The sequence below is a fragment of the Rothia sp. HMSC076D04 genome, from assembly GCF_001814645.1.
In the GTDB taxonomy this organism is placed as follows: Bacteria; Actinomycetota; Actinomycetes; order Actinomycetales; family Micrococcaceae; genus Rothia; species Rothia mucilaginosa.
Map to the genome: position 1 here is coordinate 1 of NZ_KV817363.1, position 57,671 is coordinate 57,671.

Annotated in this window: 46 protein-coding genes (1 of these 46 running past the window's edge); 10 read left to right on the forward strand and 36 right to left on the reverse strand. The window is 61.2% G+C overall.

All coding sequences use genetic code 11. The features are described 5' to 3' along the window. Positions 1–93 precede the first annotated feature (93 nt). Positions 94–891, reverse strand: a complete 798-nt coding sequence (locus HMPREF2980_RS00860; protein ID WP_070641862.1) for a hypothetical protein — start codon at positions 889–891, stop codon at positions 94–96. 92 nt (positions 892–983) lie between these two features. On the opposite strand from HMPREF2980_RS00860, the gene HMPREF2980_RS00865 reads away from it, so the two are divergent. Beyond that, positions 984–2,018 carry an HhH-GPD family protein gene (locus HMPREF2980_RS00865; RefSeq protein ID WP_070689780.1) on the forward strand — a complete coding sequence of 345 codons (1,035 nt, stop codon included), beginning with the start codon at positions 984–986 and terminating at the stop codon, positions 2,016–2,018. 145 nt (positions 2,019–2,163) lie between these two features. On the opposite strand, the gene HMPREF2980_RS00870 is transcribed toward HMPREF2980_RS00865, so the two are convergent. The 11 genes from HMPREF2980_RS00870 to folP all read right to left on the reverse strand — a co-directional run bounded on the left by HMPREF2980_RS00870 (position 2,164) and on the right by folP (position 15,864). Beyond that, the gene (locus HMPREF2980_RS00870; protein ID WP_070689783.1) at positions 2,164–4,740 is read right to left on the reverse strand and encodes an ATP-dependent Clp protease ATP-binding subunit; all 2,577 of its coding nucleotides are present in this window, start codon (positions 4,738–4,740) and stop codon (positions 2,164–2,166) included. Between the two features lie 1,114 nt (positions 4,741–5,854). Continuing rightward, a complete protein-coding gene (locus HMPREF2980_RS00875; protein WP_012902780.1) occupies positions 5,855–6,208 on the reverse strand; it encodes a histone-like nucleoid-structuring protein Lsr2 in 354 nt (117 codons plus the stop codon). A gap of 678 nt (positions 6,209–6,886) precedes the next feature. Next, positions 6,887–8,470 (reverse strand): lysine--tRNA ligase, encoded by a 1,584-nt coding sequence (gene lysS / locus HMPREF2980_RS00880; protein ID WP_080973351.1) that lies wholly within the window; start codon positions 8,468–8,470, stop codon positions 6,887–6,889. A gap of 52 nt (positions 8,471–8,522) precedes the next feature. Further along, entirely contained in the window at positions 8,523–9,470 is a 948-nt protein-coding gene (gene panC / locus HMPREF2980_RS00885; RefSeq protein WP_049352737.1) for a pantoate--beta-alanine ligase, read from the reverse strand. Beyond that, entirely contained in the window at positions 9,467–10,429 is a 963-nt protein-coding gene (locus HMPREF2980_RS00890; protein WP_070689784.1) for a Rossmann-like and DUF2520 domain-containing protein, read from the reverse strand. Before HMPREF2980_RS00890 ends, panC begins: the two co-directional genes overlap by 4 nt. A 106-nt stretch (positions 10,430–10,535) precedes the next feature. Beyond that, a complete protein-coding gene (locus HMPREF2980_RS00895) occupies positions 10,536–12,428 on the reverse strand; it encodes a PH domain-containing protein (RefSeq protein ID WP_070689786.1) in 1,893 nt (630 codons plus the stop codon). Further along, positions 12,428–13,261: a PH domain-containing protein gene (locus tag HMPREF2980_RS00900; RefSeq protein WP_049352733.1), complete on the reverse strand. Its 834-nt coding sequence runs from the start codon at positions 13,259–13,261 to the stop codon at positions 12,428–12,430. The genes HMPREF2980_RS00895 and HMPREF2980_RS00900 overlap by 1 nt, the downstream gene beginning before the upstream one ends. After that, entirely contained in the window at positions 13,248–13,766 is a 519-nt protein-coding gene (locus tag HMPREF2980_RS00905) for a DUF3180 domain-containing protein (protein WP_070665577.1), read from the reverse strand. The genes HMPREF2980_RS00900 and HMPREF2980_RS00905 overlap by 14 nt, the downstream gene beginning before the upstream one ends. Before the next feature lie 45 nt (positions 13,767–13,811). Then, positions 13,812–14,432, reverse strand: coding sequence for a 2-amino-4-hydroxy-6-hydroxymethyldihydropteridine diphosphokinase (gene folK / locus HMPREF2980_RS00910; RefSeq protein ID WP_070689787.1), 621 nt, complete (start codon positions 14,430–14,432; stop codon positions 13,812–13,814). Beyond that, on the reverse strand, positions 14,432–14,845 hold the full coding sequence (gene folB / locus HMPREF2980_RS00915) for a dihydroneopterin aldolase (RefSeq protein ID WP_012902770.1): 414 nt from the start codon (positions 14,843–14,845) through the stop codon (positions 14,432–14,434). The genes folK and folB overlap by 1 nt, the downstream gene beginning before the upstream one ends. Positions 14,846–14,913: 68 nt before the next feature. Further along, positions 14,914–15,864: a dihydropteroate synthase gene (folP, locus tag HMPREF2980_RS00920; RefSeq protein WP_070689789.1), complete on the reverse strand. Its 951-nt coding sequence runs from the start codon at positions 15,862–15,864 to the stop codon at positions 14,914–14,916. Between the two features lie 157 nt (positions 15,865–16,021). Between folP and HMPREF2980_RS00925 the strand changes: the two genes are divergently transcribed. Then, on the forward strand, positions 16,022–16,213 hold the full coding sequence (locus HMPREF2980_RS00925; protein WP_005504350.1) for a hypothetical protein: 192 nt from the start codon (positions 16,022–16,024) through the stop codon (positions 16,211–16,213). Between the two features lie 136 nt (positions 16,214–16,349). Here the strand turns inward: HMPREF2980_RS00925 and HMPREF2980_RS00930 are convergent, their stop codons facing one another. From HMPREF2980_RS00930 to ppa, 8 genes are all read right to left on the reverse strand, one after another. Continuing rightward, complete coding sequence (locus HMPREF2980_RS00930; RefSeq protein ID WP_070689791.1) at positions 16,350–17,315, reverse strand: Abi family protein; 966 nt, start codon at positions 17,313–17,315, stop codon at positions 16,350–16,352. 447 nt (positions 17,316–17,762) lie between these two features. After that, positions 17,763–18,347, reverse strand: a complete 585-nt coding sequence (gene folE, locus HMPREF2980_RS00935) for a GTP cyclohydrolase I FolE (protein ID WP_049340467.1) — start codon at positions 18,345–18,347, stop codon at positions 17,763–17,765. After that, entirely contained in the window at positions 18,334–20,562 is a 2,229-nt protein-coding gene (gene ftsH / locus HMPREF2980_RS00940) for an ATP-dependent zinc metalloprotease FtsH (protein ID WP_070689793.1), read from the reverse strand. The genes folE and ftsH overlap by 14 nt, the downstream gene beginning before the upstream one ends. Before the next feature lie 296 nt (positions 20,563–20,858). Beyond that, entirely contained in the window at positions 20,859–21,410 is a 552-nt protein-coding gene (gene hpt / locus HMPREF2980_RS00945; protein ID WP_005504342.1) for a hypoxanthine phosphoribosyltransferase, read from the reverse strand. Positions 21,411–21,606: 196 nt separating this feature from the next. Next, entirely contained in the window at positions 21,607–22,740 is a 1,134-nt protein-coding gene (gene tilS / locus HMPREF2980_RS00950; RefSeq protein WP_070507317.1) for a tRNA lysidine(34) synthetase TilS, read from the reverse strand. A gap of 32 nt (positions 22,741–22,772) precedes the next feature. Next, a complete protein-coding gene (locus HMPREF2980_RS00955; RefSeq protein ID WP_005504337.1) occupies positions 22,773–22,997 on the reverse strand; it encodes a helix-turn-helix domain-containing protein in 225 nt (74 codons plus the stop codon). A 260-nt stretch (positions 22,998–23,257) separates the two neighbouring features. After that, entirely contained in the window at positions 23,258–24,085 is an 828-nt protein-coding gene (locus tag HMPREF2980_RS00960) for an S-layer homology domain-containing protein (protein ID WP_070689796.1), read from the reverse strand. Between the two features lie 233 nt (positions 24,086–24,318). Next, the gene (ppa, locus tag HMPREF2980_RS00965; RefSeq protein WP_005504328.1) at positions 24,319–24,804 is read right to left on the reverse strand and encodes an inorganic diphosphatase; all 486 of its coding nucleotides are present in this window, start codon (positions 24,802–24,804) and stop codon (positions 24,319–24,321) included. 330 nt (positions 24,805–25,134) lie between these two features. Here ppa and dacB point away from each other — a divergent pair, with 330 nt between their 5' ends. From dacB to HMPREF2980_RS00990, 5 genes are all read left to right on the forward strand, one after another. Continuing rightward, positions 25,135–26,715, forward strand: a complete 1,581-nt coding sequence (gene dacB / locus HMPREF2980_RS00970; protein ID WP_070689798.1) for a D-alanyl-D-alanine carboxypeptidase/D-alanyl-D-alanine endopeptidase — start codon at positions 25,135–25,137, stop codon at positions 26,713–26,715. Between the two features lie 207 nt (positions 26,716–26,922). Next, positions 26,923–30,066: a DEAD/DEAH box helicase gene (locus HMPREF2980_RS00975; RefSeq protein ID WP_070689799.1), complete on the forward strand. Its 3,144-nt coding sequence runs from the start codon at positions 26,923–26,925 to the stop codon at positions 30,064–30,066. Positions 30,067–30,597: 531 nt separating this feature from the next. After that, on the forward strand, positions 30,598–31,839 hold the full coding sequence (locus HMPREF2980_RS00980; protein ID WP_070689801.1) for an MFS transporter: 1,242 nt from the start codon (positions 30,598–30,600) through the stop codon (positions 31,837–31,839). A gap of 241 nt (positions 31,840–32,080) precedes the next feature. After that, on the forward strand, positions 32,081–32,701 hold the full coding sequence (locus HMPREF2980_RS00985) for a hypothetical protein (protein WP_005507641.1): 621 nt from the start codon (positions 32,081–32,083) through the stop codon (positions 32,699–32,701). Positions 32,702–32,918: 217 nt separating this feature from the next. Then, positions 32,919–33,650 (forward strand): metal-dependent transcriptional regulator, encoded by a 732-nt coding sequence (locus HMPREF2980_RS00990; protein ID WP_005504316.1) that lies wholly within the window; start codon positions 32,919–32,921, stop codon positions 33,648–33,650. 94 nt (positions 33,651–33,744) lie between these two features. Here the strand turns inward: HMPREF2980_RS00990 and HMPREF2980_RS00995 are convergent, their stop codons facing one another. From HMPREF2980_RS00995 to HMPREF2980_RS01050, 12 genes are all read right to left on the reverse strand, one after another. Then, positions 33,745–34,629 carry a metal ABC transporter permease gene (locus HMPREF2980_RS00995; RefSeq protein WP_070689803.1) on the reverse strand — a complete coding sequence of 295 codons (885 nt, stop codon included), beginning with the start codon at positions 34,627–34,629 and terminating at the stop codon, positions 33,745–33,747. Continuing rightward, positions 34,630–35,454 (reverse strand): metal ABC transporter ATP-binding protein, encoded by an 825-nt coding sequence (locus HMPREF2980_RS01000; protein WP_049346251.1) that lies wholly within the window; start codon positions 35,452–35,454, stop codon positions 34,630–34,632. Between the two features lie 221 nt (positions 35,455–35,675). After that, on the reverse strand, positions 35,676–36,638 hold the full coding sequence (locus tag HMPREF2980_RS01005; RefSeq protein WP_070689805.1) for a metal ABC transporter substrate-binding protein: 963 nt from the start codon (positions 36,636–36,638) through the stop codon (positions 35,676–35,678). Between the two features lie 321 nt (positions 36,639–36,959). After that, complete coding sequence (locus tag HMPREF2980_RS01010) at positions 36,960–37,760, reverse strand: exodeoxyribonuclease III (protein ID WP_049359681.1); 801 nt, start codon at positions 37,758–37,760, stop codon at positions 36,960–36,962. Between the two features lie 208 nt (positions 37,761–37,968). After that, complete coding sequence (locus HMPREF2980_RS01015; protein ID WP_070689807.1) at positions 37,969–38,793, reverse strand: S-layer homology domain-containing protein; 825 nt, start codon at positions 38,791–38,793, stop codon at positions 37,969–37,971. A 503-nt stretch (positions 38,794–39,296) separates the two neighbouring features. Further along, positions 39,297–40,625 (reverse strand): glycosyl hydrolase family 28-related protein, encoded by a 1,329-nt coding sequence (locus HMPREF2980_RS01020; protein WP_070689809.1) that lies wholly within the window; start codon positions 40,623–40,625, stop codon positions 39,297–39,299. Positions 40,626–41,013: 388 nt separating this feature from the next. After that, positions 41,014–42,360: a glycosyl hydrolase family 28-related protein gene (locus HMPREF2980_RS01025; protein WP_049349876.1), complete on the reverse strand. Its 1,347-nt coding sequence runs from the start codon at positions 42,358–42,360 to the stop codon at positions 41,014–41,016. Between the two features lie 645 nt (positions 42,361–43,005). Beyond that, positions 43,006–44,004: a bile acid:sodium symporter family protein gene (locus HMPREF2980_RS01030; RefSeq protein WP_371260003.1), complete on the reverse strand. Its 999-nt coding sequence runs from the start codon at positions 44,002–44,004 to the stop codon at positions 43,006–43,008. A 191-nt stretch (positions 44,005–44,195) separates the two neighbouring features. Next, entirely contained in the window at positions 44,196–45,806 is a 1,611-nt protein-coding gene (locus HMPREF2980_RS01035) for a M48 family metallopeptidase (RefSeq protein ID WP_070689811.1), read from the reverse strand. Positions 45,807–46,096: 290 nt separating this feature from the next. Further along, on the reverse strand, positions 46,097–47,233 hold the full coding sequence (locus HMPREF2980_RS01040; RefSeq protein ID WP_005504300.1) for an acetate/propionate family kinase: 1,137 nt from the start codon (positions 47,231–47,233) through the stop codon (positions 46,097–46,099). Between the two features lie 665 nt (positions 47,234–47,898). Then, positions 47,899–49,179 (reverse strand): Fic family protein, encoded by a 1,281-nt coding sequence (locus tag HMPREF2980_RS01045; protein WP_070689813.1) that lies wholly within the window; start codon positions 49,177–49,179, stop codon positions 47,899–47,901. 186 nt (positions 49,180–49,365) lie between these two features. After that, complete coding sequence (locus tag HMPREF2980_RS01050; RefSeq protein WP_070507363.1) at positions 49,366–50,109, reverse strand: carbonic anhydrase; 744 nt, start codon at positions 50,107–50,109, stop codon at positions 49,366–49,368. Between the two features lie 423 nt (positions 50,110–50,532). Here HMPREF2980_RS01050 and HMPREF2980_RS09575 point away from each other — a divergent pair, with 423 nt between their 5' ends. Beyond that, the gene (locus HMPREF2980_RS09575) at positions 50,533–51,354 is read left to right on the forward strand and encodes a DUF8175 domain-containg protein (RefSeq protein ID WP_246823620.1); all 822 of its coding nucleotides are present in this window, start codon (positions 50,533–50,535) and stop codon (positions 51,352–51,354) included. A 109-nt stretch (positions 51,355–51,463) separates the two neighbouring features. Here the strand turns inward: HMPREF2980_RS09575 and HMPREF2980_RS01060 are convergent, their stop codons facing one another. The 4 genes from HMPREF2980_RS01060 to HMPREF2980_RS01075 form a co-directional block, all read right to left on the reverse strand. Then, positions 51,464–52,552, reverse strand: a complete 1,089-nt coding sequence (locus tag HMPREF2980_RS01060; protein WP_070689818.1) for a diacylglycerol/lipid kinase family protein — start codon at positions 52,550–52,552, stop codon at positions 51,464–51,466. 100 nt (positions 52,553–52,652) lie between these two features. Next, the gene (serS, locus tag HMPREF2980_RS01065) at positions 52,653–53,960 is read right to left on the reverse strand and encodes a serine--tRNA ligase (RefSeq protein ID WP_070689819.1); all 1,308 of its coding nucleotides are present in this window, start codon (positions 53,958–53,960) and stop codon (positions 52,653–52,655) included. Positions 53,961–54,075: 115 nt separating this feature from the next. Beyond that, positions 54,076–55,023 carry a prephenate dehydratase gene (gene pheA / locus HMPREF2980_RS01070; protein WP_070689821.1) on the reverse strand — a complete coding sequence of 316 codons (948 nt, stop codon included), beginning with the start codon at positions 55,021–55,023 and terminating at the stop codon, positions 54,076–54,078. 169 nt (positions 55,024–55,192) lie between these two features. Continuing rightward, complete coding sequence (locus HMPREF2980_RS01075) at positions 55,193–56,089, reverse strand: spermidine synthase (protein ID WP_053090236.1); 897 nt, start codon at positions 56,087–56,089, stop codon at positions 55,193–55,195. A gap of 92 nt (positions 56,090–56,181) precedes the next feature. Here HMPREF2980_RS01075 and HMPREF2980_RS01080 point away from each other — a divergent pair, with 92 nt between their 5' ends. After that, positions 56,182–56,805, forward strand: coding sequence for a GNAT family N-acetyltransferase (locus HMPREF2980_RS01080; protein ID WP_070689823.1), 624 nt, complete (start codon positions 56,182–56,184; stop codon positions 56,803–56,805). Positions 56,806–56,998: 193 nt separating this feature from the next. Beyond that, positions 56,999–57,671, forward strand: partial view of a phosphate acetyltransferase gene (pta, locus tag HMPREF2980_RS01085; protein ID WP_070689825.1) — the 5' end (the start) only. It continues 1,418 nt past the right edge of the window; 673 of the gene's 2,091 nt are visible here — the first part of the coding sequence; the start codon lies at positions 56,999–57,001; the stop codon falls past the right edge of the window.

Consider the following 57,671-nt stretch of genomic DNA (forward strand, 5'->3'; position numbering starts at 1 on the left):
TATTTAATGCGTCCAAGTTTCGGGGCGCAGTTCAGAATATCCAGCACGGGGGCTTTTGCGTGCCCATTCACGGGCGAAAACTATAGAAGTGAACTACTGAATCACAAAGTTCACCTGAGCCGAAGTCACACCATTCACCGTGGCAGTCGCCCAGTAAGAGCCCTTCTGAGCGGTCGAAGCGGAGGAGCAACCCAGGACGTTGATCTTACGATCCCACGCCAGGTCGGCTGCACCCTCAGCACCTGCGGCTACCTCAGACTTCTGAACGGCGGTCGCCGCGCACAGGCTACGGGTGTACACCTGAGCCGCACCGGAGGTGATGTTCAGGTCCACGCCGGTGTTCGCACCCTCGCCACCCACAGCGCAGGGGGTCTTCGAGGAGTTCGTGTAGGTCACGTGGAAGGACACCTGCTCACCGGCCGCGAAGGTACGCTTCGCGGGGGTGACGGTCACCTTCAGGTCGTTCGCGGTGCACGCCGCAACAGCAACCGCAGTGGTCACCGAGGGTGCCGGCACGGGGGTAGTCGGGGTCGCCGCAGGGGTGGTTGCCGCAGGGGTTGCCGCTGCGGTGGTCACGCTTGCAATGGGTGCCGCAGAAGCGGTCACCGAGGGGGTTGCCGAAGCAGTAGCCGACGCGGTTGCAGAGGCAGTCGCGCTAGCGGACGGGGTGGCCGAAGCAGTTTCGGAGGGGCGAGCACTGAAGCTCTGGAAGGGCGCACCGGAAGCCGTCGCAGTGGAGGCTACAGTGGCGTCCTTCTTGCCGTTAATCATGCCGACCATGGAGGTCACGCCAGCGACCAACAGCAGAATGACAGCGAGCAGAGCAATAACCGCCACGATACGACGGCGGCGGTAGACTTCGGGAGGCAGAACGGGACCATTTTCAGACATACCTCAAGGATACCGGGTTTAACCCTGAGATTCACAGTGAACTCTATTCATGCGGTTTTGGGAATATATGCCCTGTGGCGTAGGCTTTTCGGATGACCTCAGAGCCCAAACGCACCGCACGCACACGCCCGGAACCTACCCTGCCCGAAGGCACGAATACCGAGGCGCTCCACCACCGAATCAACCGGTGGTTCCTCGACCAGGCACGCGACCTTCCGTGGCGCCGCGACGAGTGCACCCCCTGGGGTGTGATGGTCAGCGAGTTCATGCTACAGCAGACCCCCGTCAAGCGCGTGCTGCCCGTGTGGGAGGAGTGGATGCGCCGCTGGCCCGCCCCCGCTGACCTTGCCGCCGAGCCCACCTCGGAGGCGGTGCGCGCCTGGGGCCGCCTGGGTTACCCGCGCCGCGCGCAGCGTCTGCACGGTGCCGCTGTAGCGATTGTGGAGCAGCACGGCGGCGAGGTTCCCGCCGACTACGATGCGCTACTGGCGCTGCCGGGCGTGGGCTCCTACACGGCGGCGGCGATTAGCGTGTTCGCATTCGGTCTACGCGCGACGGTGATTGATACGAATATCCGCCGCGTGCATGCGCGCGCTGTCTCCGGCAAGGCGTTGCCCTCGCGTTCGTTGACGGCTGCTGAGACTCGCCTGGCGGAGGCGCTCATGCCCGCCGACACCCCCACCTCCTGCCTGTGGAATGCGGCAACCATGGAGCTCGGCGCGCTGGTCTGCACGGCAAAGTCCCCGACCTGTCAGCTGTGCCCGGTGGAGGATCTGTGCGCCTGGGTTGCGGCAGGCAAGCCGGAGGCGGACTACACCCCCAAGGGTCAGAGCTGGCACGGCACGGACCGCCAGGTGCGCGGCGCAGTCATGGCGGTGCTGCGTGCGGCGCATGAGCCGGTGAATCGTGAGCTGATTTTGAGCGCGGGTGTAGCTTCGGCTGGCGATACGGCTTCGCCTGACTTGGCCTTCCCGGCGGATGCACCCGCCGCGGTGCATCGTCCACTGAAGGCGCTGTACGCCCTCTCCCCCGCCACCGAGCAGCTGCAGCGCTGCTACGCGGGGCTTCTGGCGGACTCTCTCGCCCGCGAAGTCACGCAGGGCGGTACTGTGCTCGTCTCGCTCTAGTACTCGCCGCAGAGAGGCTTCTGGAGCCTATAGAAGACAGAAAATGCCTGTGGGGCGGTACCGGATCATTCCGATACCGCCCCACAGGCGTTTAGTGCGCTAAAACCTGGCTGCCTGGGGTCTATTCCAGGGTTTATTCCAGAGCCTAGTCGTTGCCCTGAATATCAACAGCAGGTGCTTCGGTTGCCTCAGCTGCGGGAGCCTCAGCGGCGCCCTCGTCTAGCTCCTGTACCGAGTCCAGAGCCAGTTCCTTCATCGGCTGAGAAGAGAAAACGAACTTCGCGGAGTCGCCCTCGCCCTCAACGTCCACGGTGATCTTCTCACCGGGCTTGATGTCGCCGAAGAGGATCTTCTCGGACAGGGCGTCCTCAATGTTGCGCTGCATCTCGCGGCGCAGCGGGCGAGCACCCATGGACGGGTCGTAACCCTTAGCCGCCATGAGAACCTTCGCAGCGTTGGTCAGCTCAATGGACATATCCTGCTCCGCCAGGCGCTTAGCCAGGCGACCCACGAACAGGTCCACAATCTGCAGAATCTCAGACTCGGAGAGCTGCGGGAAGACAATGATGTCATCCACACGGTTGAGGAACTCGGGGCGGAAGTGCTCCTTGAGGTTCTCCATCACGCGTGCCTGCATGCGCTCGTAGTCGGCTGCAGTGTCGTCCATCGCCTGGAAACCAACCGGGATGCGGCGGTTCACGTCACGCGAGCCCAGGTTGGTGGTCATGATGATGACGGTGTTCTTGAAGTCCACCACGCGACCCTGCGAGTCGGTCAGGCGACCGTCTTCCAGAATCTGCAGCAGCGAGTTGAACAGGTCGGCGTGAGCCTTCTCAACCTCGTCGAACAGGACCACGGAGAAGGGCTTGCGGCGGACCTTCTCGGTCAGCTGGCCGCCCTCATCGTAGCCAACGTAGCCGGGAGGCGCACCGAACAGACGGGAGACGGTGTGCTTCTCCTGGTACTCGGACATATCCAGGGTGATGAGCGAATCCTCATCGCCGAACAGGAACTCGGCAAGTGCCTTAGCCAGCTCGGTCTTACCCACACCGGTCGGGCCGGCGAAGATGAACGAACCACCGGGGCGGCGCGGGTCCTTCAGACCTGCGCGGGTACGGCGGATAGCGCGGGACAGTGCCGCGATAGCGTGATCCTGACCGATGACGCGCTTGTGGAGCTCCTGCTCCATGGTCAGCAGGCGGGTGGACTCTTCCTCGGTGATCTTGTAAACGGGAACACCGGTGGAAGCGGCAAGAACCTCAGAAATAACCTCGGGGGTCACGGTGCCGAATGCGTCGCCGCCTTCGCGCCATGCCTTCTCGGCTTCTTCCTTCTCAGCCAGGACCTTCTGCTCCTGATCACGCAGGCCTGCGGCCTTCTCGTAATCCTGGGAGTTGATGGCGTCTTCCTTCTGCTGGCGCAGCTTGGCGGCCTTCTCGTCGAGCAGCTTGATTTCCGGGGGTGCGGTCATGCGCTTGATGCGCAGGCGTGCGCCCGCCTCGTCAATCAGGTCGACAGCCTTATCCGGCAGGAAGCGGTCAGAGATGTAGCGTGCCGCAAGGTTCACGGCAGTCTCGATAGCCTCGTCGGTAATGGTGACGCGGTGGTGCGCCTCGTACTTATCGCGCACACCCTTGAGAATCTGCACGGCGAGCTCCTGAGAGGGCTCCTCAACCTGAATCGGCTGGAAGCGGCGTTCCAGGGCGGCGTCCTTCTCAATGTGCTTGCGGTACTCATCCAGGGTGGTTGCACCGATGGTCTGCAGTTCACCTCGAGCCAGCATGGGCTTGAGGATGGAGGCAGCGTCAATCGCACCCTCAGCGGCACCTGCACCGACGAGGGTGTGGATCTCGTCAATGAACAGGATGATGTCGCCGCGGGAGCGGATTTCCTTCAGGACCTTCTTCAGGCGCTCTTCGAAGTCACCGCGGTAGCGCGAACCTGCGACCAGGGAGCCCAGGTCCAGGGTGTACAGGTGCTTGTCCTTGAGGGTCTCGGGGACGTCACCGTGCACGATAGCCTGTGCCAGGCCCTCCACGACGGCGGTCTTACCGACGCCGGGCTCACCAATCAGCACGGGGTTGTTCTTGGTACGGCGGGAGAGGACCTGCATGACGCGTTCCATCTCCTTGTGGCGACCAATGACCGGGTCCAGCTCACCCTCACGCGCTGCTGCGGTGAGGTTGCGGCCGAACTGATCCAGGATGGTCGAACCCGCGGGAGTGCCTTCGCGAGAGTTACCTGCACCCACGCCGGCGGTTTCCTTTTCACCGGAGTTGTTGCCGGGGTAGCCGGAAATCAGGTCCATGACAGCCTGGCGCACGGCTGCGGGCTCAGCGCCCAGCTTGACCAGCACCTGGTTTGCCACTCCCTCGTTTGCACGAACCATGCCCAGCAGGATGTGTTCGGTGCCGATGTAGCCGTGGTTCAGCTGAATAGCCTCGCGCATGGACAGTTCGAGAACCTTCTTCGCGCGCGGGGTGAAGGGGATGTGGCCGTTAGGCGCCTGGGGGCCGGGGCCGACGATGTCCTGAACCTGTTCACGTACTGCGTTCAGGGTAACGCCCAATGATTCCAGGGCGCGAGCACCGATGCCTTCGCCCTCGTGAATCAGACCGAGCAGCAGGTGTTCGGTACCGATGTAGTTGTGGTTGAGCATGCGTGCCTCTTCCTGGGCAAGCACCACAACGCGCCGAGCTCGATCGGTAAAGCGTTCAAACATTTACGCACTCCTTGCATTTTCCTATTGATACAAGAGTACGTTGAGCGCGGCCGAAAGGGCGGGCTGATGGGCATCTGTTCGCCATCAAGAGAACAGATGAGCTGTTCGGGGCGGTTTAGGCGCGGTTTCGGGGCTTCTGGCGGGGCTCGGGGGCAGTTTTGAGGGGTCTAGCTCACGCAGGCAACCCTACCTGAAGGCGGATGAGCGCCGCCCGGTCGGTGCTATCTGTTTTTGTCGGTGCTGACTGCTTCTCCCGAGGCCAGCTGTTTTTGCCGGGGCTAGCTACTTTTGCCGGTCCTAGCTGCTTTTCCCGGGGCTAGCTACTTTTGCCGGGGTTTCCTGTGCAGAGTGTGCGCATATTGCCGTCGGATGTACCGCCGGGAGGTGTTACAGGTGGGTTCTGCGGGGCTACGGTGCCGATACGAGGGATTGCGGAAGAAGCGAACCCACAAGAACCCACATAGACCAACGCCTAAACCGCTTGTTTCCTGCACGTGCATGAATATATTGCAGAAATTTTTAAAAATTTATATGTTTAAGTGAGAAATTTCAATAATTCGCAAAAATATTTGCCGGATAACACGGCGCTTATTTTCCGGATAATTCCCGCATCATTTCGGCACCCCATCAGGAGATAATCCGTAAGTTCCGAAAGCCCCACAGAAGGTGCAGGGCCCCTAATTATTCAAAAATTCCAGTCAGTACATTCCAGCCCCTTCGATGGAATACTCGACTCAACGACCGCATGAATATCACAGCGCATATCCCCCGCTTTGAAGAGATTAATGCACCATTACCTTTAGCGTTCCTGCCAATGCATGAAACCTAAATGGGGAACCCGCACTCGACACCAGATTGTGCATCCGATTCCCCGCATCTTCCTCCTAATAATTCAGAAGCGGGCATTGGCAAAGGATCAATATGTTTTACATGTAAATAGTTAATTGGGGTAGGTGATATAAAAACACTCCACCCTCCTCAGATATGCAGCGCATATCAAGAAATACCGGAGCACAACTAAAGGCGGATGGTGAGAACACCATCCGCCTTTAGCGTCCGAAGAATTAGAGCCCTAAAGCACCAAACCCTCCGACAGCATGAATACTAAGAGCCTTTAACCCTGAGCCTTCATTGCTTCGTAGTATGCGTCCTGAACATCCTGGTGGATGCGGCCACGGTCAGAAACCTTGTGACCGTTAGCCTTAGCCCATTCGCGGATTGCTGCGGTCTCGGGGTTGCGCTTAACCGGAGCAGCGGTGCCACGGGGAGCACGGGTGCGCTGGGTAGCGGTGCCCTGCACGCGGCGGGACTTCGCTACGAAGGGGCGGATAGCGTCACGCAGGCGAGCTGCGTTTGCGGAGGACAGATCGATTTCGTAGTGAGCGCCGTCCAGGCCAAAACGGATAGTTTCGTCTGCGGGGCCGCCGTCGAGATCGTCTTCAAGGATGATGCGAACCTTCTGTGCCATTGAGGCACCTCCTCATCTGTTGCATATATCCTGTGGAGTAAACTCAAAAGCCTCTATCGGGATTGAGAAAATAATGTGCCGGATATATTTATGTACTAATTTTCTTTCATATAGTAACAGAACTGTATTAAAAATTCCGAAAATATTCTGAGCATTGAAACAATGCACCAATCACCCGCAGCGATATATCGCTTCTGTGCATCCCCGCTAAATCTGCACTCGCTACAAGAACATTAAAGTGAAGTTTAGAGTGCAAATACTTTGGATTCTTCCAGACAGCAGACACAGCCCCCAGAGACAAAGACACCTAATAATGCGCCCCGGCGTCCCCGACAATCTGAGCGCAATATAGCGCCCGCACGAGCCTGCACATTAGACCATTCACACCATACATTTCAGCCCTATTCAAAAGCGAAATTCTGCCACCTCTCAACCCCTCATTATTTTCTATGTAACGCGTTCATGCATAAGAGCAGAAACCCCCGCCAGAGTGAATAGAGCAGCATAAATCAGCACCAGAATAGAGTAAAAACGCCCCTGACCTGTGTAAATAAACAGAAACCCCACCCCAGAAGCTATACACCGTGCAAAAGAGTACACAGAAAACGGCGGGTACCGCAGATACAACCGTATCCGCGGCACCCGCCGCATTAACACCCTCACAGGTGAAGGGGAAGCTTAGGCCTCCGGCTTCATCAGGGGGAAGAGAATAGTCTCACGAATACCGGGCTGACGCACCACAGTACCCGGACGCTCCGGATCCTGATCGCCCGCCAGCAACATAATCAGACGGTCAATGCCCAGACCCAGGCCACCCATCGGGGGTGCACCGTGCTCCAGGGCGCGCAGGAAGTCCTCATCCAGCTCCATCGCCTCATCGTCACCGGCAGCAGCCAGCAGCGACTGAGCGGTCAGGCGCTCACGCTGAATGACCGGGTCAATCAGCTCGGAGAACGCGGTACCGCGCTCCATACCGCCAATAATCAGGTCCCACGCCTCAATCAGGGGCTCACCGGAACGGTGCGGGCGAGCCAGCGGCTGAGCGCTCGGCGGGTAATCGTACACGAAGGTCGGGTTCACCAGGGTCGGCTCAACGATCTCTCCGAAGAGCTCGGTCACCAGCTTCTCAGCGTCCCACTTCGGGTCGATGTCCACCTCGTGCTTCTCAGCAATTTCGCGCAGAACGGACGCGTCGGTCTCCGGGGTAATCTCGACGCCCACGGCCTCGGACAGGCCCGGGTACACGCCAACCCACTTCCACTCACCAAACAGGTCAATGGTGCCGTTCTCAGTCTCAATACGCTCAGTGCCGACAGCCTTCGCGCAGCTCTGGATAATCTCCTTCATGCGCTCGGCCATTACGAACTGGTCGGCGTACGCCTCGTAGCACTCCAGGGTGGTGAACTCGGGGCTGTGGGTCGAGTCGACGCCCTCGTTGCGGAACACGCGACCAATCTCGTACACGCGGTCAATGCCACCAACCACTGCGCGCTTGAGCGGCAGCTCGGTCGCAATACGCATGGTCATCGGCTGATCGAAGGCGTTCAGGTGGGTGCGGAACGGGCGAGCAGTCGCGCCACCGTGCACCAGCTGCAGAACGGGGGTCTCAACCTCAATGTAGCCGTGATCCTCCAGCACGCGGCGGACGGTGCGGGTAATCAGGGCGCGCTTCTTCACCAGCTCCCGAGCCTCCTCGCGAACCATCAGGTCCAGGTAACGCTGGCGAACGCGGGTTTCCTCGTTCAGGTCCTTGTGCAGAACCGGCATGGGGCGAAGAGCCTTCGACGCCATCTTCCAATCGGTCACCATAATGGACAGCTCGCCACGGCGAGAAACAATCACGCGGCCGGTCACGAACACGTGGTCACCCAGGTCAACCAGGGACTTCCACTCCGCCAGGGACTCCTCGCCCACCTCAGCCAGCGAAAGCATCGCCTGGATGCGCTTACCCTCGGTACCACCCTGCAGGGTCGCAAAGCACAGCTTACCGGTGTTACGGACGAACACCACGCGGCCACCAACATGCACCACACGGTCAGTCTCGTCGCCAGCCTTCAGCTCCTCAGCAGCCAGCTTCGGATCGTACTCGGCGCGCAAATCCTCAATGTGGTTGGGCTCCACGCGGTTACCCTCAGAATCCAGCAGACCCACCGGGTATGCCTCGCGACCCGACTCGATTAGCTTCGCACGCTTTTCCAGGCGAATCTGCATCTGCTCAGACATATCAGCAATCGCCGGTGCGGCAGTGTGCTCAGTGCTCACAGTGATACCTATCTGTGTAGTGTGTTGGGGACTCTTCTAAACGAACGAACGCTTAGCGCAGGTCCATGTTGTCAATCAGGCGGGTCGGGCCAACGAACGCAGCAACCAGTGCCAGCACTCGCTCCGACTCCTCAGTCGGCTCACCGAAAGTCATCGGGTCGACCAGCTCCAGGTAGTCAAGGCGTACACCCGGAGTGGAGTTGATACGCTCACGCGCACCGTCCAAATCAATCTCGTGGAAGCCACGGTTCAGCGAATTCTCACGCAACATAGCCAGGGTGCGGGACAGCACCAGGGCAGACTCGCGCTCCTCATCCGACAGGTAGCTATTACGCGAAGACAGCGCCAGGCCGTTATCTTCGCGAACAATCGCCACAGGGCGCATGGTCACGTCGTGGTTGAAATCGCGCACCATACGCTGAATCAGGATGTACTGCTGAGCGTCCTTCTGACCGAAGTACGCATTCACCGGGTGGTTACCGGCTGCGGGGCGAATAATGTTGAAGAACTTATTGACCACAGCCAGCACGCCATCAAAGTGGCCCGGACGGGTCGCACCCTCAAACTTGGTGCCCAGCTCGCCGCTCGAAATGCGGATGAGCGGGTCACCGTCGGGGTACATCTCTTCAACCTCGGGGGCAAAAATAATGTCAACACCGGCGGCACCAGCCAGGGCAGCGTCTGCCTCCAGGGTGCGCGGGTATGCTTCGTAATCCTCGCCGGGGCCAAACTGCAGCGGGTTCACAAAAATGGAGGCGACCACTACATCATTCTGTTCAGCGGCGCGACGCAACAGGGTTGCGTGGCCGTCGTGCAGGGCGCCCATGGTGGGCACGTAGCCCAGGGATGCGTTCGTGTACTGAACTGCGGTGCCGTTCTGCTCCGCCTCCTGGCGGGCTGCTCGGTCCAGTTCCTCCTGCGCTGCGGCAAGGGATTCGGTGATTGCCGTGCGGAAATCCGCAATGGTGGTCACGACTCGGGGCATCGAAGTCTCAGTCATGACGAGAACTCCTTGTTTTCGGGGGCTGAATCATCAATATCGCCGGGGTGGTTGCGGTCCGAAGACTCACCCAGCAGATTCTCAATTCGTCCCAGTTGTTCATCGTTTAACAAACCTCTATTATGCGCTCTTTTTGCGGTTGCGTGTGCCAGAGCGGCATAAGAGTCTGTAATATCACCTGTTTTCTCATGCTCTGAGTACTCATTCAGAGCTTGAACGTGAGCCTTCACGGTGCCTGCGTCTCCACGTGCCACGGGCCCGGTGAGAGCACCCTCACCGCTGGCGAGCGCATTGTCCACGGCGGCTCGCACGAGCGGCCCCATGTAGCGTGCCGGGTCCTCAATACCGATGGAGGCGAGCATCTGCTGGGACTGACCCAGGATGGTCACGAGGTGGTTCGCGGCGTGCGCTAGAGCGGCGTGGTAGAGCGCTCGGTCGGCCTCGGCAACGTGCACGGGTTCGCCGCCCATTTCCACCACGAGTGCCTGAGCAATCGGGATGAACGGCGCAGGCCCGGTCACGGCAAAGCAGGTGCCGTTCAGACGCTGCAGGTCCACGGACATGCCGGTAAACGTCATGGCGGGGTGAATCGCCAAACCGATAGCGCCCAGCGCGGTCGCCGGTGCGAGAACCTCGGTGCCGTGACGGCCGGAGGTGTGCACCAGAATCTGACCGGCGGTAATACTTCCCGAGGACGCCAGGTAGGTGACGAGGCCCGGCAGCTCATCATCGGGAACCGCAAGAATCAGCAATTCGCTACGCTCAGCAATCTGCTCCACCGGCAGCAGCGGCACATCGGGAAGCAGCATCGCGGCGCGCTCCTGAGAAGCCTCAGACACCGCGTGAACACCCACAATAGTGTGCTCGCAGGCGCGCAAAGCCGCACCGAGGACGGATCCGACCCTCCCGGCTGAAATAATTCCAATGCCCAAACGCGCAGGTTTTGAATGCTGTATCACGGCTTTAAGTATATTCTCCCTTTTACGCAGGCCCTGCCGTCGGTGTCACGAAGAACACTGACGGCAGGGCGCGATCTGCAGTTTTGCTGCCCGCTAACCCGGCGGGTTAGAGCGCACCGTACCCGTTCGCGCTGTACCCGTTTGCAGCAGGCACAGAACCCAGCGCGGGTTCCGGTACGCGGTAGTAGGGCTCAATACCCTCCAAGCGAACCGTCATCAACCACACCAAATCCTCGCAGACGCGCGGCGGCAAGTGCATCATGAGGGTGCGCACCGGGCCGGGCACCGTACCGAAATGCACGCTCGCGCATCCGAAGGCACGCTGCAGCGGGCCCTGACCTCGGCTCACGCTCAGCACACGGCTGACCGGAACAATCGACAGCGTGCGGATAAAGTAGCCGCCACGAATCAGCAGCAGGTCGCCCCGCGTATGCTCACCAACGCTCGAACGTGCCGCATCAGAATCAATGCGGGTGCTCGCCTGCACCGAACCGGCAGTGTAACCGACCGTGGTCACGCCGTTACGCTTCCAGGTGAGCAGGTCCATCCAGCGCGCCGAAGAGGGCGTCACAATCATTGCCGGAACCTGCGGCTTCTGACTCTTCAGCGAACCATCAGCGGTATCCAGCAGCACCTGCGCCTGCGCCTCATCCAGGGCGGGCAACAGCAGGCGCAACACCATCAGCGTCTCCTGCTTATTGCCAACCGGCAGGGCAACATTGCGGGTCACAACCTTCTGGTTGTCGTTCTTCTCAATACCAATACCGGCAATGGTCATCTTGATGCGGTACCAGCCGAACGCACGCCACAGGATGGACTGCTCCACGGCGAGTGCCTGAATACGCTCAACCATCACGTTCTGGGTGTGCGTGCCGGTGAAACCGTAGCGCAGGGTCACGCCGCCCTGACCGCTGGGGGTGATTTTGAAGTTCGCGGCACCGTCAAAACGTGTCCAGAGGGCAACCACATAACCGACCATGGGCGCGAACATACCGGGCAGCATCGCCATGAAAATGAGGAACGGGCTCTCGCCGCCCATGATCGCGGCAATGACCGCGGCACCAACCATGAGGGCCACGGCGGGCACCAGCCACACCAGGTGCTCCAGCATGATGGAGGCAATCAGACGCACATTCGAGATGCGGAAAATCGGCGGCTGCGAGGGGTCAGCCGCGACCGGCATCGGCATACGAGCGCCGCGGCGGGATGCGCCGGGCTGCTGAGTACCGGGACGCTGGGGTGCAGACTGCTCGGGTGCGAGCTGCTGGGCGCCCTGCTGAGGCGCTACCAGCTGAGTGCCGTCCTGTACGGTACCGTCCTGCAGAGGCGCACCATAGGACGCCTCGTAAGATGCCTCAAACGGCTGGTGCAGCTGATTCGCATCCGGCATGCGCTCCGCCGAAATCTGCATGCTATCGGGCAGCACATCGACCGGGCGGCCAGCCGCCTCCGAACGCAGCAGGTTAATACTCGCCATCGCGGTGCGGCGCAGAACCTCCGCCTTGCGGGCAGAAACGTACTTGATGTGCAGCGCCTCTGAAGAACCGTCAGCCACCTCAAAACGCAGCTCCGACAGGCCCAGCAGACGAGCCACCAGAGGACGCGAAATATCCACGCTCTGCACGCTCTCCAGGCGAATCGTGCGGTTCTTCTTGAACAGAAAACCGCTACGGCGGTGAATCGCCAAATCGTCCAGGCTGTAGCGGGTAAACCACCAGTCAATCGAGCCAGCAACCAGAATCAGCACGAGCACGGCGAAGCCTATAAGCTGCGAGTACGTTGCGCTGAAGTAGCTGCTGTTCTCATCAAATGCCTGCGTCAGGCGCGCGCCCCACTCGTTCGGCGGGGTGGTCAAAATATTCAGGATAATGCTCTGGAAGAAGCCAAACGCCAACAGAATAATGAACCAGAGGTTCATGATGAACGTGCGGATATCGGCACGCCACCACTTCTGCTCCTGAGAGTTCGGGGCGTTATTATTCGGAACCGGGGTACTCATTAGAGTGCCGCCATTCGCTCATCGGCGCGGCGCACCAGATCCGCGCGCAGCTCCTCCGCCACGTTCAGCGGAATACCGAACAGCACCATCGTGCCGGTGGTCGTACCCGCGGTGCGCACCGTCAGGCGGGCAACACCGCACATGCGCTCCAGAGGGCCCGAATCCACATCAACATACTGGATGCGGCCGTACGGCATGGAGCTCATCGAACGGAACACGATACCGCGGCGAGCCATCAGGTGATTCGACTCCAGCGCGTAGCCGAGCGCGCGAGTACGGCGCGGAGTGGTCAGAATCCACCACAGACCCCACAGACCAAACACCGCGACCACCACCAGGCCGACGATGCGTAGCACCTCCGGGCCGCCAAAGAACGCACCCGCACAATACAAAGCCGCACCCGCAAGAATCGGGAACACCAAAGCAGAAATAGTGTGAACAAAACGAACCGTCAGGTAGCCGGAGGCGGCGGGCACCCACTGCGGCTCCGGCACGGGCTGCGAGGTAACCGGCTGGGGGCTTACCGGCTGCGCAGGCTGAGAAGGTGCCTGCTGAGGCGCGTTCGGGTACGCGGCAGCCGGCGGAACCTGCTGACCGTACTGTGCTTGCTGTCCATACTGCGCCTGCTGGTCATGCTGGGTTTGCTGTCCATGCTGGGCACCAGGCTGACCGTAAGCCGCCTGCTGGTACTGCCCATACTGGTTCTGCCCGTACTGACCCTGCTGACCGGGCTGACCGGGCTGACTCTGCCCATACTGACCGTATTGGCCGTTCTGAGCGTCCTGCCCGTACCGACCATTTGGCGAATAACTATTCTGGTTAGGAGCCGACATAGGTTCCTCCCTCTCGCGGCTTTACAGCACCGGAAGAGGAGGCCGCATCCTCATCATCCTCCGGCGGAATACGACAACAATGCTGAGCCCATAGCCCAGCAATCAGCAGGGCAACACTGCCCACACAATTAACAAGGACCTCCCAAAAGACCACCGAAAAACCGCGCGCAGACACCATCGCCACATGGTAACCAAGAATCGCAGCGCACCAGCCCGTCAAGAGGGCACCGGTCATGATGGAACCCTGCGCATACGCCACCGCACGCGCCGCAAGAATCGGGCCCATATGCGGCACCTTCTCACGCGTCTGAATACGACGATAACGAGCCACCTGCACACCCAGCCACACGGCACCCGCCGCAACCAGCAGGCACACCGCGCCGAGCATCCACGAAAAATTCATCTCACCAAAACCGGCGCCAATCATCACGGAATTCACCATAAGAGCGGCAGCGGCACCGCACACAGCCGCCACAATAATCGCCCGATAACTCAGGGGCTTCATGGTGTTTCCTTTCGGTAGGTTCCTCTACCTTCCAGAGTGCCACATTTAAGGCTGATCAGGTACCTGCATCTCACGCATATAGCTGATAGCGTCTTCATCCGCCCCAAGCAGCGTGCGGGACAGCTCCGCAACGTTCACGACCTCGCGGCTCAGCGGCGCAGGAACCTCATCCGGCCGCTCCCCCGAAGGCTCCGCACGCCGGGTCACCGTCAAGTGTGCCTGCGGGTCCATCTGCGCCCACGGCACCAGCACGAAAGCACGCTCCTGCGCCCGCGGATGCGGCAAAGTCAGCACCGGATCCTCAGAGATCACGCCGTCATAGTCAATCACGTCAATATCGAGGGTGCGCGGGCCCCAACGCACCAGGCGCTCACGGTGATGCGCCGCCTCCACCGCATTACACAGCTTCAGCAGCTCGTAGGCGCCCAGGTCAGTGGCCACCTCAATGACCGCGTTCACGAAATCCGGCTGACCCACCGGGCCACCCACCGGGGCGGTACGGTACAGCCCGGAGGCGCGCACCAGCTGCACGCCGCCCGCCACCAGGTCGGCGACGGCACGCTCCAGGGTGTCTTCGCTTTCGCCCAGATTCGAGCCCAACGCCAGCACCGCGCGGTGTTTCAGGGTGTGGGGCTTCTGCGTATCGGTTGTCTGGGTGCCAGCCACTAGCGGCCGCCCTCCACGACACGCTCCGCGGCACGCTCACGGAACACGCTCACCGCAACGTTACCGAACGGCAACTCAATCGGCGCCTGCGGCTTCGATACGGTAATCTCCGCCGCCTCCACAAGCTCAAACATCGCAAGGATACCCTCGGCAATGTTCACCGCAAGGGTCTCAATCAGGTCCAGCGAACCGTTCGTCACGTGGCGGTGAATCAGGTCAACCACGAGCGCGTAGTTCGTGGTCTTCGTCAGGTCATCCGTGGCGGCTGCGGCGGAAAAATCACTGTACAGGGTCGCGTCCACGACGAAGGGCTGGCCGTCGCGCTTCTCAAAGTCGAGCACGCCGTGGTAGCCCTTGGCCGTAATGCCGGTGAGGGTGATGCGGTCGCGGTGGGCGTAATCTGCCTGGGTCATTGGGGGGGTCTCCTAGAGGGTATTCGGGTAGTCGGAGGTTGTGGGTAGTGGTTCTAGCTGGCAGAGCCTTAGCTTACGGAGCGCAGCGCGGAGGCGACCGTCACCGCATCCACGCTGGCGGGCACGTCGTGCACGCGCACCGCCCACACGCCGCGCGCCGCCACCAGGGCGGTCACCGCCGCGGAGGCTGCCGCACGGTGCTGAGCCGGGCGCGGCTCCGACAGCGACTGCCACAGTTCGCGTTCCGCCTCGCCCGCATCGGTTGCGGTGAAGCCGCTCGCGTTCAGGCGCTCAGCCAGCGCCATATCCGCCGCCGTGAGGGCGTTCGCGATAAAACGCTTGCGGGAACCAGCAATGAGCAGGCGGTGGCCCAAGCCCTGTAGCTCGTCAAGGGCGGCGAGCAGCTCCCAGTCCTGCATGCCGCCCTTCGCAAAGCCCAGACCCGGGTCAAGAATCAGGTTCTGCGGCAGCACACCGGCGGCAAGGAAACGCTCACGCAGATCGGTCAGCTCCTCCACGACCTCGGTGACCACGCCGCACGGGTACTCCGCCAGGCTGTCCATGGTCTGGGAGGTGCCGCGCGCGTGCATGAGGATGTACGGCACCTGCAGCTCCGCGGCGGTCTCAATCATTTCATCGCTCACGTTCAGACCCGACACATCGTTGATGATGTGCGCACCGGCGGCAATGGCGGCGCGGGCGGTCTGCGGGTTCATGGTGTCAACGCTGATGGTGGTGCCCATCTGCGCGACTGCCTCGATGACGGGCAGGATGCGGCGCTGCTCCTCCTCCACGCTGATACGCACGGCACCGGGGCGGGTGGATTCGCCACCGATATCGATAATGGAGGCGCCCTCGGCAATCATGCGGGCGGCGCGGGCGATAGCGTCGGTCGCGGCGTAGTGCTTGCCGCCGTCGCTGAAGGAGTCGGGGGTGACGTTGAGGATGCCCATCACGAGGGTGCGTTCGGCGGCGAGCGCATCGCAGGGCAGGGGTGCTACACGGGTGGATTCGGTCATGGTTTTAATCGTACCGAATCTGCCGGATGACACAGCGCGCCATATTTGCATATGGCATACCGATTTAGGGGTATCCTGGGAGGGTATGCTCTGCCTGCGTCACAGCGGTGTGGGTTGGGCACCTCATACACATACATACTCTAGGAAGTGACTCATCGTGAATATGAAGACCGGCGCTTGGATCCTGTCCCTGGTGGCTCTTGCTGCGCTTGTGACCATTGTGCTTGCTGAAGGCGCCCCCGCGGTCCGCTGGATTGCTTTCGGCACCGCAACCGGTTGCGGCTTTATTGCTGTGGGCCTGATTGTGACTCTTGCGCTGGGTTGGGACGATAAGAATGAAGCCCACTAAGGGTCTTTGAGTCTTCTTCGGGGTCTGTGCGGCACCATTGCCGGTGCCGGCGGCTCCGAGGGACACAACCGCACAGCAAAAGGGGCGGAGGTGAAAACCTCCGCCCCTTTTAGTGTGCTTATAAACTGTGAAAACCTTAGCTCCACAAACGGGTTTCTTCCCACCCTTGCGGTATACCCATTGCCCGGGAGATATCAACTCCAGGAACGGAAATATTAGGACGCTCCTTCAGGATCCGCGTTAGAGATTCCGTGTCTCCGATTCCACCCTGATCCATCAGATATTTGAGGAGGGTGAGCATGCCGAAGGTTTTACACATCTTATGGTTCTCTTCAGCCTGTGGCACACCAAATAGGTCAACAACCTCACGGATTTCAGGGCTCTCAACTCTTCCACCTCTCAACACACGCGGCAAGCGAGGCTCTGGGTGCAGCTTATTGTAGAACCTACTTTGATGCGCACAAATATTGCGCATTACCCGCAGCGAGTTAATCCAGGTTTCCAGTTGGGGGTCAGTACACCCCAGAGCTTTCGCGATATCTCGCCGAATATTTGGCGGGGAGACCAAATACAGATTCTGCAGAGCCCCTAAATCTAGAACTTCCACCACTCCCCACACAGGCAACTTCCCGCCGTATTGCTCACGGTGATGCTTCACGAATTCTTCCTCAGAAGTACGAATAAGTTGTTCGCTTTTTCTCGTGAATCTATTCCAAGCAGTGCGCCTTTTACTACCTTGAAGGTCACATCGGGTTTCATCCTCGTATATGAGTGGATCCACTTCCCCGAGTAAATTCCCTAGGCGGGACCGCATATACACCTCAAACTGCGAGAAATACGAAAACGCAATGGACCGAAGATTACGGTCATATTCATACAGGGCCACGATATCTTCAAAGACAGTTCCGGGTATGAAAGTATCCGAGCGTTGCCCGCTTCCCGCCGGTCGCCGGAACGAATAGTAGTAACCACTCAGACGGTAGTAACTAACACGCTCAAGGACGTGAACGGCATGTTCCTGAGAACCTACGAGCATACCTCGCTGGCGCAAGATTCCAACCTGCTGTTCATATGTTTTAAATGGTTTTATGATTGAAGACATACACTATCCATCACTTGATATCGTTTCATCATCATAACTCTTTAATAATATCAATATAAGGATATTAAGGGTATAACTACACGGATGTAAGTCATCTCTGTCTTACTAAGGTCATCGTTTAAAAACGATGACCGGCTCCAGACCCCTGATGGGCGGAACCGGCCGCGGTTATTTTCGCTCCTTATGAGGAACAGTTATGCATTCATTAACAACGGTACGTGAAGAGCGCAGTACGTAGCGTTAATAAAAAAGAAGACCGGTCCTGTACTCCCGAAGGAGTGGTGCCGGTACTAGTGGTACTACTCTACAGCTGATAATGCCCTTCACGCAAGGGCACTCGTCATACGACCAAAGAAAAGCGGCTACACAGCGCACGGGTACAGTGCAGGGGCAGGATTCCTTAGAATCCTGCCCCCTGTCGTATAGCTATGTGATTGTCCCGAATGCTTAGCGCTGCGAGAAGATCAGGCTCATCGCCTCCGCACGGGTTGCGCCGTTCATCAGCGCACCGCGCACCGCGCTAGTCACGGTCTTCGCGCCCGGCTTACGCACACCGCGCATCGACATGCACATGTGCTCAGCCTCAATCACCACAATCGCGCCACGCGGGTTCAGGTGCTCCTCCAGAGCCTCCACCACCTGCGTAGTCAGACGCTCCTGCACCTGCGGGCGGCGAGCATACAGATCCACCACGCGGGCGAGCTTGCTCAGACCGGTCACCTTACCGTCCGGGCCCGGAATGTAACCCACATGCGCCACACCGTGGAACGGCACCAGGTGGTGCTCACAGGTCGAGTAGAACGGGATGTCCTTCACCAGCACCATCTCAGAGTGGGCGATGTCGAAGGTCGTACCCAGAATCTCGCCGGCATCCTGGTGCAGGCCCGAGAAGAACTCCGCGTAGGCGCGTGCCACACGTGCCGGGGTCTGCTGCAGACCGTCACGGTCCGGGTCCTCACCGATTGCGAGCAGAATCTCACGGACGGCAGCCTCAATACGCGGCTGGTCGACGGCGTTCTTAACCTCGCTCATTCTCTGCTCCATTCTGGTTCGGGGTGCCGTTCTCCGGGCGCTGCGCCGGAGGGGCGGGGTAGTTCGGGTACTGCTGGGTGGGCATTGCGACGGTCGGGTCGGCGTCCGGGTCGGTGAGGGGCGCCTGAGGCGGCAACGGCTGCGTAGGTGCTACCGGAACCTGCTGCGCGGGTGCAGCCGGTGCTACCGGAACAGTAGGTGCCGTAGCAGGAGCTGCCGGCGCCTCGGCAGGTGCTTCCTCAGCCTTCTGCGCCTCCTGAGCCAGCTCGCTCGGTGCCTTTACCGGCGGGATGTCGGTACGCTCGCGGGTCGGCTTGGAGTACCAGTGCTCACGCTCGGGGCGCTTGCGAACATCCTTGAAGATTTCGGCAATCTCGTTTTCGAGCAGGGTTTCCTTCTCGAGCAGGGCGAACGCCAGGCGGTCCAGAATATCGCGGTTTTCCAGCAGAATCTGGAACGCCTCATCGTGTGCCTGCTCCAGCAGGGCGCGGATCTCAGCGTCAACCTTTGCCGCGGTCGCGTCGGAGTAGTTGCGTGCCGAAGCGCCGCCGCCACCGAGGAACGGTTCGGTGTCTTCGCCGCCGAGCTTCACGGAACCAATCACAGCGCTCATGCCGTAGTCGGTAACCATCTTGCGGGCGGTGTCGGTTGCCTTCTGAATGTCGTTAGACGCACCGGTGGACGGGTCGTGGAAGACGATTTCCTCAGCCGCACGGCCACCCATCGCGTACGCCATCTGGTCAAGCAGTTCATGGCGGGTCGTGGAGTACTTATCGTCCTGCGGCATGACCATGGTGTAACCCAGGGCGCGACCACGCGGAAGAATCGTAATCTTGGTGACCGGCGCGGAGTTACGCAGTGCCGCCGCGACCAGGGCGTGACCGCCCTCGTGGTATGCGGTGACCTTACGCTCGTGCTCGTTCATGATGCGCGAGGAACGCTGCGGACCAGCCATGACGCGGTCGATTGCCTCGTCGATAGCGCGGTCGTCAATCACGTTGCCGTTATCGCGGGCGGTCAGCAGAGCCGCCTCGTTCATGACGTTCGCCAGGTCAGCACCGGTGAAGCCGGGGGTGCGCTTAGCAACCTGAGCAAGGTCAACGGTGTTAGCAATCGGCTTGCCTGCGGCGTGAACGCGCAGGATGTGTTCGCGGCCCTGCATGTCGGGGGCGTCCACACCAATCTGACGGTCAAAACGGCCGGGACGCAGCAGCGCCGGGTCCAGAACGTCGGGTCGGTTCGTTGCAGCAATGACGATGACGTTCGAGTTGCCGTCGAAGCCGTCCATCTCAACCAGCAGCTGGTTCAGGGTCTGCTCACGCTCGTCATTACCGCCGCCCATGCCGACGCCGCGGCGGCGGCCAACAGCGTCAATCTCGTCGACGAAGACGATGGCGGCGGGGTCGCTCTTCGCTTCCTTGAACAGGTCGCGCACGCGGGACGCACCCACACCCACGAACATTTCAACGAAGTCAGAGCCAGAAATCGAGTAGAACGGCACGCCAGCCTCGCCCGCCACAGCCTTGGCGAGCAGGGTCTTACCGGTGCCGGGAGGACCGTACAGCAGAACGCCCTTGGGGATCTTGGCACCCAGGCGGGTGAACTTTTCGGGTTCAGCCAGGAACTCGCGGACTTCTTCCAGCTCGGCGAGCGCCTCGTCCACACCGGCGACGTCGCTGAAGCGGACTTCTGGCTTGTCCTTGGTGAATTTCTTCGCACGGGACTTGGAGAAGCTCATGACGGAGGAGCCGCCTCCGACTCGTCCCATCAGGAACCAGAAGAGCGCACCAAAGATCAGAATCGGCAGGAGCAGGGACACCAGGGAGCCCAGGAAGCTGTGCTCAACCGGCTGGTCCGTGTAGCTTTCCAGCTCGGCGGATTCCATTGCCTTAGCAACTTCGTCGCCGCGGGGCTGCACGTAGTAGAAGCGCACCGACTTACCGTAGTTGTCGTTGCCCTTCTTGTAGTCGTCCTTAAGCTGCAGCTCGACGCGCTGGTCGCCGTCGTAGATCTTTGCGCTCTTGACCTGGTGGTCGTTGAGCAGCTGAAGACCCACGTTGGTGTCCACCTGACGCGAGGGCTGAGTGAAGAAGGAGGCCATGAGGAAAGCCAGCATGATTACGAGAGCTGCACCCGGCCAGAACCAGGGGCCGTTAATCAGCTTCTTCAGGAAGCCCTCCGAGCCTTTCTGCGGAGTATTGGGGGTTTGCGCCAATGCTTTGTCCTTACGTTGCGGCTGTAACCCGTCGGGGGTTGCGGCATGCCAGCCGGAACACCCAACGATGCAACCTTAAATGTACCCTACCCCGGCGGGCGGCTAGGTACCGGGCTTCTCTATTTCACCTGCGGGCTAAAGGGTTGTAGCACTCGGCGGGGGTGAAAGTGCATCTTCCGCGGCGGGTACATCCGCCTCCACGTACATCCACCGGCGGGTACAGCAACGCCCCGCTCCCCCACAAGCGTGAGGAGGCGGGGCGTAACCACCTACAGCAGGGTTGCTGAGGTGAAGGCTTAGGAGTAAACGTGCGGGTGCAGGGTTGCGACGCAGTCCAGGTTGCGGTACTTCTCAGCGAAGTCCAGGCCGTAACCAACAACGAACTCGGGCTCGATGTCCCAGCCGACGTACTTGACCTCAACGTCAGCCTTGACGACCTTGGGCTTGCGCAGCAGGGTGCAAATCTCAACGGAAGCTGCGCCGCGAGAAATCAGGTTCTGCTGCAGCCATGCGAGGGTCAGGCCGGAGTCAATGATGTCTTCAACGATTAGGACGTTGCGGCCCACCAGGTCGGTGTCCAGGTCCTTGAGGATACGCACAACGCCGGAGGACTTGGTGCCGGAACCGTACGAGGAAACAGCCATCCAGTCCATGGTGTAGTGGCCCTTGAGAGCGCGGGAAAGGTCAGCCATGATCATGATGGCGCCCTTGAGAACACCCACCAACAGCACGTCCTTACCGGCGTAGTCTTCGTCGATGCGCGCCGCCAGTTCGGCGACCTTCGCGTTAATCTCTTCCTTGCTGAAGAGAACGTTCTTGATATCGTCCTGCACGTCGATAGCCTGCACGATGTATTCCTTCGTATTCTTTTAGACGCTCTGCGCCTCCGCCGGGGGCCCCGGGTGCGGGGTTTCATGCCTTCCCACGGCGGATAATGTGGATGGTGTTCGCTTTAAGTATGGCTTAAAACGGCGCCGCGGCGCACCTCACCACGCAGATAGTGTGTGCTGAGGGGGCTCCACAGGCACCTAGCTGGGCACCTAGTTAGGGTCGGGTTGGCACTAATACGAGCACGTCCAGGCGTTCACCGGTTGCCGGATGCACAATTTTGCGGCGGCGGTACGCGCTCACATGGCCGGGCATCTGAACGGGCCCAGCCACCGCGTATTCGGCGGTGAAAGAGTCCAGCGCCTGCAGTCGCTCGAAGCCGGGGTTCTCTCCCCCGGCGGTCTTGCAGGCGGTCGCAAGCACACGCAGGCGCAGCGCCGGGTGTAGCGCCGCCACCTGCGCACGGTCCAGCAGCACGGCATCCTCACGTTCGATGCCGCGCACGGCGGTTCCGGCGGGTAGGAGTGCCTGCTCGTAGGCTACCTGTGCCTGCTCGTCGAGGTATTCGGCGTCGGGGCCAGCTACGGAGGCGGTGCGCGCCAGGGAGCGGGCGACGTCCCCGCCGAGGTGCTCCTCCAGGTAGGGCAGCACGCTGTGGCGGATGCGGGCACGCATGAGGGTTTCGTCGGTGTTGGTCGGGTCGATCCAGGGGGTGAGGGTTTCGGCGTCGCAGATGTCGAGCATGTCGGTGCGGCGCAGGCCGAGGAAGGGACGCAGGTAGGTGACGCCCCCTTCGACGCGCACGGGCGGCATACCGGCAAGGGAGCGTGTGCCGGAGCCGCGGCTTAGGCCGAGTAGCACGGTTTCTGCCTGGTCGTCGAGGGTGTGGCCGAGTAGTACGGCGCGGGCGCCAGTGGCTTCAACGGCTTTGGTGAAGGCGGTGTAGCGGGCGGTACGCGCCGCCATTTCGGGGCCCATGTTGCCGACGGGAACCTGCACTTTTTCGGTGATGACGGGGTGAAGCCCCAGGTCGGTGAGGGTCTGCGCGGTCTGCGCGGCGACCGCGGCGGAGTCTTCTTGCAGGCCGTGGTCGACGATGATGGCGCCTACGCGCACGTCGCCGCGGCGAGCGAAGTGTGCGGCAATGGCTGCCAGCGCGAGGGAGTCGGGGCCGCCGCTGCAGGCGACCAGGAGCAGGGGCAGGTCGGCGGCGTCCGCGGTGGAGGCGGTGCGGGAGCGTCCGGTGGCTTTGATGCTTCCGGCGCCGAGGAGCTTTTCGAGGGCGGCGGCGAGGTGGCGGCGGGCAGTGCCAACGGCGGGGTGCAGGCGTCCTGCGCGTCCATTCTGCATGGTGGTTCCTTTATATAGGTGTGCGGGAGGGGTTAGGTGAGGGGGTTGGTGATAGCCAGCTCGATACCGAGCTCTTGGGCGACTTTGAGGACCGCACCAATTGACGGGCCGGGCAACCCACGCTCAATATCGCGGATTGTTTTATCGCTGAGCCCGACCATCCACGCCAACTCCATTTGGGTGATTTTTTCGTACTTGCGGACGGCGCGAACCTGCGCACCAAATTCCTGTGCGAACCCCGTTGCGTCGAATGCCATGGATGTCCCCTCCTCACCGCTACAGAACCTCAGATTATACGAACTATTCTTCGTAATATGCCCATATTAGCACCCCAAGAAGCCCTCCGAGGCTGTTTTCCGAAGAATAGTTCGGTTACACATGTCCTTCCAAGGAACCTCCGAACACAATCAAGGAGCACAGCAAAAGGGGGCGTGCCCACCGCCTCCAGTACGCACGAAAAATCGCACGAACCAGACACGGGAAACACGCCCCCAGCAAGCCCTCCGCTCACCTGCCACTAGGACAGCGACTGCAGACGAGCCACAATCGGTGCCAGCTCTTCATGGTAATCAAGAACCATGAGAGGGGTGAAAATAGTGCGGTACGAAGCGTAATAGAAATCTGGTGTTTCATTGAAATCCCACGGCGTGTACCCGTTAGTGAGGAAACCAGTGTCATACGCCCGGACTTCTTCCCCCTTCGCCAGCGCATGCTGATACATCCAGCTCATTGCTCGATGCAACTCACTACCCTCCTTAATGGGGGCAGCACCCTTCTCCGCACGCACAGCATTCGCCTTATCCAGAGATTCCAGAGTCACCTTGGGGCTACCCGCAGCACGATAAAGGAAGGTAAAGTAGGCGCCACGGCTCGCCGGAGTGTCATAGTGGAAGGAGCCGTCAGACCAACCAGTGGTCAAACCCACGCGGGTCGCCCAAATAGCAACCTTATAACGCGCGTCGCCCGGAGTCAGATCGGTGTACGGGGACTTCTCCGGCAGGTTCTTCACCTCGGGTGAACCAGCCAGATGGTACAGGTACTCCAGCAAGCGACCACGCGAAATGGTCATGACCCCGTTCGGCAACTTATCTTCACTGATTCGGGCCAGCCCAACAACCTGCTTCTTCGTAATCAGGCCGGTACACTCCGCCCAGTGCAAATTGGTCATCATGTTCGCGCCGTAATAGAAGTGCATGCCAAAACAATCAACATCAAATTCCAGCTCTTCAATAGGCTGTGCAGATTTCGGCTGAATGTATGCCGCCTGGGCTACGCCCTGACCCATGCACCCCATAGCCAGCGCCAACAGTGCCGCCGCGCCGCGGGTCGAAAGGTTTTTCTTCATTTTCTATCCTCGGTGAAAGGTGTGAGAACGGAAGAAGAGTGAATCCCTTTGAAGATACCCGGAATCTGCACCTCGCGCAATCAACTACGCCCGGCGTGCAGGCGGATGCGGCGAAAGACACAACAACAAAAGGGGGCGTGCCCACCGCCTCCAGCACGCACGAAAAATCGCACGAACCAGACACGGGGAACACGCCCCCTACAAAAACCGGGTGCACCTAACGGTGCGGCAGCTTAGTGACCCTCAGCTGCGAAACGGTCGATAGCCTCCTGGACCATCTTCTCAGCAGCAGCCAGGTCTTCCCAGCCCTCGCCCTTAACCCACTTGCCGGGCTCCAGGTCCTTGTAACGCTCGAAGAAGTGCTGAATCTCAGCCTTCAGCTGCTCGGGAACATCAGCCAGGGACTTGATGTGGTCGTAACGCTTGTCGGTGGGGACGCACAGAACCTTAGCGTCGCCGCCAGCCTCATCGGTCATGTTGAACACTGCGACCGGGCGGGATTCAACCAGCACGCCGGGAACAACGTCAACGTCCAGGATCAGCATTGCGTCCAGCGGGTCGCCGTCCTCACCGAGGGTGTTCTCGAAGTAGCCGTAAGCGGTGGGGTACTGCATGGAGGTGAACAGCACACGGTCCAGGCGCAGGCGGCCGGTCTCGTGGTCCACTTCGTACTTCACGCGGGAGCCGCGGGGAATTTCAATAGTGACGTCGAGTTCCATCGGAACCTTCTTTCTCGTGAGTTAGAGTCACTTTCGCGGCGACTTCGGCGCGCAAGGTGCGAAAGTTAGGTGTTGAACTCACCCATTGTAACCCGTTCACGCACACCGAAACCGCGTATTCGGCGCCAAAACCAGCGTAATTTACCACGCTCACACCACAGTTAACGTTCCGCCTAGTCCCGCGCCCGCCAGCACGCGCGCCAGCACACCCCGCCGCCATGCCGGGCAGCCCAGATAGGGTTCGTGAGGGGCAGCAGGAACACGGCATGAGCATCAGGGCACCGGCGCGTAAATTCGATAGGCACCCCATCCGCCCGCTATGCTCAAAAGATGCCTTCCAACAAGCACAACACCCAGACCACCACCCTCCCCCGCCGCGCCGCCCTCACCCTCGGCGGCATGTTCCTCCTCACCGCCTGCGGACCCGCCGCAACCGAACAGAAACGCCCCGAAGGTTCCGCAAGCCCCATCGGCAGCGCAACCGGCAGCCCCACCGGCACCGCCGAGGCGACCGCCTCCGCAACCCCGAGCGCCACCCCGACCCTCGCCCCCGCACTGCCCGAAGCGGAGCAGGAACAGCTACGTGCCGCTCTTACCGCGCTCTTCGCTGACGACACCTACCCGCAGTACAGCCTGCTCGTCACCGGCATGGACGGGAACCTGCCCAGCATCAAGGCGGCCACCGCACCCGCCGACCTCTACGCCGCCAACGCCGACACCGCACGCGTACCCGCCTCCACTTTTAAGGTGCTGACCCTGTTCGCACTCAACCACTACGCAAACCTGCAGGCGCGCCTGCGCACACGCGTCACCCGCGACTCCGCCGGACTGTACCTCATGGCAGGCGGCGACACCCTGCTCGGCGCGGGCGCCTCTGACCCGAAGCAGATTGTCGGACGCGCAGGCCTAACCACCCTCGCCGAGCTGACCGTGAAGGCGCTGAACGAGGGCGAGAAGCCGACCGCGGCGCTACCCGTCTACCTTGACGGCACCTTCTTCACCGGCCCCGGCGTGAACCCCGGCTGGGATGCCGCCGACGTGGCGTCCGGCCAGATCACGCCCATTCACCCGATTGCGCTCGAATCGCACACGGTGCCGGGCAAGTCCACCGCAAGCAACCCGGTACGCCCGGACGATGCGGCGGTTGCCGCCCAGAAGGCGTTCGTGGATGCACTCAACACCGCCGGCAAGGAGTCCGGCATGAGCTTCACCCTCGCGGAGCGCCGCACCGCCCCCGCGGAAGCAGCCGAAATCGCCGCGGTCGAGTCGGCAACCCTGCTGGAGCAGGCACAGCACATGATGCTCGAATCCGACAACGCTCTCGCCGAGGTGCTCGGCCGTTGCGCCGCCGTTGCCGCAGGTAAGGAAGGCAGCGGCGAGGCGGCACAGCAGACCGTGCGCCAGGCGCTCGTGGATGCCGGCGTGAACATTGAAAACCTGGTGCAGGCGGACGTGTGCGGCATGTCCCTGACGGACCGCGTGACCGCCCGAACCCTCGTGCAGGTTGTGGCTCTGCTGAATGCTGATGAGCATGCGGAGCAGCTGATGAGCACGTTCCCGGTCGCGGGCGTGAGCGGCACCCTGTCCGGTCGTTTTGGTGCGGCGAACGCCGTGCACGCACGCACTTTTGTGCAGGCGAAGACCGGCACCTTGTACACGGTGTCTTCGCTGTGCGGTGTGGCGACCCGACCCGACGGCACCCGCCTGATTTTCGCGATTATTCTGAACGATCTGGGCGGTGCGGATGCGCTGCCCGCCGCGAAGGAACGCGTGGACGCGGCGGCGGCGGCGATTGCGAACCGTTCGACTGCGCCGAGTGCTTCTGCCAGCCCCTCTGCGGTAGCGGCGAGCGCTTCGGCGGCGCCCGCGGCGGCAGTTTCTACCGCGGCCGCGGCGAGTGCAGTCTCCTAGTGTGTTCACCCGGATAGCCCCGAAATCCCCCCTAAATCATCCCACTTAGGTTGATTTTCTGTAATGTTTCACGTGAAACCTGAAAATCAACCTCTCGGGGTGAGAGGGGCACGGGGTGCCGACAGACTCCTCAACCGGGACTCGCGCCCGCTCACCCGGCAGGGTTTCACGCCCGCTTTGTTTCTCTCCTCCAGCAGAAAAGTCACCATGGACCTTACCTTCACCCTCGCTGATCTGACCGCTACCTCCGCCTGCGAGCTGCGGCTCTACACCGAGCTTCGGGAGCGTGCGCAGAAGCAGTCTGCCCACCCGACCCCCGAGAAACTGGAGCGCGCCCGCGAAGCGTACCGCGAGTGCCTGCGAGCGCTAACCGCCGGTGGAATGGTCGGCGGTGGAATGGTCGGCGGTGGAGTAGTCGGCGGTGAGCATGCGGGCGGCACAGCGCACCCGTTGCCCCTGGTGGCGACCTCCGCGGCGGGGCTGACCTACACGGTGGAGCTCGACCGCCTCGACTGCCCGGCTGAGGACAGCACCGCCGAGAGCAATACCGCCCAGATTGCCTGCACCCCGCACCTGGGCGAGGCGGCGCATCGGGCGCTGTTGCGCGGTGCCCTGGCGGCGCACCTGCTGACCGCTAGTGCAACCGAGAATGCCGAGAATGCGAGGCGCCTCGACCTTCATCTGGAGCACGGCGTGGATGAGTACAGCGCGAATGAGTACAGCGCGGGGTCCGAATCGGAGCCCGCTGAGCACCACTCCCCCGTTCCTCAACCTCACCGAGTTGATTCGGCGCGTATTCTGCCGCTGGTTCGCCTGCAGGAGCAGCGCCTCCTGCTGCTCACCGAGGCGCTGAACGAGGGTGTAGAACCGGCGGAACTTGCCGAGCGCATCCCCTATTTTCTGACCTGCGACGAGTGCCCGGCGTGCCTGAACGCGGCGGCATCTCTTGCCCTCGCGACCGAAGCCCCGGAACTCGTCACCGAAGACGCCGTTGAAGACACTGCCGAAGACCCCGAGACTGAGGAGCCTCCGGTCATGTACCGGGTACCCGCCGCGATGGAGAACGACAGCGAACAGTACCGCCTGCAGTGCCTGCTGGATGCCCAGCTCGCCTCCCTGGAGGAGCACACGGCGGAGCACGGCTGGGGTGCCGGTGAGCTTGAGGCGGCGATGTTGCTGTCCATGACGAATTATCACCGCCGCGAGCGTGCCCCGTTCTGGCGTGAGCACATTCGCCGTCTGGAGGACGGCCCGACGGCGTGGGTGGCGAGCCGCGATTATGCGTACCTTGATCGGGTGCAGGTGCTTTCGGTGGAGCATGCGCATGCTCTTCTGAGCACCCCCGCAGACCTGGAGGCGCTTGCCGCCGCCATGAAGGAGCCCGCCGAGGTCGAAGATGCCCCCGGCTGGTATCGTGTGCGCGGCGCGCAGGTGCGCCTGTTGCGTGCGCGAATTGAGGCTGACCCGAGCCTGGTGATTGCGCCCTCTGACCGTGCGGTTTTTTGTGCGTATGAGGCGGGGTTGAGCCCGCAGATTGCGCTGGACCGTATGGAGTCGCAGGTGAATTATTTCCGTGCGTCGAATCCGGGTGAGCGTGTGCCCGCTGAGTTGGCGGCGACGGGTTTCTTTGGCATGCGTGTGCTGGCGGTGGCGCAGGGCGGTTTCCGTGCCGGATCTGAGGGTTCTGCGGATCCCGAAGAGGCTGCCCCAGAGTCCGGCAAGTCGACCGGCGAGTCGGCTGGCGCAGAGTCGGCTGGCGAGTTCTTGGAGGTGCTTCTGCAGGAGCGCATCCGCGTGAAGGATGAGCCGCACCGTGCCCTGCCTTCGGGTATTGGTCCTGGCGATCCGGTGTCTACGGCGACGATTGAGGCGGCTCTGCAGGCTGATGTGCACGGGCTGCTTTTCGATGGCGCGCTCATGCCGAGCGACCCCGTGCTTAATGGCCCCGTGCCCGGCGAAGATTCTGAGCCGTCCGAGGCTCCCTCATCGTCCCGCGCCCTGCCGAGCGTGCTCGATGCGGCGGCTTCCCTGACGGGGGTGGAGAGCGCCTCCGCGGATTTGCTGTTCCGCCGCGCGCCGCGCCTGAAGAAGGGCGCCTCAAACGCCAAAAATGCAGAAAATCTACCTCGTGAGGTTGATTTTTCTGCCTCTGACCTGCCCACGGCGGATGCCGTGCACGCGGCGGTTCGCGCTCTCAACCATTCATATGTGGCGGTTCAGGGCCCTCCGGGTGCGGGTAAGACCTTCCTCGCCTCGCATGTGATTGCGCGTCTGGTGGCTGAGGGCGCGAAGGTGGGCGTTGTGGCTCAGTCGCATGCGGTGATTGAGAATCTCATGGTGGCGTGCTGTGCCCGTGATGGTTTTGATGTTTCGCGTGCGGTGCGTCTGCGCGGCAAGTCGGTGACTCCGGACGCCCCGTGGTCTGAGGTGTCTGATTCTGAGCTGGTCGAGCTGATTTCTGGTGCGGGCGGCCTGCTGTTTGGCGGCACGGTGTGGGATTACGTGAGTGAGCGTCGCGTGCCTGCCGGGTCGCTGGATGTTCTGGTGGTTGATGAGGCGGGCCAGTTCTCTCTGACGAATACGGTGGCGGCGGCTCGTGCGGCACGTTCGGTGCTGCTGTTGGGTGATCCGCAGCAGTTGCCGCAGGTGTCGACGGGTGTGCACCCGTACCCGGTGGATGTTTCGGCGTTGGGCTGGTTGTCTGACGGTGCGGCGGCGCTGGATCCTCGTTTTGGCTATTTCTTGGGCGAGTCGTGGCGTATGGATTCGGCGTTGTGCGAGCGGGTTTCGTGGCTGTCGTATGATGGCGCGTTGGCGAGCGCGGCGGCGACGGCTGGTCGCGCCCTGCGGGGTGTTGCGCCGGGTGTGGTGTCGTATCCGGTGGAGCATGCGGGTTGTTCGGTGCGTTCTGTGCAGGAGGCGCAGGCGGTGGTGGATTGCGTGCGCGAGTTGTTGGGTCGTGAGTGGGTTCCGGCGGCTGGTGCTGAGCCGCGCCCTCTGGCGGCGGAGGATTGCATTGTGGTGGCGGCGTATAACGCGCAGGTTGATTGTGTGCGTGAGGCGCTGATTGCTACTGGTTTGGCGGATTCTTCGGGTGCTGGTGTGCGTGTGGGCACGGTGGATAAGTTCCAGGGTCAGGAGGCTGCGGTGGTGTTGGTGTCGTTGGCGTCGTCGCGGGTTGATTCTGGGCGCGGTGCCGGGTTTGTGCTGTCGCCGAATCGTTTGAATGTGGCGGTGTCGCGCGGTCAGTGGCAGGCGGTGTTGGTACATTCGCCATGGGTGGCGCGTTCGGTGCCGCAGGATGTCGAGGAGGTACTGGCTCTGTCGGGCTTCGCGGGCCTGGTGGAGTAGCACCTAGTGCAGCCCTTATTCTGCGCTCTTCTACGCTCCCCTGCCCGCTGCGTTGCGAGACTGACTGTAACAGAGTCTGGCGGTGTGGATTGGCGGAGCCTGGTTGCGGGTGTCTTTGGTGCGCCCGGAATCGGGTTTAACTGAGGTTCAGCCGAGGTTTAGTTGGGTGGAAGCACCAAGAATAAATTATAGTCAAACTAACCCTAATGTCAATACTCAAAATGAGGAAAGTTTTTCAACTAGCGTTCATGTATATGATTCACATCTCTTATAGAATCTAAAGTATCGCGCGACACACTTCTTGTGCGGGGGCTCCCGATGAGCCGCCCCGTGCATCCTCAACCACCCCGTGATGGCCGGCGGGTCCGTGATGACCGGCGGACACAGGCGAAAACAAGCGAAAACAGACAGGCGCAGCCGACTGTCGGGGTATTCACTCATACAATTGCGCGCTACGAATTGCGCACAATAAACTACGCACGACGGATTGCACGCCGCGCGACACCATAAACCCCATCGTGGAGGTCCCCCATGAGTGTCAACACCGAGCTACTCAAGAATAGAGATTTTCGAAATACTCTCTTTGCCATTGGAGCCAACCAGCTCTCAGACTCGATGAGCTATATCACCACACCCATCATTATTTTGGCGCTGACCGGCTCCCCCGAGGCCGCGAGCATCACCCTCTTTGTCGCGGGTGTTCTCGCTACCTGCGCCGGGGCGATATCTGGAACGTGGGTTGACCGAATCGGTCCCTCAAAGTGCCTGGCACTGTCCTGCATTGGCCAGGCGCTGTCCTGGGTCGCGATTCTTCTCTACCTCGTTTTCAATGTCACCAATATTTACGTTTTGGTGATCACGATTTCTCTCGCCGCCATCATTTCCACCTTCGACTACCCGAGCGAGCAGTCCATCATCACCCGCGTAGTCCCCAAGGAACACCTGGGGTACGCCTCCGGCATGGGTGAGACGCGCGAATCCACCGCCAACCTGCTGGGCGGCCCGGTCGCCGGCATCATTATCGGCTTCTCGACCGTGCTCATGACCGCAGTTCACGCGGTCGTCAACCTGCTGGCGTTCATCGTCGCACCCAAAACCTACGGTGCTAGTCGGCAGCCCACGGAAGAGGAAGAGGGCGAGAAAACCAGCTTCTGGCAGGACTCAAAAGCCGGTTTCGAGTACATCCTGAAGAACAAGGTACTGGTGTCCATCGCGTTCGTTTCAACGCTTGCAAACTTTGGAACGGTCGGCATTCCGCTCACCTTCATCTACTACTACACCTTGGAGGGCGCACACCCGCTCTTCATCGGCATCTTTGCGAGCGCCTTCGGCGTGGGCGTGCTGCTCGGTTCGTTCCTGGTCGGCCCGCTGACCGAGAAGTTTGCGCTCGGCCCGCTCGGTATCACCTCCCTGGCCATCATGTCGGCCTGCTACCTGTTGCTGCCGGTGGTTCATTCGATGCTGTGGGCGGTGTGCCTGCTGATTGTGCTGGCGGGTATTGTGCTCCCCTCCTTCAATTCGAGCATCATTGCGTACATTAACGCATCCACCCCGGAGCACATGATCGGTCGCGTGCATTCGGTGCAGGGCATCCCGAACATGGCACTGACCCCGCTGGCTGTTCTGCTGGCAGGCTTCCTCATTGTTGATTGGGGTATTACGTACACGGCGCTGTTCTACGCGGTGTTCATTTTCCTGTCGCTGGTGGTGATGGTATTCCAGAAGCCGCTGCGTCAGCTGCCGCATATCTCGCAGGTAACGAACGCACAGTAGTTCCGCGGTAGCCCCGTCTATCAACTCCACTCAACGCCCCCGAAAGCGAATAATTCAACGTGCACTTGCATGAAAATTATTTTCCTTTCGGGGGTGTTCTACGTCCTTTCGAGGATTTCTGCACACAGTGCATTCTCACGATAATTCCCCTTATCAATGCGCATTTTTAGGGGTTTAAATGTTGCCGGTATTACGGCGAACCTTACGCCGCTTGTTGAAGGTTTTACGGCATAATAGGAAGGTGTTCGTTCTAACCTTTATTCAACGTTCCGCACAGCACTCACTCACTGCACTGTCGGACGAACTCGCAAAGCTCAACCCGCGTGTTGCCTTCGCCCAGACATACCCTGACGAAATTCAGGGCGCCTTCGACCGCGCCAGCGACGCACTCCACGCGGCGCTCATTGCCGCGCGCGATAACGGCTTCTGGGTCGGCATCGGAATCGGCGAGCTCAACATCCCCCGATTCGCAGGCGCACTCGGTGCCGTCAGCACCACCGACTGCACCGGCGACGCCCTCGAATTCTCACGCCTCGCCGTCGAAGAAGCACAAGGAGGCGCACCCGTACGCTGCATCAGCGTCAGCGCTGACAACCGCCACCTCGCCGACCTCGCCGCAGGCTCCGCACGCCTGCTCTACCGCGTATGTGCCGACCGCACCGACGCCGAATGGCGCGTAGTAAACCTGCTTGTACCCGGCGTGCGCGGCCAGCAGAAGGCCGCCGCAACCGCACTCGGCATCACCACCCAGGCAGTCAGCCGCACCCTCGTCCGCTCCCTCTGGCACGAGGAGCAGGCGGCACGCGGTGCGCTCATCGAACTGCTGACCCGTATTGACCGTTCGCGCCGCCGCGCCACCTAACCGCCGCCGCGCCCCCTCATTCTTTCGCGCCTGTCAGCCTTCGTACCTGGTACCTGCCAGCCTTTAGTGCCTGCCAGCGCGGAACCGAACACCTGATCCCGCCCGTGATGGTCGCCCCCTGCCAGGGGTGAACTATCCGGGCGGGACGCTTTTTAAACCCGCGCTGAATACCCTGCAGCTCGACGGGCAAAACCAGAGAAAAGGTAGACTTATCTTTATGCCTCTCTCAGAACTTTCCGTCAGCACCCAGAACTATCTCAAGGAAATCTGGAGCCTCGAAGAATGGACCAAAACCCCTGCCACCGCATCCGCCCTGGCAGAACGCATGGGCCTGCGCATTTCTTCGGTATCTGACGGCCTCAAGCGCCTCGCCGCCGCCGACCTGATCGAGCATCAGCCCTACGGCGCTATTGAGCTTACTGAAACCGGCCGCTCCTACGCGCTGGCAATGATCCGCCGCCACCGCCTCATTGAGACGTTCCTCGTGGAGACGCTCGGCTACACCTGGGACCGTGTGCACGACGAGGCGGAGGTTCTGGAGCACGCGGTATCCGACTTCATGGTGGACCGCATCGACACCCTGCTGGGGCACCCGACCCGCGACCCGCACGGCGACCCGATCCCGGACTCTTCGGGGCATATTAGTTTTCCGCAGACCGTGCCGCTGAGCCAGTGCGAACCCGGCGAAACAGTCGTGCTCGAACGCATTAACGATGATGACCCGCGCCTGCTGCGTTACCTGCAGGGCCACGGTTTTGTACCCGGCGTGCGTCTGCACATTGAGGAGGGCGCGCCCTTCTCGGAGGCGGTGAACGTGAGCGTGGTCGGCGCCGGTTCCGGCAACCTGCACGAGACGGACGCGGCCGGTGCGGTGAAGCCCGGCGGCACCATTATTCCGTTGGGTGCGGAGGCGACCGCCTCCCTGTTCGTGTCCCGCACGGTGCGCTAGGCGCAGGGCGGTAGAGGCACCCTAGAATTTCAGAAAATAGCGCTAGGCGGAGGTCCCGTAAAGGGCCTCCGCCTAGCGCTGTATTGAGTTAGTTTTAGGAAGCTGAGGGCTCAGTTTCTGTTGCAGCAGTGCTGAGTCGGCGGGCGCGCATCCTGCCCAGCAGGCCGTAGCGCGGGGCAAACACGTACGCCAGGGCAAACAGTATGCCCTGCGTAACGACCACGGCACCGCCGGGGGATACATCCGCGTGGTAGCTGGCGTACAGGCCGGTCAGCGTGCCCACCAGGGAGACTCCCACGCTCACCGCGAGCATCGGCACAAACCGGTCAGTAATGAGGCGAGCCGTGGAGCCGGGGATGACGAGCATCGCCACGACCAGCACCACACCCACGATCTGCAGCGCCACCACGGAGGTCAGCGCCAACATAATGAGCAGCAGCGCGCCGAGCAGACGCGGACGCAGCCCCACCGCCTGCGCAAAGCCCGGGTCGAAGGCGTACAGCACGAAGTCGCGGCGCTTGACCAGCAGCACGGCGGCAACAATCACCGCGAGGATGGCGACCTGCCAGACGTCCGACCAGGACACGCCCAGCACGTTACCGAAGAGAATATGGTTCAGGTCGGTATTCGACGGCGTAACCGAAATCAGCACCAGACCGAACGCAAACATGGTCGTGAACACGATGCCGATCGCGGCGTCCTCGCGCACGCGGCCGCTGCGCCGCACCCCGCCGATAAGAGTTACCGCCACGAGGGCGGCAACCACCGCACCCACTGCGAAGGGCGCACCAAAAATATAGGCGAGCACCACACCGGGTAGCACCGCGTGCGAAATGGCATCCCCCATAAGTGACCAGCCGAGCAGCACGAGCCAGCAGGAGAGCAGAGCGCAGACGGCGGCGGCAAGCACGGTGACCACGAATGCGCGGAGCATGAAGGGCAGGGTCAGCGGCTCCACCAGAAAGTTGAGGATGTCCATTTAGTTCTTCCCTTCCACAGAGCTGATCGTAGTAGTGCCGGAGGTAGCAGCGCCGGTAGCGACCGACGCGCCGGCGTCCACTTCCATGCCGAAGGCACGCACCAGGTTCTCGGGGGCGAGCACCTTCTCGGGGGTGTCGTGCATCAGAATATCGCCGCGTAGCAGTAGCGCCTCGTCGGCGAACTGGCGCAGGCTCGCCAAGTCGTGCGTGGAAACCAGCACGGTCGCGCCCTCGTCACGCAGCTGTTCGATGACCTGAATGAGCATCGCTTCGCTACGCTTGTCCACGCCGGCGAAAGGCTCATCCAGCAGCAGCAGCTGGGCGCCCTGAGCGATAGCGCGTGCCACGAAGGCGCGCTTACGCTGACCGCCCGAAAGCGCCCCAATCTGACGGTCGGCAAGGTCGGTCAGTTCCACGCGGGCGAGCGCCTCATCCACGGCGGCACGGTCTGCGGCACGCAGGCGGCGGGTGATGCCGAGGTTGCGGTAGCGTCCCATGCTGACCACCTCGCGCACGGAGATGGGGAAGGTCCAGTCGATTTCTTCGCTCTGCGGCACGTAGCTGACGAGCCCGGCGCGGTGATGGTGCGCGTTCTTGCCGCGGCTGCCACGGTTACCGCCGACGGGCTGCCCGTCGAGGGTGATGCTGCCGGCGTGCATGGGTACGACCCCCATGATGGCTTTGAAAAGGGTGGATTTGCCGGAGCCGTTCATGCCGATCAGGCCGCAGATACGCCCGGTGTCCAGGGTGAAGGATGCGCCAGTGAGGGCGCGGACTGGCCCGTAGTTCACGTGCACATTTTCGCAGCTGAGAAGAGTGCTCATTCCTTGTGTTCTTTCTGGTGGTCACCGTATGCGTGGGGCGGGTGTACTTGCTTGCGTGTTGCTGAGTGGGTGCTGTGTGAGCGAGTGTTAACGGCGTGGGAGGAGCGGAGCCAAGAAGGCGACGCCCCTCCTATCCTATCGGGGTTTGGGGTTTACCCAGGGTTTTCGATGCCGGGGTTGGCCCGGGTTTATGCCGGGTTTATTCGGGGTTTATGCCGGGTTTAGGAGTTGCCCTTGAGGCCCGCAACGATGGTACGTGCGTCGTAGCGGATCATGTCCAGGTAGGTGGGCACGGGGCCGTTCGCCTCGGAGAGCGAGTCCACGTAGAGCACGCCGCCGAATCGTGCGCCGGTGGCGTCTGCGACCTGGCGCATCGGGTTGTCAGAGACGGTGGATTCGCAGAACACGGCGGGAACCTGGTTCTCGCGCACGTAATCGATCGCGGAGGAAATCTGCGAGGGGGTCGCCTGCTGTTCGGAGTTGACCGCCCAAATGTACTTTTCCTTCAGGCCCGCGTCTGCCGCCAGGTAGGAGAAGGCGCCTTCGCAGGTGACCAGTGCGCGCTGGTTCTCGGGCAGGGTAGAGATTTCCTTGACGAGCTCGTCACGCACGCCCTGCAGCTGCTTCTTGTAGGCTTCACCGCGGGACTTGTAGTCGGCGGCGTGGCTCGGGTCGAGGGCGCTAAATTCGCGAATCATCACGTCCACGTACTTCTGTACGTTGCTGGGGCTCATCCAGGCGTGGGGGTTGGGCTTGCCCTCGTAGGCATCCTCGGTAATGGAGATGGGCGTGACCCCCTCGGAGACGGTCACGTGCTTAGCATGGGATTCTTCAACGAACTTCGCGAACCAGGATTCCAGGTTCAGGCCGTTGTCGAGCACCAGGTCAGCGGCGTGCGCCTTCTTCAGGTCGGAGGGAGTGGGCTCGTACTCGTGGATCTCTGCGCCGGGCTTGGTGAGGGATTCGACGTTCAGGTCGTCGCCTGCCACGTTGCGGGCGATGTCTGCGAGCACGGTGAAGGTGGTGAGCACGGTCTTCTTACCGCTGCTGCTCTTAGCGCCTTCGGTGGTGCTGGAGGTGCTACCGCAGCCGGTGAGCACGAGTAGCAGGGTGAGTGCGAGGGCGGCGCAGAGCGCCTGGACGAGGCGGCGTGCGTTGCTGCCTGCGGGGGTGAAAGCGTTCATGAGGAATCCTTCATTGGAAGTCACGGTTTGAGTATGTGGTTGATGTGTGGAATTTGCCGCGCCGGGACGCTAGGGACACGGTGTGTCTGCGCAGGCATCATAATGCGCTTTTGCCTGTCGTCCCGGGCGGAATTTAACAATAGTTCGGCTAGCCGAACTTTTCAACTAAGCCACACAGAAAACCTTGAAATATTGGCAGAAACCCAGGAGCAGGCGCGCAGAAACACAGGACAGAAGCACCAGCAGATACAGCAAGGAGGCGAGGGACCCCTCCCCCGCCTCCTTACTACACGCGGTTCTACGGCAAGCTATACGCTCGGATTAGTCGGCAATCTCAACCACGACCGGCGTGTGGTCGCTTGCGCCTTCACCGGCGCGTTCCACCTTATCGATCCAGGCACGTTCCACGCGTGCGGCGAGCGCGGGCGAGAACAGCTGAAAGTCAATGCGCATGCCCTCATCCTTGGTGAAGCGGCCCGCCTGGTAGTCCCAGTAGGTGTACTCGCCCGGAGTGTGCGGGCGCACTACGTCCACCATGCCCTCTTCGAGCAGGGCGGCAAAGGCGCGGCGTTCGGGTTCGGAAACGTGGGTCATTTCGTTGCGCAGGAAGTAGTCGATATCCCACACGTCAGTATCTTCGGGGGCGACATTCCAGTCACCAACCAGGGCGAGCTGCGACTGCGGGTTGGCAGCCAGTTCGTTGTGCACGTTCTGGCGCAGCGCCTCCATCCAGCGGAGCTTGTAGTCCATATGCGGATCGGTCAGGCCGCGGCCGTTGGGCACGTAGAGGCTCCAAACGCGCACGCCGCCGCAGGTCGCACCGATAGCGCGCGCCTCCAGCACCTCGGGTTCGCCGGGCTTGCCGAAGTGCGGCTGGTTATCGAAGCCGCGCTGCACATCTTCGAGGCCAACTCGGGAGGCGATTGCCACGCCATTCCACTGATTCAGGCCGAAGTGCGCAACCTCGTAACCCATGAATTCGAAGAGGTCGAAGGGGAAGGTTTCGTCCTTGGTTTTGGTTTCTTGCAGGGCGAGCACGTCAACGTCGTGTTCATCGAGCCAGTCTTCGACGCGGTTCTCACGGGCGCGGATTGAGTTGATGTTCCAGGTGGCAATCTTCATGCCTTCTAGCTTAGCGGGTGCAGAGCAGGCGCCTTTCATTGCACAGATCATTGCATGGAGGCGATTGCGCGGCGGAGCGGGCGCTCGCAACCTGCCAGAGCAGCGCAGCACCTGGAACAGCGCACCGCCCGCCTGCGCAACCTTCGGGTCGCACCGGCGGGCGGTGAATATATGCGCTAGTCAGCACTGAAGCTGGTCGGTATTATTCCTAGTCAACGGCGGGAGTGCCCACAACCTTCAGGCCCTTATCGCCGTACGCCTTGAGCATGTACAGGGCGTCGGAGAAGTACAGGGGGCTGGCGGGGTCCACCACGTCTGCTACACCATCGCCATTGCGGTCAACCTCAGGGTATGCACCCAGGGTGCGGGCTGCCCAGCGGTTTTCGGTCTTGAACTGTTCAGTCTTCTTGACTTCGGCACGTAGCGGACGGCGGATCTGGCGCAGGCGCGCGGCACCGTCGGGGCTACCTGCGGCACGGTAGAGGAACGCGGCGAGGGTGTGGCGGGTGGCGTACTCGTCCGGGTGGAAGAGCCCGTCATCCCAGCCGGAGGTGATGCCCGCGTCCGCCGCCCAGATGTAGGCGGGATAGTCCGGGTTAGTGGTTGCCACATCCTTGTAGGGCGAGGTTTTCGGGAGATCCTTGACGGTCGGGGATCCCGCCATGCGGTAGAGCATGCGTACGAGCTGGCCGCGGGTGACGGTTGCGCTGCTGTGGCGGCGGGTGACGGTGTATTCTTCGCTGTCGAGGTAGCCGTGGCAGACCGCCCACACGCCGGGGGTGGCGCTCATGGTGCCGAGGAAGTTGGCGACGCATTCGACGTAGCTGGGGTCATCCTTGGGCTGCTCTGCCTTGATGACGAACTGCAGGTTCACTGCGGGTTTTGCGGCATGGGTTTCTACAGCATGGGCGGCAGGCTGTGCGCTCACCGCGGAGGTGACGGGTACGGCACCGAGGGCGAGCGCGAGGCTGAGAGCAAGGGTGCGGCGTGCGCGGGGAGCGGGTGTGAGGACTCGGGAAATAACCGGAAACATGAATTTGTCCTTATGTAATTGTGGTTGGGAACCGGCCGGAAGGAACCGATTTTTTGGGTCGACCGCGGGGTCGCCAAATGGAGCGAATAAGAAAAGGGGAAGGGTAGTGGTCGTTGAGGAATAGTGAGAAGCGGCAATGAATAGGGTCTGACGTGCGGCGATACGCGGTTTTGGTGTGTGCCAATGATGTGCGTGTTCCGCATGCTGTCGCACGGCTATGGTGGTGCACAGTGAATGGACTGTTTTACACCGCCATAGAAAGTTTAAAGTACATATTGATATTTTATTCAATATTTAATTGAGACTTTTATCAACTAAAAATTAAACATTGTTCTAAACGACAAAGCAGCTGCGAATGGTATGTATTCCATTCGCAGCTGCTTTGATTTTTAGCTGATATATAGCGGTATAACGCACCCACTAGGGCACACGCACCTCCCTCACGATTCACAGGAAAGTCCCGAACCTGTTCGGGCGTGTCTAATAGCGACCGTCAGCCTCTACTAACCGCGCATCACGTTATAGGCTTCCTTCGTGAGCTGACCGGCGGGCGAGGTGGAGTGGCGTAGCTCTTCAATTTCAATAACCACGTTCGCACCAATCTCACCGGTAATGTACACGCGGCGGCCGAGCATATTGCCCTCACCGATGCGATCATCCTTGGCGGTACCTTCAGTGATGCGCAGGTCGTAAATCTTGTTTTCAATGTAGAAGCCGTACAGGGAGGCCGCCTTCTCCGGCGGATTGTAGGAGACGGGCGCGACCATGCGGGTACCGCGCGCGTTGCGGCTGATGTACCAGTTGGCGGCCTCGTCAGCACCTGCGGCACCGCTGACGGTGCCAGCCCAGCTGGAGCCTTCCGCTTCGCATCCGATGAAGACGTTGTGCGCCCACTCAACGATCCAGCCGTGGCCCGCGTTGGAGCGTGCGGTGCAACCGATGAACATGTTGCGTTCACCCTGCACGATCCAGCCTGCACCGGCGTGGCGGGTGGCGGGCTCGTAGAGGGCGTACTTGTTGCTGGTGCGGTGGTTGCTGTTGCTGGAGCAGTTCTCGAATTTTGCCTGCGCCGCGTACACCTCGATACCGGCGTAGGAGCCGCCGCTGAGATTCGCCTCGGCAACGTCGATACCGCGCAGCTTATTGTCTGCCGCGCCGGAGTTCTGGCCTTCGTTGGGGCGGCGGGGGTGGCCGGCGGGCTTGCCGAGCAGCAGGCCCTGGTTGAGGGTGCGGCGGATGGTCACGTCGTCAATTTTCATGCCCTGGTCGTCCAGGCCGAGCACGGCGACGCCGATGGCGGTGTCCCAGACTTCCACGCCTGCGATAACGGGCACGATGTCCGGTTCGTTGAGCAGGTCGCCGGTCAGGTGGGTGTGGAAGATGACGCCGGCGACGTTGTTCAGCGGGGCGGTGTGTGCATCGAGCGGGTAGCTGCTGATGGGGGTGTTGGCGGCGTTGGTGCGGATGTGCAGGTTGCGCACGCCCATGCGCATGGGCTTGTTGGCGTTGTAGTTGCCGTAGACGGGGGTGGTGTAGCTTCCGACGTGGAACACGCCGGTGTATTCGATGTGACCGTTGGCGGTGGTGGGGATGGCGCGGTCGGAGTGCGCGATGACGACGGTTGAGGAGCCGTAGCCGAAGATTTCGACGCGGTGTTTGATGTCGATGAAGGGGTAGGAGACGCGGTAGATGCCGCGGGGTAGTTCTACGGATCCGCCGCCGCGTGCGGCGACAGCGTCAACTGCGCGCTGGATGGCTGCGGTGGAGTCTTTGGCACCGGTGGGGTCTGCGCCGTAGTTGATGGCGTTGATGCTCATGGGCGTATCGGGCATGAGGGGCTCAATTCTTTCGATGGGTACCGCGTTCGGTGCTGAAGGCGGCGTGGCGAGTGAATTGAGTGAATACGGCTGTAAGTGAATACGGTGCAGCGTTGAGTATGTGTGGTGCGGTGTGTTGGGCGCATTTCTGCGGATGTGTTGGCGTGTGCGGGCCTGTGCACCGGCAGACCTGCCCCTGCTCAAGGGTACCGCATTGAGCGTGTGGAGGCGATGACCGGGCACTGTGATGCCTGCTCCCCTACCCCGTTTTTCTACGGTTTTTCGGCTGTTTTGGGTGCGGGTTAAACGCCGAGGGGCGGGGATTACTCCCCGCCCCTCAGACGTATGCGTTTTAAGATTTTGTGGTCACGAGCCTCAGCTCGCAGAGCCTAACCCGCGAGGGTTAGCCCATGAACACGCCGTTGCCGCGCTTCTCCAGCTGCTTCGGCGCGAAAGTCGCGTGGCGAATATGATCCACCTCGATGAGCACGTTATCGCCCATAGCACCGGTCACGTGAACACGGCGGCCAATCATGTTGTTCTCACCAATACGGTCATCCTTCGCGGACGCAGTCGTAATGTGCATATCGCGAATGTTGTTCTCAATGTAGAAACCGTACAGGGAAGCCTTCGCCCAGCTGTAAGGGTTGTGCGAACGAGGAGCCACGAAGCGGCTACCGCGTGCGTTACGGCCAATGTACCAGTTCGCCGCCTCGTCACCTCGAGCAGCGCCGGTAACAGCATCCTGGAAGCTCGAAGACTCACCCAGGCAGCCAATGAACTGGTTGTTACCCCACTCCACGAGCCAGCCGTGACCGGCGTTCTCCTGGGCGGTGCAGCCAATGAACATGTTGCGGGTGCCCTGAATGAACCAGCCTGCACCCACGTGGCGGGTCTTCACCTCGTACAGGGCGTTCTTACCCTGGTTGCGCTTGTTGAACCAGCTGGTGGACGCCTCGAACTTGGACTGAGAAGTGTAAATCTCGATACCCGCGTAGGTGCCGAAGCTCATGTTTGCGTCAGAGACGTCAATCATGGAGAACTTGTTATCTGCCGCGCCGGGGGTGTCACCCTCGCGGGGGCGCAGCGGGTGGCCGACAGGCTTACCGACCAGCAGGCCCTGGCGCAGGGTCTGGCGGATGCGGATCTTGTCAATCTTCATGCCCTGGTCGTCCAGGCCCAGGATCGCAACGCCAATGGCGGTGTCCCAGATTTCGATGTTGGACAGGGTGGGCACTGCGTCCGGCTCACCGGGGTTAGCGTCCGCAATGCGGGTGTGGAAGATGACGCCTGCAACGTTGTCGACGGGCTGGGTATGCTTCTCCAGGAAAATCTGGTTGCTCTTAGAATCCAGCGGCAGGTTGTACTTGTTGGTGCGGATGAACAGGTCACGCACGCCCATACGCATGGGCTTGTTCTGGTTGGTGCCACCGCTCATGGGGGTGGTGTAGCTACCGGTGTGGAAAACGCCGGTGCATTCGTAGCTACCGTTCTTGGTGGAGGGAATACCCTTGTCGGTGAAAGCGACGATTCGGGTTGCCTGACCGTGGCCGAAGATCTCGACGCGGTGCTTCATTTCGATGAAGGGGTAGGAGACGCGGTACATGCCGCCGGGAATCTCCACGGAGCCGCCGCCCTGCGCAGCAACATCATCGATAGCCTTCTGGATAGCACTAGTGGAGTCTCGTACGCCGGTGGGGTCAGCGTTGTACTTGGAATCGCATACGTTCACGCTCATGATGGTAGCCATGGAGTGTCCTCTTTCTTGGCGGATACAGACAGCGATTAGCGCATAGATGGAATCTAAGCGCGTCATTAAGCTGAGTGTATCCAGTTGTGTTTGAGTGAATAAATGGTTTTGAGCTTCCTTCCGGTTGAGTGAGTGAGTCTCTTCCGGTGCGGGATGCGGGCGGGGAGTGAATCCGCTGCATCAATGCTCGTGGGCGGTGTGAGGGAGTGAATCTCAACCATTCCCACATGAGTCATAAATTCTTGCATACAGGATGCAAATCTGTCTAACCCATCGACAAAATATTCTAGGGCAAAATTGGGGCTTTTTCGCCGCTCAACACCCGATAGTGTTGATTGTCTCGCCGGTCACTTTGATGCAATAGAGTGCACATAACCCACAGAAAACCAACTGACCAGTACAAATACCATATTTTGCACACAAATGCACTAGTCAGAGAGTTTTTCGATGAATGCGCGCTATATCACTTCGCAGGCAGGTCATCCAGACTCAAAGAACCCATTAAAACTCCTCATCAGAGGCTTATCTCACAGGCTCAAAGGTCCCCAATAGCACCCGGCGAGGCCCACCAGAGAACCGCAGAGCACCCGCCAGAGAGCCCACTAGGCACCCTGGCGAGCACCCCAGCAGATAGGGTTCAAGCCCCTACTGAACTTCCTTCGCGGAGGCGGCACCCACCACATCCAGGCGCGCATAGCGGCCCGCAAGCCAGGTACAAATCATCAACTGAACCTGATGGAAAATCATGATCGGCAGCATCATCAGACCCAGCGAGCCCGCACCAAAAATAATGATCGCCATCGGCAGACCAGCCGCCAGCGACTTCTTCGAACCGCAGAACTGAATCGTAATACGGTCGGCACGGTTGAAACCCAGACGCTTAGCCAGCTGGTCAGTCAGCCACAGCATGAACACCACAATAATCGCCATGAGCACGACCAGCAGCACGATCTGCCACCACGCCACACGCGTCCACACACCCTGCACCACCGAGGCGGAAAACGCCGAATACACAATCATCATGACCGAGAACTTATCCAGCCACTTGGTCGTCGGCTTCTTGGCGAACTCCCCCACCCAGCGGCGCGTCAACTGACCGAGCACGAACGGCAGGAACAGCTGAATGGCGATGTCCAGGAAGACCGTTCCAGAGAACTCAATATGCCCCGTGTTCATCAGCAGCATGGCGAGCAGCGGGGTCGCCACCACGCCCACAATCGAAGAGAGCGAAGCACTCACAATCGCCGCCGCCACGTTACCGCCCGCAATCGAGGTAAACGCGATAGAAGCCTGCACGGTCGAGGGCACAAAGGTCAAGAACAGAATGCCCATGTACAGCCCATCACCGAGCACAAAACGCAGCGGGGAGAGCGCCAAACCGACCAGGGGGAACAGCACGAACGTGCAGCTCAAAATCATCAGGTGCAGACGCCAGTGGGTCAGGCCGCGAATAGCCTCCGCGGTGGAGAGGCGGGCGCCGTACAGGTAGAACAGCAGGGCGACCGCGAACTTCGTTCCGGTACTGAACCATTCGGCGAAGTCGCCGCGCGCAGGCACGATAATGGCGAGGATGACCGCGGTAATGAGCATGGTCAGTAGCGGGTCGAGTTTGATGGAGCGAAGTGATGAAAGCATGGTTTCCATTCTATGACCGCACCCCGCGGCGGATGCTGGGGCGGGCGCATCTTCTCACCTGGGGGTCACACGGGATGCTCAGGAGTGCGCAGGAGGCGGTTAACAGCCGAACCCGCCGGAGTGCCTTAGCACCCCGACGGGTTCGTGAAAGGTTATTGAGCTGTGCGGCTCAGATGAGGCGGTCAGAGGAGGCTCAGCGGCTACTTCTTGTCGCCGTCGAAGCCGTAACCGTACGAGCCGCCCTCAGAGGAGTTGTTGCCGTACTGGCCGTAACCATACTGCTCGGGCTGGCCATTAGGCTGACCGGCAGAGGGCTGCTCAGGTGCGGGCTGGCCTGCACCATTCTGGCCTGCACCGTTCTGGCCAGCGGCAGGCTGACCGAAGCCGGGCTGCTGACCGTAAGACGGCTGACCCGGTGCGGGCGCCTGCGGGCCACCGGGAGCACCCGGTGCCGGCATGCCACCGGCGGCTGCGTACGCATCCCAACGCTGGCCGTGGAAGGCACGAGCCTGCTCGGTGAGCCAGCCAGCAAACAGGGTCGAGTTCGCGTCGAACTCGGGGGCGTTCTCGGGCTTGGGGTACACGTCCACGGTCTCCAGGGTGTGGTCAGCCCACGCGTCCTGGTGCTCACGCATGAACTCGGTGGACTGAATCGGGTCAGGCCACATGTGTACCGGCTCAGACGCCGGAATCAGAACCGGAACGCGCGGTGCGGTCTCCTTGACCGGGTTCTCCGTCGGACGCCAGAACAGGCGGCCGGGCTGGGTGCGGTCACGCAGCGCGTGCGCACGCCAGGTGAGAATGGGGTGGCTTGCCAGCAGGTTCACGTACCAGACGGCAAGGCCGCGGTCGGTCACCGCACGGTCGGCAAGCTCATCGAAGTTGACCTGCTTGTTCAGGTACTTACCCGCCGCAAGCACCTTGACAGCACCCTCAGCGCCCTCGGGGCAGAAGCGGTAGCCGAAGTTGTCGGCGGTGTACTCCTGCGAGCGGGACAGCGCACTCGACAGCACCGGAATCTGGTTGAACAGCGTAGTGAAAATCAGACGGAAATAGCCGACGTGACCTGCGGCGATGTGGCCAACCTCGTGGCCAATAATGAAGCGCAGCGCCTGCGGGTCACGGGACTTACCACCGATTTCGAACAGGTCGGAGTACAGGCAGATGTAGCGGCGGAAACCGTGACCTGCCGCGAAAGCGTTCATGGTGCCGTTACCGAGGATGACGTACGCATCCGGCACACGGCGCAGGCCCGCAGCCTCAGCTGCTTCGGCGAGCATCTGGTACGCCTCGGGGAACTGGGTCGGGGTGATGCGCACACCGTGAACACGCTGCTGTGCGTAGTAAACCGCACGAACGATGAAGACGGCAATCGGACCCAGGATGAGCAGACCAACCGTCTGGAAAATCAGGTCTTCCAGGCTCGCGGAGGTGCTACCGGAAGAAGGTACTCGAACCGAACCTTCACCGGTTGAGCTGAAGACGTAACGCATCATCGAGCTGAACAGGTCGGCAAGCGCCATGAACAGCACAATGTAGCCGACCGCGGTGACCGCGTAGGCGGCGACCAGCCACGGAATTTCGGAGGGGTGACGCAGCGCGTGCAGCACCTTCGGCGGCAGCATCGACTGGTAGGCGAAGAGCTTCGGCTGGGGCAGGGGGCTGACCGGCTTCTGGCGCTCGTCTTCAGGGAGCCAGCCGGCGGAGAGGTCCTGCGGGAGGGGCTCACCGGGGGTGTGGAATGCCTGCTGGCCGGGCTGGGCGTTGAACTGCCCGCCGGGCTGCTGGTGGTTTTCAGGGGGTTGAGTCATGTCTCGTCCGCTTCGTATCGAGTGTTATCTGATTCCACTCTATCGTTTTTGGGCACTTACTAGTGAATGTGAATGCGCTTTTTCTCATAGAATGCCCATTCGCGACGCTACAGCACGCCACAGCGCCGGAATACACAGCGCCGGGGCGCACAGTGCAGAGACTCCGGGACACACAGTGCAGGGGGCGCACCGCCTTGCGGGCATAAGAAATCCGCCGCAGCACCCATATGACGGGACGCTACGGCGGATTACTTTACGCTGAGCCGCCTATACGGCGGGGTGCGTGGGGCTTAGAGGCTCTTGACGAGTTCCTCGGTAGCCTCAGCGATAGCCTTCTCCTCGTTGGTGGGGATGACCAGCACCTTGATAGCGGAATCCTCGGTGGAAATCACGCGCGGCTCGGGGGAACGCTTAGCGTTCTCTTCCTCGTTGTACTTGATGCCCAGTGCGCCGAGGCGGTCCAGGACCAGCTTGCGGAAGTCGCCGGAGTTCTCACCGATACCAGCGGTGAAGATCAGTGCCTGCGCGCCGCCAACAACCAGGTTGTAGCCGCCAATGTACTTCATCAGGCGGTAGGAGGTCATGTCCAGTGCGAGCTGTGCACGCTCGTCGCCGGACTGTGCAGCCTCAACGACCTTACGCATGTCGTTGGAGCCAGCCAGTGCGAGCAGGCCGGACTCCTTGTTCAGGATGGTGTCCAGGCGTTCACCGTCGATGCCCTCACGGGACAGGATGGTGGTCAGTGCCGAGGGGTCGATGTCGCCGGAGCGGGTACCCATGATCAGACCAGCCAGCGGGGTGTAGCCCATGGAGGTGTCGACGGACTTGCCGCCCTTCACAGCGGTCACGGACGCACCGTTACCGAGGTGAGCAACGATGCCGTTGAACTCGTCGCGTGCAATGCCGAGCATGTCAGCTGCAACGTGGGAGACGTACTCGTGGCTGGTGCCGTGGAAGCCGTAGCGGCGGATGCTGTACTTGTCAGCCAGGTCGTAGGGGATTGCGTAGCGCCATGCTTCTTCGGGCATGGTGGAGTGGAACGCGGTGTCGAAGATAGCAACCTGCGGCAGGGAGGGCCACTTGTGCATTGCTGCGCGCATGCCCTGAACGTGTGCGGGGTTGTGCAGCGGTGCCAGCGGGGAGAGGTCGTCGATCTGCTGGACAACTTCCTCGGTGAGCAGGGTGGGGTGGGTGAACTTCTCTGCACCCTGCACCACGCGGTGGCCGACTGCCTGCAGCTCGCGGCCGTGCAGGACGGGCTCGAGCTTCTCAGACATGATGTCGAATGCGACTTCGTGGTTGGGGACGTCGGTGCCGATGTTTTCGACGAGGCCGGAGGTCAGCATCTGCTCTGCCTCGGGCAGGGAGGTGTCACGCACCTGGTACTTCAGGGAGGAAGAACCGGCGTTCACAACGAGAATAAGCATGAAAGTATCTTCTTTCGTAGTTTTCTTTTCTGCTCCATTCTCGCACTTTTCGAGCCTGCGTGCGAGACGGCCCCGGCTGTGTTTTTAACGGGGGTTTTGTCGCGGGCGGTATCAGGGCATTGTCGGGGACAGGAGGCGCGGGTTAGGTGGGTACTTTTCTTTTCGGTCGCAGTGACCGGCTGAAAGGCTGGCGGGTTTTAGGAATGACCTAATCACTGGTCGTGTTTTCAGAGCTTAGGTATAGTTGGAACCAGCAAGGTAAACCAAGAACTCTGAGGCAACTGCTACTTCGTGGCAGGGAAGTATACTGGGTGAGCCGTAGCGGGGTGTACTGGTGGATTCTGGTCGAAGCTCGGACCTTGCGCATAAGGCACCCGTTCAGGGTGCCTTATTTGTGCGCCGAACCTGACCCCGACCGTGCGTGACTGAAACAGTTGCGGGGATAGGTATAACCTCCGTATAGTGGGGGTTGTCAGGATAAAACGACGGATTACCGCCTACGGGCCCAGGGATGAAGGCTCTAAGGGGTAAGCTGGAGGACTCCGGCCGAACTTAGCGCTCCTGACACATAAGGCACCCTCAACGGGTGCCTTTTCTGTTTAACTACAGCTCAGGGGAGGGGACATGTTCCGGTGCGGCCCCTCCCCTGTTTCTACGTTTGCGGGCTATTCTTCGTCGTCATCAACGGCGGGCAAGCCCAGCAGGGCGGTTCCCTCCTCGGTGAGGGACCAGCGCATCGTGCGGCCAGCCTTCACACCCTCAACAAAGCCAAGCCCCTGCAGCAGTTTGAGCCTATTGCGCAGAGTCGGCGCCGTAACACCCAGCGCCTCCTGCAACTCGGTCGAGGTAGGCGCAACCGGCGCACGGAAAATCTGCACCTGCCCCAGCAGGTACAGCAGCCGCAGAACATCATCAAGCTTCTTCGAAGTCAGCCCGGGGGTGCCACCCGTCCAGGTGCGGCTGCCCTCCAGCTCAGCGATACGCCTGCCAAGGGCACGCCACGCACGGTCGCGTGAGTCCAGTTCGTCTACCAGGTGCTCCTGAGCCTGCTCAATCAGCCCCAGAAAAACGTGCAGAAAACCGGTTACCTCACCGTAGTTGAGGGGTTCTTCCGCCGCGCTAAACGCCTTGTAGTAGCGGCTCTTCTGAATGTTGAGCGTGCTCGGCAGGGTGAGGGTCGTCAGCCGAGTGAGCGTCTGCCCCAGGTGGGACACCAGCAGGTACCTGCCCAGGCGGCCGTTGCCGTCGTAGAAAGGGTGTGTGTATTCCACCATGAAATGCGCGGCGATTGCGGAGAATAGCGCCGGCACGTTCGGGTCGAGGGCGTGGTCAAGCGCCGCCTGCACGTTGGCGGTGATGGTTGCTTCGCTGTCGGGGGCGCGGTGAATTTCGCGGGTGTTGTCGTGAATAACCACGGGCTTAGTGCGGAATAGCGCCCCGTCCGGGCGGTCTTCTTCGGCGAGGTGCCCTTCGAGGAGCGTGTCGTAGAGGCTGCGCACCTGCTCAACTGTGGCGGGTGGATTGCCAGCCCCCAGGTCTTTGAGGAGGGTCACAAATTCGACGGCGCGCTTGGCGCGGGGGTCTTCGCTGTCGCCGGAGGTGAGCGCCTCAGAGATGAGCTGGCGTGTGGTGTGCACGCCCTCAATGCGGTCGGACGCCACGATGCTGCGTACTGTCAGGTCGAGTAGGTAGCTTTGCATGGCGATGCTGGGCAGTTGGGAGCTCAGCTGTTCGATACGCCGTTCACGGCGCATGATGCGTTCGAAGGATGCGAGCGCGGTGCGGTCTGCCAGGTAGAACAGGGGGTGCTTCCCTACCGTGAATTCGTTGAGGAGGTAGGTGGAGTGGCCGTTGCGGCGTGCTTGTAGTTCGGTTTGTGCGGCGGCTTTGCCGCGTTCGTGGAAGATGCTTTTGAGGGTGCGGTACCTTGTGCTGCTGGTGCTCACGTGTGCCCTCCTTGATGGTGTAAAAAATCGCGGTTTTTTTCATTATCCTCCCAATTTTCAGGAAATAGTGAAAAAATCCGCGATTTCTTTCATAATCCAGGTCACAAATAGGTAGTTAGGGTGCCGGCAGGCTCCCGACTCAGACCCCTGCAGGGGCGCATCCTAGTGGGAAGCCGCACCCACCGCTTATTTGTTCTGTTCCTTCATTTGTTCCTTCACAAAGCTGTTGAAGCCCTGCGGCTCAAGGATATGAGACGCCTTCCACTTGTCGGGCCGCTCCGCGGTACGGTGCAAACGCACATAGTAGGCGGGGCTGATGCTTCCTTCGACCTTCACGCAAACCGTGAGCCAGTAGGGGTTGTCACCGCCAGGAACTTTCAGGGTCGGATCATCAACCAGTTCAGCACTAGTGACGGTTCCCTTGAAAACATCAATACGAGAGTTAGGCCCGTAGTGGTTTTGCAGTTTGGGGTCAATCATGGGGTAGAGCTCTTCAGACCATTCCTTGTACGGCTTGCCGCTGGTGTATGCGGCGACAATTGCTTTCGCGGCTTCAAGAGCACGACCACGGTCTTCGTCAGTGATGCTATTGAGGGTGGGAACGCTGGAGGGTTGCTGGGGTCCACCACCGGTTCCCACCAGGGGTGAGGGGTCAAGGCTCACGGTCGGGGTCGCTGCCGCAGTGGTGGATGCCGCGGTGGTGCTTGCCTCTGCACTCGGGGAGGCGGTCACCTCGGTGACGGTGGGGGTGCGACCTGCGGTGGTGGTTGCGGGTGCGGGAGTAGTAGAGGTGGGGGTGGGGGTGCTGGTGGCGGTAGAGGTTCCGCCGGTGATGAGGGTTCCGCCCGGTGCGGAGCTATCGGTGCTAGCGGAGCAGCCGGTGGCGAGCAGGGCAAGTACAGCAGCGGCTGCGGTGATTTTGCGGGTCATGGAGAGGGGCTTTCTCTGATGAACGGTTCTATGTATCGGTGTGATGTGTCTAGGCGGGGCAGTGTAGCGTTGCGGCCGCCTGCGGTTGGTGTCTGCGTCGGGCGTTGACGCATAGTGGGTGCGTGGTTCGACATCGGATTATCGGTAGAAATTCGGTGTTTTTCGTGCAGTCCAGCTCATATCATGGTAGCTCAGTGCGAGCGCCTGCAGGATATCTGTAGGCATGATAGGGTATCTTTTGACACCGATAAATACGTGCCGCCGTGTTTTTGCGTCTTGCAGTCCTCGATGTTGTGTTCTGGCTCAGACGCTTTGCCTGCGGCACCGCATAGTTTCTCATCACTCATTCAATCTCTGCCCTCCTGCTGGGGGTGGGTTTGTCGCGCCCCGAAATTGTGGGGTCTACGTATTTTGGAGATTGTTATGGAGAACAAGGGCGGAGTAACTATCCCCCGCTGGGCTTTCGGACTGGCAGCAGCCGTCGTCGCCCTCCTCGTCGTACTGGTCATCGTGCTCATTCCGCGAGGAAAAGAATCTACTACTGCCGCAGGTTCTACCTCCTCAGCAGCCGAACCCCCTGCAACCGTCACGACCCCGTCAGCTTCTAGCACGGCATCCTTCACCTCCGAAGTGTCCGCTGTTCCCACGATAAACGTAACCGTCCAAGGGCGCGCTATCTGTAACGTAAAAATCCCGCAAGGAAAAGAACTTTCAGCGGACGTTCCGGTCGATTATCGCTGGTTAGAGACTAAGACGGGTATCCACTACCCTGCTTCTATCTCCTTGGGCCCGCATGAACGTCAGGGTCGTCTTGGTCAGTGTTTTGCGCATACCCCCGCAGGTGCAGCCTTCGCAGCAATGAACACCTTGGTCCTTCTTGGAAGCCACGAAGTATCCTCAGCAGAACGTAAGACCATGCTTTCTAACCGCCTTGTAAGTCAGGGTGACCCGTGGGCACCGGATAAGGAAGACGAACATGTTGAGGGTGGCGTAGCTGTCTACGGCTACAGCATCCAGGAATACACTGCAGACCGCGCAATTGTGAGAGTTTACATTATTGCGCAGAAGCCTGGAGGCTCACGCAACGTTGGTTGGGTTCCTATCCGTATGGTTTGGGAAGAGGGCGATTGGCGCCTTGATTCTGAAGAATCAGAAATGAAAGCTTCAATCGCAACTGAAGAACCTGCTCACTACGTTCCCATCGGCCTAGATCAATACGCAGCATGGGGTTTTAAGAAGAGCTAGTACAGATACTAGGTATCGCACCATACTATGCGCGGTGGGGGCGGGACAGATTTGATTCTATCCCGCCCCACCGCGTTTATACGTTTAAGACAGCTCTAGGCGCTACCCGCTAGAGCACGTCCGGGTGGACCGCCACCTCCACGGCGGCAGGCAGCACGCGCGCACTAATGCGGTACGCCGACGGTGCCGGGTCACCATCCACCTCAACCGGCTGCGCACCATCCGGGAACTCCAACACCACCTCAGACCCCACCAAGTGGCGAATCACCGGCAGCTCAACGCGCGGCGAACCCAAAATCGTGCGGCGCGTAACCTTAGCCATCAGCAACCCCCACTCCACCAGGTCACGCGGCGACGCCACAATCACCTCAAGATTACCGTCGTGCACATCCGTCATATCCGCCAGACGAATACCACCCTGCAGGCGGCCACAATTCGCGATCAGCACCGAACGCATCGGCAAAGTACGGAACGGCGCACCGTCCACGCTAATACGCACCGGATGCGACCTACCCAGCATATGCTTCATACCGGACTGCACGTACGCAACCCAACCGAACTTCGCCTTAATATCCTCGTTCGTATCATTCATGACGAGCGCATCAAAGCCGGCACCACTCATCACAAAGAACGTGTGTTCGGTTTCTTCGCCGGGGGTGCTCGTCGTCGTCATCTCAATCGCATCAACACTCTGACCTGCACCGTTCAGCGCAATATTCACGCACGCCGCCACGTCACTCACCGGAATATACAGGTTACGCGCCAGCAGGTTACCGGTACCCATCGGCAGAATACCCAGGCGCGGCTTGCGCCCCTCATGATGCGCCAGCGCCGCCGCCACAGCACGCACCGTACCGTCACCACCGGCAGCAATCAGCAGGTCAACGCCCTCAGCGATCAGCTCGCGGGCAGCCTCAGAACCGGGCTCGTCCACACGGGTGGTGCGCACCAGCGGCTGCGGGTGGCCGTTCGCCGCGAGGGTACGTTCCAGAATCTCAATAGCCGCCGCAGCGCCGGGCTTACTCGGGTTGTACACCACGCCCACACGCTGCGCCTCACCGGTGGGTAGGGTCGGCAGAACGCCGAAGGGCGCGCCCAGTTCGATAGCGCGTCGGCGCGCTTCACGGCGGGCACGAGTGACGGAGGCGGTCAGAGCCGCCGCCGCAGAAACACCAAGGAGTTTACGGTAAAGAGGCATAACTCCTAGACTACCCGCCCACGCAAAAACCCGCCCACCGTTTACGCGGTGAGCGGGTTTTTCAGCTGGTTGTGAGATTACTCAGCGGGCGGGGTTTCCCTTACTCAGCGACAGCCGGGATGACCTCGGCACCACCCATGTAGGGGCGCAGTGCCTCGGGGATACGAACAGAACCGTCAGCCTGCTGGTGAGTCTCCAGGATGGCAACCACCCAGCGAGTCGTCGCCAGGGTGCCGTTCAGGGTCGCTACGGAGCGGGTGCGGCCCTTACGCACGTTGCCTGCCTCGTCCACGGTGTCCGGGGTGCGCTCGCGAATGTTCAGGCGGCGCGCCTGGTAGGTGGTGCAGTTCGAGGTGGAGGTCAGCTCGCGGTAGGTTCCCTGGGTGGGAACCCACGCCTCGCAGTCGAACTTGCGGGCTGCGGAGGTGCCCAGGTCACCTGCGGCGGTGTCAATCACGCGGTATGCGAGGCCGCAGCGCTGCAGCATTTCCTCTTCGAGGGACAGCAGCTTCTCGTGCATCTCTTCTGCCTGCTCGACGGGGCAGTAGACGAACATTTCAGCCTTGTTGAACTGGTGCACGCGAATGATGCCGCGGGTGTCCTTACCTGCGGAGCCAGCCTCGCGGCGGTAGCAGGAGGACCAGCCCAGGTACTTCTTCGCACCCTTCTCGAAGTCGAGAATTTCGTCGGTGTGGTAGCCGGCGAGCGCCACCTCGGAGGTGCCGACCAGGTACAGGTCGTCGCGTTCCAGGCGGTAGATTTCGTCGTCGTGCTTGACGTTGAAGCCGGTGCCGTTCATGATTTCGGGGCGTACCAGGGTGGGGGTGGTCATCATGGTGAAGCCGTGCTCGGTTGCGAGGTCGAGCGCCATCCACATGAGTGCCTGCTCCAGGCGGGCAACCTGGCCCTTGAGGAAGTAGAAGCGTGCGCCGGAGACCTTCGCGCCGCGTGCCATGTCGATGCCGTCGACGAGTTCGCCGATTTCGAGGTGGTCGCGCGGCTCGAAGCCGTCAGCGGAGAAGTCGCGGGGGGTGCCGACCTTCTTGACGACCACGTAGTCGTCTTCGCCACCGGTGGGTACGCCATCGATGATGAGGTTCTCGATGCTGCTGATCAGTTCCTCGTATTCGGCGGTCTTCGCCTCGGAGGCTGCCTTCGCATCGTTGACGCGGGCGGCCAGTTCCTTGGCCTGTGCAACGAGTGCGGGCTTTTCTTCCTTGGGTGCCTTGGCAACCTTCTTGCCAAAGGCGTTCTGCTCGGCGCGCAGGGTCTCGTATTCGCCGATGAGTGCGCGGCGTGCGGCGTCGGCTTCGAGGATGCGGTCGACGTGGGTTTCGTCCTTGCCGCGTGCTCGCTGGGAGGCGCGGAAGACGTCGGGGTTTTCGCGGAGGAGGTTAATATCAATCACTGTTTTATCCTACCTAATCTTGCGGTGGGTTGTGGGCGGGGTTTGCGCTGGTGGAGCGCGGGTAGGTGCGGGGGTGTCTAGCGGCGGCCGGCCTGTGGTGCCGCCGGTGGTGCCGTTAGTGGCGCTGCAGCTGTGCGGGGCGGCCGTTCGGGAAGAGCGACTCGACCCATTCGTGTGCGGCGTCGAAGGAGCCGTCGGAGTGGATGGCGTCGACTTCGGGGTTTTCGTGGTCGGCGCGCGGGGAGGAGCCGAGGAATTTCAACGTCGGGGAAACGCGGTGCAGGCCGCGCAGGGCGTCGCGCATGCGTGCCTCGTAGATGTGGCCGTCGGCGTCGATGCTGAACGAGTAGGAGCCCATGCCTTCGCCGGTGGGGCGCGATTCGATGCGGGAGAGGTTCACGCCGCGCACGGAGAACTGTTCGAGCAGTTCGAGCAGGGCGCCGGCGCGGTTAGCGGGCAGCGGCACGGTCAGGGTGGTCTTGTCGGAGCCGGTCGGTTCGGGGATGTCGGCGGTGCGGGAGAGCAGCACGAAGCGGGTTACGGCGTTCTTGTTGTCGCCGATGTTGTCCTGCAGTACGTGCAGTTCCGGGTGGTAGTTCAGCAGCGCCGGGGAGCAGATTGCCGCATCGTAGGTGCACCCCTCTTCGAGCAGGCCGACAGCCGCCGCGGCGGTGGAGGAGCCGGGCAGGTAGGCGGCGGCGGGTACGTTCTCCTGCGCCCAGCCGCGCACCTGCGCCCAGGCGTGCGAGTGGGTGGAGATGGTCTTGACGTCTTCAATGCTGATGGGCTTCGCGGCGACCAGCACGAAGCGGATCGGTACGAGCACCTCACGGATAATGCGTACACCCTCGCTGGCTGCGATAGCGTCCAGGGTGGCGCTCACACCGCCCTCCACGGAGTTTTCGATGGGCACCATGGCGGCGTCCGCCTCGCCCGCGTTCAGGCGTGCGAGCGCGTCGGGCACGCTGGTGGCGGGGATCCGTTCGGCGTCGGATGCGCCGGGGACGCTCAGCAGGGCGGATTCGGTGAAGGTGCCGGAGGGGCCAAGGTAGGTGTATCGCATGCCACTATAGTAGCGTCTGCTGTGGAGGGGCCGCCGAATTTGGCGATAGGTTAGTGACTTTGGCGGTAGTTAAAAGCCCCCACCAAAGTCACTAACCTATGGTCGAAAAACTTAAGTCATTACCGAAAACCTGAGCCGCCCCCGAAAACCTATACAGCAGCTGAAACCGCTACCTCACGAACTGGCGCACCCGCGCGGTGTCCCAGTACTGGGCGGGCACGCCTCCACCCATGAGCTCACGGGCAATAGCAGCAGCCTGCACGGAACCAGCCTCCGGCAGGGGCGCGTGAGAGCCGGCAATAATGACGTTGCCGCGGCGGCGGCCCTTCAACATTGCCGAATCCGCCACAATGCACACGTACTCGAACACCTCAAGCAGGGCGGACGCCTCCGCGCGGGCACCGGTCAGCGCAGGCCCGTCACCGCAGTTCAGGATGTACAGGCCACCGGGTGCCAGCGACTCGGCGACGGTGCGGGTGAACTCGACGGTGGTAAGCGCCTCGGGCGTGGTGTCCCCGGCGAATACGTCACGGATCAGCACGTCGCGGGATGCGGGCGCGAAGGTTGCGGTGACGGCACCCGCCTCACCCACGCGAATCTTCACGCGCGGCGCCTTGGGGATGTCGAACCAGGCGCGCACATACTCGGCGAGCTTGGCATCCAGCTCAACAACGGTGTTGCGGCTGGTCGGGTACAGGTCAGCGAAATAGCGCGCCATGGAGCACGCGCCGCCGCCCAGGTGGGTGATGCGCAGCTTCGCGGCGTCCAGGTGCTCCTCCACGTGGGAGGAGACGACCGCCGCGATCCAGCGCATGTACTCAAAATCCAGCTGGCGGGGCTCACCCACAATCACGTGGGAAGACTGCACACCATTAATGAGCAGCAGCCAGCCGTCAGCGTGATAGCCGTCAGGGACCAGCTCCGCCTCACCCGTAGAAATCGGGTACACGCCAGCGGCGGCACCCTGCACGGGGGTGCTCTCGGTATCGTCGATACGGTTCTTCTGCTGCTTCTGGGCTTTCTGCGCCTTTTGGGACTTCTTGGGTGCCCTGCTCTTTTTCGCCATACCCACTAGACTAGCCGACAGCCCTCACGCCCCTAGCGTACGCACCCGCAAGGAACCGCCTCCACAGCGGCTGGCTGAGTAGACTAGAACCCATGGGATTTGTATGTCAGGGCCGCTACGCGCTCGCACCAATTGAACCGACCGACGCCGAAAAATACGTCAACCTGCAGCTAGACTGCATGGAGCAAACCTACGACCCGCTCTACTTTGACACGCTCGGGGAAAGCTTCACCGCCCGCCACCGCGCCGAACGCAACGAATACCTCGAAGACTTCCACCGCCACCTCTCCTCCCCCACCGTGCGCGGCTTCTTCGCCTATGAGGTGCCCGGCTGGACCCCCGAAAGCGGGCTCTCCTGCTCCATCGGCGCACGCATCAACTGGGATAAGCCGGTCGGCCTGGCGCTCTCCCTGTGTGAGCCCTCCTCCTGGGAACTCGAACGCGCCGATACCCTCCCCGAACTGCCCGCAGGCACCCGCAAACTCACGCATCTGTACACCCTCGACCACACGCACGGCACCGGGCTCGGTCAGGCGCTCTACGACTCCGTCATCTACCCGGACGAAAACTCCTACCTGTGGGTCATGGCTGAAAACGAACGAGCGCTCTCCTTCTACGAGCGCCTCGGCTACCGTAACGAAGGCGTGTACTTCCAAGCACGCGGCATCTGGGGACCCGGACGCAGCGTACGATACACGCGCATCCTCAACCCCTAAACGACACACCACAACAGGGAAACAGCCCGCCCACATGACGCAGCGCACCGCACACCCTGTTAGGCACCACCCCCACAACGCCTTAAGATAGAAGATGACATATAAGCTCGACGCACCCGCGCACAGGAGCATATACACCCCTGCGCAACCGCGGGACCCAGCGCCGAACATCGCATAGAAGGACAGTAAAACAATGACCACTGGTCTTTACCTCTCCGCTATGTCCCAGAACTCGGGCAAGTCCCTCGTAGCCCTGGGCCTAGCAGACTCCCTCATCAAGCGCGCAGACCGCGTCGGCTTCTTCCGCCCCGTCTTCGACGGCGCAACCATCGCCGACGACCCCATGGCACGCCTCATCCGTGAGCACTTCGGCCTGACCGAAGAGCAGGTCGGCGGCGCAGTCTCCATGACCGACGCACTCGCACTCATCGCAGAAGGCGACACCGAAGAAATCTCCGCACGCGCGGTCTCCGCCTACGAAAAGGTCGCTGCAAACAGCGACGTCGTAATCGTTGACGGCGTCTACCTGCCCGCCAACGCGCTCTCAGTCGAATTCGACCTGAACGTCCAGATTGCACGCGACCTGGGCCTGCCCGTCGTCGCCATCGTCGGCGCACAGGAAGCAACCGTCGAAGAAGCAGTCACCGCAGTCGACGTGGCACGCACCGAACTGCTCGCCTCCAAGGCAGACCTGCTCGCAATCATCGTCGGCCGTGCAGAACCCGAACTGCGCGACGAAATCGAGAACTCCGTCAAGCGCGGCGACGCAAACCTGCCCGTCTACGTGCTGCCCGAAATCCCCGAACTGAACGCACCCACCGTCGGTGAAGTTGCCGAAGCCCTCAAGCTCGACACCGAAGGCATCA

Coding starts and splice junctions, on each gene's coding strand:
- HMPREF2980_RS00905 (WP_070665577.1), bottom strand. CDS start 13,766: ATGAAGCCCCTGAGTTATCGGGCGATTATTGTGGCGGCTGTGTGCGGT.
- HMPREF2980_RS00995 (WP_070689803.1), bottom strand. CDS start 34,629: ATGGACATCCTCAACTTTCTGGTGGAGCCGCTGACCCTGCCCTTCATG.
- HMPREF2980_RS00990 (WP_005504316.1), top strand. CDS start 32,919: ATGCCTCTCTCAGAACTTTCCGTCAGCACCCAGAACTATCTCAAGGAA.
- HMPREF2980_RS01010 (WP_049359681.1), bottom strand. CDS start 37,760: ATGAAGATTGCCACCTGGAACATCAACTCAATCCGCGCCCGTGAGAAC.
- HMPREF2980_RS00875 (WP_012902780.1), bottom strand. CDS start 6,208: ATGGCACAGAAGGTTCGCATCATCCTTGAAGACGATCTCGACGGCGGC.
- HMPREF2980_RS01060 (WP_070689818.1), bottom strand. CDS start 52,552: ATGCCTCTTTACCGTAAACTCCTTGGTGTTTCTGCGGCGGCGGCTCTG.
- HMPREF2980_RS01005 (WP_070689805.1), bottom strand. CDS start 36,638: ATGAACGCTTTCACCCCCGCAGGCAGCAACGCACGCCGCCTCGTCCAG.
- folB (WP_012902770.1), bottom strand. CDS start 14,845: ATGACCCAGGCAGATTACGCCCACCGCGACCGCATCACCCTCACCGGC.
- HMPREF2980_RS00955 (WP_005504337.1), bottom strand. CDS start 22,997: ATGGCATTCGACGCAACGGGGTTCGCACAGGAATTTGGTGCGCAGGTT.
- HMPREF2980_RS00870 (WP_070689783.1), bottom strand. CDS start 4,740: ATGTTTGAACGCTTTACCGATCGAGCTCGGCGCGTTGTGGTGCTTGCC.
- folE (WP_049340467.1), bottom strand. CDS start 18,347: ATGAGCGAGGTTAAGAACGCCGTCGACCAGCCGCGTATTGAGGCTGCC.
- HMPREF2980_RS00980 (WP_070689801.1), top strand. CDS start 30,598: ATGAGTGTCAACACCGAGCTACTCAAGAATAGAGATTTTCGAAATACT.
- panC (WP_049352737.1), bottom strand. CDS start 9,470: ATGACTGAGACTTCGATGCCCCGAGTCGTGACCACCATTGCGGATTTC.
- HMPREF2980_RS01025 (WP_049349876.1), bottom strand. CDS start 42,360: ATGGCTACCATCATGAGCGTGAACGTATGCGATTCCAAGTACAACGCT.
- pheA (WP_070689821.1), bottom strand. CDS start 55,023: ATGCGATACACCTACCTTGGCCCCTCCGGCACCTTCACCGAATCCGCC.
- HMPREF2980_RS01035 (WP_070689811.1), bottom strand. CDS start 45,806: ATGACTCAACCCCCTGAAAACCACCAGCAGCCCGGCGGGCAGTTCAAC.
- HMPREF2980_RS00960 (WP_070689796.1), bottom strand. CDS start 24,085: ATGAAGAAAAACCTTTCGACCCGCGGCGCGGCGGCACTGTTGGCGCTG.
- HMPREF2980_RS01080 (WP_070689823.1), top strand. CDS start 56,182: ATGGGATTTGTATGTCAGGGCCGCTACGCGCTCGCACCAATTGAACCG.
- HMPREF2980_RS01040 (WP_005504300.1), bottom strand. CDS start 47,233: ATGCTTATTCTCGTTGTGAACGCCGGTTCTTCCTCCCTGAAGTACCAG.
- HMPREF2980_RS00860 (WP_070641862.1), bottom strand. CDS start 891: ATGTCTGAAAATGGTCCCGTTCTGCCTCCCGAAGTCTACCGCCGCCGT.
- ppa (WP_005504328.1), bottom strand. CDS start 24,804: ATGGAACTCGACGTCACTATTGAAATTCCCCGCGGCTCCCGCGTGAAG.
- folP (WP_070689789.1), bottom strand. CDS start 15,864: ATGACCGAATCCACCCGTGTAGCACCCCTGCCCTGCGATGCGCTCGCC.
- HMPREF2980_RS00900 (WP_049352733.1), bottom strand. CDS start 13,261: ATGTCGGCTCCTAACCAGAATAGTTATTCGCCAAATGGTCGGTACGGG.
- HMPREF2980_RS01075 (WP_053090236.1), bottom strand. CDS start 56,089: ATGGCGAAAAAGAGCAGGGCACCCAAGAAGTCCCAAAAGGCGCAGAAA.
- HMPREF2980_RS00975 (WP_070689799.1), top strand. CDS start 26,923: ATGGACCTTACCTTCACCCTCGCTGATCTGACCGCTACCTCCGCCTGC.
- HMPREF2980_RS00865 (WP_070689780.1), top strand. CDS start 984: ATGACCTCAGAGCCCAAACGCACCGCACGCACACGCCCGGAACCTACC.
- HMPREF2980_RS01030 (WP_371260003.1), bottom strand. CDS start 44,004: ATGGAAACCATGCTTTCATCACTTCGCTCCATCAAACTCGACCCGCTA.
- dacB (WP_070689798.1), top strand. CDS start 25,135: ATGCCTTCCAACAAGCACAACACCCAGACCACCACCCTCCCCCGCCGC.
- tilS (WP_070507317.1), bottom strand. CDS start 22,740: ATGCAGAATGGACGCGCAGGACGCCTGCACCCCGCCGTTGGCACTGCC.
- HMPREF2980_RS00930 (WP_070689791.1), bottom strand. CDS start 17,315: ATGTCTTCAATCATAAAACCATTTAAAACATATGAACAGCAGGTTGGA.
- HMPREF2980_RS01020 (WP_070689809.1), bottom strand. CDS start 40,625: ATGCCCGATACGCCCATGAGCATCAACGCCATCAACTACGGCGCAGAC.
- HMPREF2980_RS00895 (WP_070689786.1), bottom strand. CDS start 12,428: ATGAGTACCCCGGTTCCGAATAATAACGCCCCGAACTCTCAGGAGCAG.
- HMPREF2980_RS01000 (WP_049346251.1), bottom strand. CDS start 35,454: ATGAGCACTCTTCTCAGCTGCGAAAATGTGCACGTGAACTACGGGCCA.
- HMPREF2980_RS09575 (WP_246823620.1), top strand. CDS start 50,533: ATGGAGAACAAGGGCGGAGTAACTATCCCCCGCTGGGCTTTCGGACTG.
- HMPREF2980_RS01015 (WP_070689807.1), bottom strand. CDS start 38,793: ATGTTTCCGGTTATTTCCCGAGTCCTCACACCCGCTCCCCGCGCACGC.
- HMPREF2980_RS01050 (WP_070507363.1), bottom strand. CDS start 50,109: ATGACCCGCAAAATCACCGCAGCCGCTGCTGTACTTGCCCTGCTCGCC.